The organism is Vibrio sp. E14 (genome assembly GCF_020515785.1).
GTDB classification, from domain to species: Bacteria; Pseudomonadota; Gammaproteobacteria; order Enterobacterales; family Vibrionaceae; genus Vibrio; species Vibrio diabolicus.
The window spans coordinates 458,904-516,574 of the sequence record NZ_JAHPJI010000003.1; the positions used below are offsets into that span (position 1 = coordinate 458,904).

The 57,671-nt window shown below is 45.5% G+C and carries 45 protein-coding genes and 1 pseudogene (1 of these 46 only partly in view); 28 read left to right on the forward strand and 18 right to left on the reverse strand.

What is annotated here, in order from left to right; genetic code table 11:
• Positions 1-26 precede the first annotated feature (26 nt).
• Both pstB and LIX84_RS11530 read left to right on the forward strand, forming a co-directional pair.
• Entirely contained in the window at positions 27-776 is a 750-nt protein-coding gene (gene pstB, locus LIX84_RS11525; RefSeq protein WP_005397884.1) for a phosphate ABC transporter ATP-binding protein PstB, read from the forward strand.
• A 330-nt stretch (positions 777-1,106) separates the two neighbouring features.
• Positions 1,107-3,230 (forward strand): sensor domain-containing diguanylate cyclase, encoded by a 2,124-nt coding sequence (locus LIX84_RS11530; RefSeq protein WP_226421347.1) that lies wholly within the window; start codon positions 1,107-1,109, stop codon positions 3,228-3,230.
• A gap of 116 nt (positions 3,231-3,346) precedes the next feature.
• Here LIX84_RS11530 and LIX84_RS11535 read toward each other — a convergent pair whose 3' ends face one another.
• The 6 genes from LIX84_RS11535 to LIX84_RS11560 are packed head-to-tail and all read right to left on the reverse strand — an operon-like array spanning position 3,347 to position 10,165.
• Complete coding sequence (locus LIX84_RS11535; protein WP_226421348.1) at positions 3,347-4,993, reverse strand: BatD family protein; 1,647 nt, start codon at positions 4,991-4,993, stop codon at positions 3,347-3,349.
• Positions 4,994-4,997: 4 nt separating this feature from the next.
• Positions 4,998-6,767 carry a VWA domain-containing protein gene (locus tag LIX84_RS11540; RefSeq protein ID WP_226421349.1) on the reverse strand — a complete coding sequence of 590 codons (1,770 nt, stop codon included), beginning with the start codon at positions 6,765-6,767 and terminating at the stop codon, positions 4,998-5,000.
• Positions 6,760-7,764 carry a vWA domain-containing protein gene (locus LIX84_RS11545; protein ID WP_226421350.1) on the reverse strand — a complete coding sequence of 335 codons (1,005 nt, stop codon included), beginning with the start codon at positions 7,762-7,764 and terminating at the stop codon, positions 6,760-6,762. Before LIX84_RS11545 ends, LIX84_RS11540 begins: the two co-directional genes overlap by 8 nt.
• Complete coding sequence (locus LIX84_RS11550; protein WP_226421351.1) at positions 7,757-8,233, reverse strand: DUF4381 domain-containing protein; 477 nt, start codon at positions 8,231-8,233, stop codon at positions 7,757-7,759. Before LIX84_RS11550 ends, LIX84_RS11545 begins: the two co-directional genes overlap by 8 nt.
• Positions 8,234-8,267: 34 nt before the next feature.
• Complete coding sequence (locus tag LIX84_RS11555; protein WP_226421352.1) at positions 8,268-9,194, reverse strand: DUF58 domain-containing protein; 927 nt, start codon at positions 9,192-9,194, stop codon at positions 8,268-8,270.
• Between the two features lie 14 nt (positions 9,195-9,208).
• Positions 9,209-10,165 carry an AAA family ATPase gene (locus LIX84_RS11560; RefSeq protein ID WP_226421353.1) on the reverse strand — a complete coding sequence of 319 codons (957 nt, stop codon included), beginning with the start codon at positions 10,163-10,165 and terminating at the stop codon, positions 9,209-9,211.
• A gap of 311 nt (positions 10,166-10,476) precedes the next feature.
• On the opposite strand from LIX84_RS11560, the gene LIX84_RS11565 reads away from it, so the two are divergent.
• The 8 genes from LIX84_RS11565 (at position 10,477) to LIX84_RS11600 (ending at position 19,382) form a co-directional block, all read left to right on the forward strand.
• Positions 10,477-12,393 carry a methyl-accepting chemotaxis protein gene (locus LIX84_RS11565; RefSeq protein ID WP_226421354.1) on the forward strand — a complete coding sequence of 639 codons (1,917 nt, stop codon included), beginning with the start codon at positions 10,477-10,479 and terminating at the stop codon, positions 12,391-12,393.
• 56 nt (positions 12,394-12,449) lie between these two features.
• Positions 12,450-12,650 carry a restriction endonuclease subunit S gene (locus LIX84_RS11570; protein ID WP_047008479.1) on the forward strand — a complete coding sequence of 67 codons (201 nt, stop codon included), beginning with the start codon at positions 12,450-12,452 and terminating at the stop codon, positions 12,648-12,650.
• Positions 12,651-12,898: 248 nt separating this feature from the next.
• Entirely contained in the window at positions 12,899-13,567 is a 669-nt protein-coding gene (locus LIX84_RS11575; RefSeq protein WP_150917684.1) for a LuxR C-terminal-related transcriptional regulator, read from the forward strand.
• Positions 13,568-13,795: 228 nt separating this feature from the next.
• On the forward strand, positions 13,796-14,452 hold the full coding sequence (locus LIX84_RS11580; protein ID WP_080619247.1) for a LuxR C-terminal-related transcriptional regulator: 657 nt from the start codon (positions 13,796-13,798) through the stop codon (positions 14,450-14,452).
• A gap of 207 nt (positions 14,453-14,659) precedes the next feature.
• Positions 14,660-15,250 (forward strand): calcium-binding protein, encoded by a 591-nt coding sequence (locus LIX84_RS11585; RefSeq protein ID WP_226421355.1) that lies wholly within the window; start codon positions 14,660-14,662, stop codon positions 15,248-15,250.
• Between the two features lie 153 nt (positions 15,251-15,403).
• The gene (locus LIX84_RS11590) at positions 15,404-17,122 is read left to right on the forward strand and encodes a type I secretion system permease/ATPase (RefSeq protein WP_226421356.1); all 1,719 of its coding nucleotides are present in this window, start codon (positions 15,404-15,406) and stop codon (positions 17,120-17,122) included.
• Entirely contained in the window at positions 17,097-18,437 is a 1,341-nt protein-coding gene (locus tag LIX84_RS11595) for an HlyD family type I secretion periplasmic adaptor subunit (protein ID WP_226421357.1), read from the forward strand. Before LIX84_RS11590 ends, LIX84_RS11595 begins: the two co-directional genes overlap by 26 nt.
• Before the next feature lie 96 nt (positions 18,438-18,533).
• Positions 18,534-19,382, forward strand: a complete 849-nt coding sequence (locus LIX84_RS11600) for a mechanosensitive ion channel family protein (RefSeq protein ID WP_139059203.1) — start codon at positions 18,534-18,536, stop codon at positions 19,380-19,382.
• Between the two features lie 99 nt (positions 19,383-19,481).
• Here the strand turns inward: LIX84_RS11600 and fhuB are convergent, their stop codons facing one another.
• Genes fhuB through LIX84_RS11620 form a run of 4 tightly spaced genes read right to left on the reverse strand, consistent with a single transcriptional unit; the run spans position 19,482 to position 25,309 of the window.
• The gene (gene fhuB / locus LIX84_RS11605; protein ID WP_226421358.1) at positions 19,482-21,449 is read right to left on the reverse strand and encodes a Fe(3+)-hydroxamate ABC transporter permease FhuB; all 1,968 of its coding nucleotides are present in this window, start codon (positions 21,447-21,449) and stop codon (positions 19,482-19,484) included.
• Complete coding sequence (locus tag LIX84_RS11610) at positions 21,446-22,375, reverse strand: iron-siderophore ABC transporter substrate-binding protein (protein WP_226421359.1); 930 nt, start codon at positions 22,373-22,375, stop codon at positions 21,446-21,448. The genes fhuB and LIX84_RS11610 overlap by 4 nt, the downstream gene beginning before the upstream one ends.
• Positions 22,366-23,151 carry an ABC transporter ATP-binding protein gene (locus LIX84_RS11615; protein WP_226421360.1) on the reverse strand — a complete coding sequence of 262 codons (786 nt, stop codon included), beginning with the start codon at positions 23,149-23,151 and terminating at the stop codon, positions 22,366-22,368. The genes LIX84_RS11610 and LIX84_RS11615 overlap by 10 nt, the downstream gene beginning before the upstream one ends.
• Before the next feature lie 52 nt (positions 23,152-23,203).
• Positions 23,204-25,309, reverse strand: coding sequence for a TonB-dependent siderophore receptor (locus LIX84_RS11620; RefSeq protein WP_226421361.1), 2,106 nt, complete (start codon positions 25,307-25,309; stop codon positions 23,204-23,206).
• 145 nt (positions 25,310-25,454) lie between these two features.
• On the opposite strand from LIX84_RS11620, the gene LIX84_RS11625 reads away from it, so the two are divergent.
• The 6 genes from LIX84_RS11625 to LIX84_RS11650 all read left to right on the forward strand — a co-directional run bounded on the left by LIX84_RS11625 (position 25,455) and on the right by LIX84_RS11650 (position 32,620).
• Complete coding sequence (locus tag LIX84_RS11625; protein WP_226421362.1) at positions 25,455-27,308, forward strand: ABC transporter ATP-binding protein; 1,854 nt, start codon at positions 25,455-25,457, stop codon at positions 27,306-27,308.
• A gap of 236 nt (positions 27,309-27,544) precedes the next feature.
• Complete coding sequence (locus tag LIX84_RS11630; RefSeq protein ID WP_031812218.1) at positions 27,545-28,579, forward strand: sensor histidine kinase; 1,035 nt, start codon at positions 27,545-27,547, stop codon at positions 28,577-28,579.
• Positions 28,576-29,274, forward strand: a complete 699-nt coding sequence (locus tag LIX84_RS11635) for a response regulator transcription factor (RefSeq protein WP_226421363.1) — start codon at positions 28,576-28,578, stop codon at positions 29,272-29,274. Before LIX84_RS11630 ends, LIX84_RS11635 begins: the two co-directional genes overlap by 4 nt.
• Positions 29,275-29,425: 151 nt before the next feature.
• The gene (locus LIX84_RS11640; RefSeq protein WP_005375180.1) at positions 29,426-30,079 is read left to right on the forward strand and encodes a potassium channel family protein; all 654 of its coding nucleotides are present in this window, start codon (positions 29,426-29,428) and stop codon (positions 30,077-30,079) included.
• A 1-nt stretch (position 30,080) separates the two neighbouring features.
• Positions 30,081-31,445 carry a TrkH family potassium uptake protein gene (locus LIX84_RS11645; RefSeq protein WP_226421364.1) on the forward strand — a complete coding sequence of 455 codons (1,365 nt, stop codon included), beginning with the start codon at positions 30,081-30,083 and terminating at the stop codon, positions 31,443-31,445.
• 248 nt (positions 31,446-31,693) lie between these two features.
• On the forward strand, positions 31,694-32,620 hold the full coding sequence (locus LIX84_RS11650; RefSeq protein ID WP_005392445.1) for a LysR substrate-binding domain-containing protein: 927 nt from the start codon (positions 31,694-31,696) through the stop codon (positions 32,618-32,620).
• A gap of 95 nt (positions 32,621-32,715) precedes the next feature.
• Here LIX84_RS11650 and LIX84_RS11655 read toward each other — a convergent pair.
• Positions 32,716-34,458: pseudogene (locus LIX84_RS11655) on the reverse strand (BCCT family transporter).
• Positions 34,459-34,771: 313 nt separating this feature from the next.
• Between LIX84_RS11655 and LIX84_RS11660 the strand changes: the two are divergent.
• The 6 genes from LIX84_RS11660 to LIX84_RS11690 all read left to right on the forward strand — a co-directional run bounded on the left by LIX84_RS11660 (position 34,772) and on the right by LIX84_RS11690 (position 43,096).
• Positions 34,772-35,959: an aromatic ring-hydroxylating oxygenase subunit alpha gene (locus LIX84_RS11660; RefSeq protein WP_226421365.1), complete on the forward strand. Its 1,188-nt coding sequence runs from the start codon at positions 34,772-34,774 to the stop codon at positions 35,957-35,959.
• Position 35,960: 1 nt separating this feature from the next.
• Positions 35,961-37,397 carry an aldehyde dehydrogenase family protein gene (locus LIX84_RS11665; protein ID WP_226421366.1) on the forward strand — a complete coding sequence of 479 codons (1,437 nt, stop codon included), beginning with the start codon at positions 35,961-35,963 and terminating at the stop codon, positions 37,395-37,397.
• A gap of 142 nt (positions 37,398-37,539) precedes the next feature.
• Positions 37,540-38,973, forward strand: a complete 1,434-nt coding sequence (locus LIX84_RS11675) for an FAD-dependent oxidoreductase (protein WP_443083700.1) — start codon at positions 37,540-37,542, stop codon at positions 38,971-38,973.
• Positions 38,974-38,985: 12 nt separating this feature from the next.
• Positions 38,986-40,302, forward strand: coding sequence for an NAD(P)/FAD-dependent oxidoreductase (locus LIX84_RS11680; RefSeq protein ID WP_226421367.1), 1,317 nt, complete (start codon positions 38,986-38,988; stop codon positions 40,300-40,302).
• Entirely contained in the window at positions 40,299-40,649 is a 351-nt protein-coding gene (locus LIX84_RS11685) for an ethanolamine utilization protein EutQ (protein WP_025768531.1), read from the forward strand. The genes LIX84_RS11680 and LIX84_RS11685 overlap by 4 nt, the downstream gene beginning before the upstream one ends.
• 401 nt (positions 40,650-41,050) lie before the next feature.
• On the forward strand, positions 41,051-43,096 hold the full coding sequence (locus LIX84_RS11690) for an EAL domain-containing protein (protein WP_226421368.1): 2,046 nt from the start codon (positions 41,051-41,053) through the stop codon (positions 43,094-43,096).
• A 67-nt stretch (positions 43,097-43,163) separates the two neighbouring features.
• Here LIX84_RS11690 and azu read toward each other — a convergent pair whose 3' ends face one another.
• The 3 genes from azu to norR form a co-directional block, all read right to left on the reverse strand.
• Positions 43,164-43,616, reverse strand: coding sequence for an azurin (azu, locus tag LIX84_RS11695; protein ID WP_005392455.1), 453 nt, complete (start codon positions 43,614-43,616; stop codon positions 43,164-43,166).
• Positions 43,617-43,978: 362 nt separating this feature from the next.
• Positions 43,979-44,629, reverse strand: coding sequence for an HAD family hydrolase (locus tag LIX84_RS11700; RefSeq protein WP_226421369.1), 651 nt, complete (start codon positions 44,627-44,629; stop codon positions 43,979-43,981).
• A gap of 88 nt (positions 44,630-44,717) precedes the next feature.
• Positions 44,718-46,250: a nitric oxide reductase transcriptional regulator NorR gene (gene norR, locus LIX84_RS11705; RefSeq protein ID WP_226421370.1), complete on the reverse strand. Its 1,533-nt coding sequence runs from the start codon at positions 46,248-46,250 to the stop codon at positions 44,718-44,720.
• Positions 46,251-46,440: 190 nt separating this feature from the next.
• On the opposite strand from norR, the gene norV reads away from it, so the two are divergent.
• The 3 genes from norV to LIX84_RS11720 are packed head-to-tail and all read left to right on the forward strand — an operon-like array spanning position 46,441 to position 49,484.
• Positions 46,441-47,943 carry an anaerobic nitric oxide reductase flavorubredoxin gene (gene norV, locus LIX84_RS11710; protein ID WP_226421371.1) on the forward strand — a complete coding sequence of 501 codons (1,503 nt, stop codon included), beginning with the start codon at positions 46,441-46,443 and terminating at the stop codon, positions 47,941-47,943.
• A gap of 9 nt (positions 47,944-47,952) precedes the next feature.
• Positions 47,953-49,101 (forward strand): NADH:flavorubredoxin reductase NorW, encoded by a 1,149-nt coding sequence (norW, locus tag LIX84_RS11715; RefSeq protein WP_226421372.1) that lies wholly within the window; start codon positions 47,953-47,955, stop codon positions 49,099-49,101.
• 44 nt (positions 49,102-49,145) lie between these two features.
• Positions 49,146-49,484 (forward strand): DUF1971 domain-containing protein, encoded by a 339-nt coding sequence (locus LIX84_RS11720; RefSeq protein ID WP_006742231.1) that lies wholly within the window; start codon positions 49,146-49,148, stop codon positions 49,482-49,484.
• A gap of 129 nt (positions 49,485-49,613) precedes the next feature.
• Here LIX84_RS11720 and manA read toward each other — a convergent pair whose 3' ends face one another.
• Positions 49,614-50,846 (reverse strand): mannose-6-phosphate isomerase, class I, encoded by a 1,233-nt coding sequence (gene manA / locus LIX84_RS11725; protein ID WP_226421373.1) that lies wholly within the window; start codon positions 50,844-50,846, stop codon positions 49,614-49,616.
• 77 nt (positions 50,847-50,923) lie between these two features.
• Positions 50,924-52,831 carry a PTS fructose transporter subunit IIABC gene (locus LIX84_RS11730; protein WP_226421374.1) on the reverse strand — a complete coding sequence of 636 codons (1,908 nt, stop codon included), beginning with the start codon at positions 52,829-52,831 and terminating at the stop codon, positions 50,924-50,926.
• 385 nt (positions 52,832-53,216) lie between these two features.
• On the opposite strand from LIX84_RS11730, the gene LIX84_RS11735 reads away from it, so the two are divergent.
• Complete coding sequence (locus LIX84_RS11735) at positions 53,217-54,059, forward strand: helix-turn-helix transcriptional regulator (protein WP_226421375.1); 843 nt, start codon at positions 53,217-53,219, stop codon at positions 54,057-54,059.
• A gap of 34 nt (positions 54,060-54,093) precedes the next feature.
• Here the strand turns inward: LIX84_RS11735 and LIX84_RS11740 are convergent, their stop codons facing one another.
• Together LIX84_RS11740 and LIX84_RS11745 are read right to left on the reverse strand one after the other, a co-directional pair.
• Positions 54,094-54,870, reverse strand: coding sequence for a PTS sugar transporter subunit IIA (locus tag LIX84_RS11740; protein WP_005392466.1), 777 nt, complete (start codon positions 54,868-54,870; stop codon positions 54,094-54,096).
• Positions 54,871-54,878: 8 nt separating this feature from the next.
• The gene (locus tag LIX84_RS11745) at positions 54,879-55,181 is read right to left on the reverse strand and encodes a PTS fructose transporter subunit IIB (RefSeq protein WP_005463048.1); all 303 of its coding nucleotides are present in this window, start codon (positions 55,179-55,181) and stop codon (positions 54,879-54,881) included.
• A gap of 267 nt (positions 55,182-55,448) precedes the next feature.
• On the opposite strand from LIX84_RS11745, the gene LIX84_RS11750 reads away from it, so the two are divergent.
• On the forward strand, positions 55,449-57,320 hold the full coding sequence (locus LIX84_RS11750; RefSeq protein WP_053317689.1) for a fructose-specific PTS transporter subunit EIIC: 1,872 nt from the start codon (positions 55,449-55,451) through the stop codon (positions 57,318-57,320).
• Between the two features lie 180 nt (positions 57,321-57,500).
• Positions 57,501-57,671: the 5' end (the start) of an NAD(P)-dependent oxidoreductase gene (locus LIX84_RS11755; protein ID WP_104970214.1), read on the forward strand. The gene runs 708 nt beyond the window's last position; only the first 171 of its 879 coding nucleotides appear in the window; it begins with the start codon at positions 57,501-57,503; the stop codon falls past the right edge of the window.

The following is a 57,671-nucleotide window of genomic DNA, read 5'->3' on the forward strand; positions in this document are numbered from 1 at the left end:
AATTCAAGATTTAAGAGATTAAGAAAATGAACAAATTTGATATTGAAAACCTAGACTTATTCTACGGTGAAAACCAAGCACTGAAATCGATCAACCTACCAATTCCAGTTCGCCAAGTAACGGCACTTATCGGCCCGTCAGGTTGTGGTAAATCAACGCTTCTACGTTGTTTGAACCGCATGAACGACCTAATCGAAGGCGTGAAAATCACGGGTAAATTGGCGATGGACGGCGAAGACATTTACGGCAACATTGATGTCGCGGATCTTCGCATCAAGGTTGGCATGGTGTTCCAGAAGCCAAACCCATTCCCGATGAGCATCTACGAAAACGTGGCTTACGGCCTACGTGCTCAAGGTATCAAAGACAAGAAACACATTGACGAAGTGGTAGAGCGTTCACTACGCGGTGCAGCACTTTGGGACGAAGTGAAAGATCGTCTGAAGTCACACGCATTTGGTCTATCGGGTGGTCAGCAACAGCGTCTTTGTATCGCACGTACGATCGCGATGGAGCCGGATGTGATTCTGATGGATGAACCAACGTCGGCACTTGACCCAATTGCGACACATAAAATCGAAGAGTTGATGGAAGAGCTGAAGAAGAACTACACCATCGTTATCGTGACCCACTCAATGCAACAGGCGCGTCGTATCTCTGACCGTACTGCGTTCTTCCTAATGGGTGAACTGGTTGAGCATAACGATACTCAAGTGATCTTCAGTAACCCTCAAGATGACCGTACTCAAGGCTACGTAAATGGTGATTTCGGTTAATTCGCCATATTTACAAGCATAACTAAATAACTATAAGCGATGGTAACTTTGCCCCTCTTTTTGAGGGGCCTTTTTCTTTTCAAGCTGCAGATTTATAACACCAACCTATACCAATAATTCTTGCAAGGAAGCACAAATATCCCTCCCTTTTTTATAGAACATGTAACTTATGTGAAATACGGTTATAAAAGTGCTGAAGAGCTCTCGAATGTGAAACTAAGTCTGATAATTTTGCGAATGACTTAACAGCTCAAATTTTATTGTATTGATTGCATATGATGGCCTAAGTAGTTTTTTATCGAGAATAAAAAAGTAGATTAGGTTGGTAGGGTGAGTTTAAGAAGTTTTACAAGAAAAGTGTCTTCAACGAGGGATCATCGCTTATTAGCGGAGGCGATATTTGATCATTTAGAGAGTTTGTTCTCCCCTCAAGCCTTAGCCATTTTTGAAGATCCTTCAATCAATCCCCGTTATTCTGTGAGTTTCTCTCGCGGGGAGCTTTACCCAATCCAAAGCTATCCTGACAGCTTCTGGGAGTGGGCAAGTCAGTTTGACACTTCTGAAAGCATCATTCCTCTGGCGATCAATACTTGTAACTGGAATCACACCCAAGATTTAGGTGGAGATAGTTACATAATGATGCTCGATAACACGCCTATCAAACGCACCTACCTACTGATTCAATCTGTTCATGCTCGCACGGCACACAATATCTATGAAGAAAGCTATGATGCAATGCAGCTTGCAGCGGCGCGTTGGCAGTGCATTCGCGCCGAGAAAAATGCGTCGCAAGAGATGAGACACAGAGATATTCGTGAAGCGCAATATGTCGATGAAATTAACCAACGCGAGCGCTTTATCGAGAACATGAAGTTAGTTCAGCAAGTTGCTCTCGAGATCTCCAACCCTGACTCCTTAAAAGATTTGTATTACAAAGCCGTCGAAGCGCTACGTCAACGGTTGGGGTTTGATCGCTCCACACTGATGCTTCTAGATATGAAAAAGCGCAGTTTCAGTGGAACATACGGCACGGATGAATCAGGCATCACAATTGATGAGTTCCACACGCAATACGATTTACACCAACTGAGCGAAGAATACATCGCTGCGCTGTCAAGCCTTGAGAGCAACCTAGTGATCGTGGAAGATGCGCCGATATACACAGCTGGTAAAGTGGTTGGGCAGGGGTGGAACGCGATGTTGATCCTACGTGATGGCAATGAGCCATTTGGTTGGTTCGCGCTTGATAACTTTATTCATCGCAAGCCGATAACAGCGTATCAAAAACAGATGTTGGACTCGTTTGGCTCCCTTTTCTCACAAATTTACATTCGAAAGCGCCAGGAGCAGAACGTGCGTATGTTGCATTCAAGCATGGTTGAGCTATCACGCTGTACAACCGTCAGTGATGTATGTAAATCGGCCGTCACTTTTGCCATCAAAAATCTTGGTATTGATCGTATGGCGGTGTTTTTGACCGATGAAAATTGCTCATACATGCAAGGCACTTGGGGGACTGACATTCAAGGCAATGTGGTGGATGAGTCTTATTTCTTTGGTGAGACACAAGACTTTTCGTTGATCAATTTAGCTCGCGCCGTACCTAGTGAAGTGGCATTTGAGGAATCCGTTCCTATTTATCATGACTGTAATATTGTCGGCTTTGGCTGGGCTGCGATGACGGTTTTGACTTCGAACAGCAGCGGGCCCATCGCCTTTATTGCTGTTGATAACTTATTGACGCGCGCGCCGCTGACTTCTCAGCTACGTGAAGTGATTCGTATGTTCGCTTCCAGTCTAGCGGAGGTTTTGCAGCGCACTCAAGCGCAAGAGGCGATTCGCGGATTAAACGAAAACCTGGAGTTAGAAGTACAGAACCGAACCAAAGAGTTGGAAGAAGCCAACCGACAGCTTGAGGTGCTTTCTAAACTTGACCCTCTGACACGTCTTGGCAATCGCCGTATGTTAGAACATGTGATGCAGAAATATTGCGCGCTAGAGTGTGAGGAAGCGATGTTCTTTGGTCTTATCCTGATTGATATTGATCACTTTGGCTTGTTTAACAATCACTATGGCCATCTCGAAGGGGATATCGCACTAATGCGCGTGGGTCATATCTTGGATCATCATACCAAAGGTGAAGACGAGGTTTTCTGTCGCATTGGCGGAGAAGAGTTTGTGTTACTAATGATCGGCTCTGATCAAGAGGCGGTAAAGCAGAGAGCGGAACGTATTCGTCAATGCATTGAAGATGAAGGCATCAAACACCAACACAACCCAGAAGGGGAGTTGCTCACTGTGTCAGTCGGTTATTCTTGCTACAAAACGAAAGGCAAAGACTTTAATTTCGACCATCTTTACCAGCTGTCGGATAAGGCACTCTATCAAGCGAAGAGTCATGGTCGAAATTGCGTAAGGCGATATGAGTACGATCATCAAGCTTTTGTTGAATAAGTGATGCTCATAACATCAAAGTTACTGAGACAGTTTGGTTGATTTTTAGATAAAACTGCTAAAGTGAGTTTGGTCGCACAAGAAAAATGGCAGCTCACTTGAGCTGCCATTTTTCTTTATAGTTTTTCTAGCTGGTGGTCGGTTTTCGTTACGTTTGCTTTGCCAAGGTTTTGAATTTTTGCCAGTAGCGAGTCTGGACGCCAAGGTTGTTGATTGGCACTAAAACGCGCTTGGTTCATGGCGTCAAGCTCTTGTTTTACTGCCTGCACATCACCAGAGCTTAACCTGTCTCGGTGAGTGTTTAGATACTCGTTTACTGAGCGTTCAATTTTAGCAGCGTCCCCTTCATTGATGACTTTTTTCAACGCATCAACGCAAAGAGGTTGCTCGGTATTCGAAACCGTTTTACTCGCCGTCATAGGACGCTTCTTCCATGCCCAAATCGCGATTCCTAACGTCGCCACCCAAAGCCCAGCGAAAACAAAGGTCAGGGTTTGCCAGAGGCTGCTCACTCCACCGTTTGGTTCGGGACTGATGGCTGACTCAGGTGGTGTTGGCAGAGGCGATTCCGGCAATGTGATAAGCCCGGTGTCACTTTGCTCTATTTCTAATTGTAGCTCTGGTAACGTCGCTTTTTTCGCTTCATCATTTTGGCTGTCCCACCAGTTCAAATGGTATCCCGGCAAGGTATATGACCCAGCCTCAGTGGGGATAATGACTTGCTTCACGGTCATGATAACGGTGCCATCTCTCGCGCTGTCGAATTGAGGCTGTTCTGGGTAGACCCGTAGTGAACTTGGATAATCAATACTTACTCGTGGAAGGTATTCGGCTTGTGTTCCGCGAGCTTTAATTTGAATGGTTCGAGTGAGTGAAGAGCCCTGTTTGACAGTGTTGAGCGCATTAACCGACAGTGTATTACCTTGATCGTCTTGCCAGCTCTGCGTCATTTCTAACGCTGAAGCTGGAAGCCATTCCCCTTCAAATTCACTTGGAATTGGTTTTACCTCGATAGGCATTTGCTCAGCTTTGGTGTTGATTGGCATGATCTTGGTAGAGCCCGTCAAGCTGTCGCCATAAATGTAAGAGCCTGTCAGTCTAGGACCTATCAAGGTGTAAGTACCCGGCTGATTCGCCGTTAAGCGAAACGACTGTTCAATGACCGCTACTTCTAATCCATTTAAGATCTTTTGTCCCTGCTGTAAGCCACCAATCGCTTCAAGCTTCATGCCTTCAATCTGTGGAGGCACAATTTGTGGGTTATCAAGACGGCGGGTATCCGCTTTGATCAAAAGCTGCATACGTAATGTCGCAGATTGCTGAGGGTACAGCGTGCTGTTGTCGACACTGATATTAAAGCTAAATAGGTCATCGAGATTGGGTTCAGCTTGGCTTGCGGTGACACGAAGCTTTATTGGCTCCGTTCTCATACCATCTGCGGAAAAGCTCGGAATAGTCAGAACACCTTCTTTCATCGGCGCAATCGAGATACTCCACTCAGTACGTACAGATTTTCTTCCGTTAATGTTATTGCTGGAGCGCCCATAACGAGGTTGACCCAAGAAAAAGTCGTTCTCAAGTACATTAAAGTCAATTGCATCTGAGCTGAGCTCAGTATCTGCCATGATTCTGAGGTTGATCACTTCATTCTTAGCAACTTGTGTTTTATTGACGCTTGCTTGAAGCGTTTGTGCCATCACCGAGAAGCTGGATAATAGGCTGGCCACAAGAATAAAGATCAGTTGTACGCCTTTGTTCATCACGGGCTTACCACTCCTTTTGAGATTGTTGTGGAGGTTGTTTTTGTCGAGCTTGAAGCTGCATTTGTGCACGAATCAAAAAGCTTGGATCGCGAGCGCTTTCGACTGCTTCTAGACGACGGAATTCAGGATCATCCCGATGCGTGTTTTTTGGCTGCACTTGAGCCGGCATTGGCTCACCTTGTTCCTGAGCCTGCTTTTCACCTCGTTTCGGTCGATGCTGCTCTGTTTTTTGCTTTTCTGTTTTATTTTCAGATTCTTGCTGATTTTGTGACTGTTGTCCTTGCTCTTCCTTCTCACCGTTTTGAGACTTTTGTTGCTGTTGCTGTTGCTGTTGCTGTTGCTGTTGCTGTTGCTGTTGCTGTTGCTGTTGCTGTTGCTGTTGCTGTTGCTGTTGCTGTTGCTGTTGCTGTTGCTGTTGCTGTTGCTGTTGCTGTTGCTGTTTCAGCTTCTGTTCCACAACCGACAAGTTTTTCTTTGCAGCTTCAAAGTTGGGCTTTTCTTCAAGCAGTTTTTTATAAAGCTCTGCCGCTTCTTCTAATTGGCCATTTTGCGCCAGAGAGTTGGCAAGGTTATAGCGGCCGTTAAGAGAGGCATCATGAGAAAATGCTTCGATAGCGGCGTCGTAGTCACCTTTTTGGTAACTGGCTGCCCCTTTCCAGCTTGGGTTTGTAAATAGATTTTGCGCCTGTTCATACTCACCTTGCTTGTAGAGTTCCGCTCCTCGTTGATTGGCATTTAAGAACGGATTGGCTTCGGCGTGTGGTGTCCAAGTCATCGGTATTACTGTTGCCACAAGCATCCAAATCAGGCCGCGTCGAAACAGTAAAGCTGCAGGCAGAAGTAACAGCGGCAGTAACCAAAAGCCACCGTTTAAGCGAGAGTCAGTGCTCACTTCTTCACTCTGCTTGGCCGAAAGATGACTGCCAACGTTGTTCGTAAAGGCCGATATGTTCTCAAAATCGCGATTGGTGTGCTGAATAGGAACAAAAATTCCACCTGTTTGCTTAGCTAGTATTTGTAAATTCTTCAGGTTTGTTTTCGCTACGACTGTTGTACCTTGTGCTGTCTTTAAAAGAGAACCGTCGGGTAGGGCGATGGGCGCGCCATTAGCAGTTCCTACTGCGAGAACAGAGATGCGAATGTTTTTACCTTTGACTAACTTCAACGCGCGAGACAGCTCTGACTCATCAAGGTCATCGGCTAACACGATGATGTCGCCTTGCAGCGTACCTGTTTGAGAGAACTGATTAAGCGCTAATTCAATCGCGGAAGGCAAGTTTGCCCCTTGAAAAGGCATCAACTCTGGTGACAAATTCTCGATAATGCCGGCAAGCGTGCTTGAGTCGGTCGTCAGTGGACTTAAGTTATAGGCATCGCCAGCGTAAGCAATAAGCCCCGTAGCGCCCTCTTGCCATTTGGGAAGTAAGTCCAGCGCTTTATAACGCGTTTGTGTTAGTCGATTGGGCTTGATGTCCGTAGCAAACATCGAACGAGACATATCAAGCACTAAAATGCGGTTTTGGTTTAACTCAAAGCTTGGTCTAGCATTGGATTGCCAGCTTGGTCCCGCTAGCGCAATACAGGCAATCGCCCAAGCTAAGCCCCAGAGAATAAAATAGTGTTTGGACTGCGCGTTTTGTCCGAGCACTTTAGCTAGATGAGGAGCAATCAGTGTCGATTTTTTTGCTCTAAATTTGTGATTGAGCAAGAGTGCGATAGGGATCGCGATGAGCCCCAGCAGCCAATAAGGATTAAGGAAAATAAACTCAGCCATGTTTTCTCCTCAGTAGGAATAACAATACCGACAATACGAATGCAGCGCTTAATGGGTATGGGAACCATTCTGACTGCGGACGCCAAGTTTGCGTGTCGCTAGACACGGGCTCTAGCTGATTGATCGTGTCGTAGACTTTTTCGAGCTGATCAGTATCTCGCGCCCGAAAATATTGTCCTCCCGTCATCTCTGCCACTTTAGTTAGCGTTTGCTCATCCAAGTCGGCTGCGGTGTTAACCTTGCGAGTCATGAAAAACTCTTTCACCATCATTTCACCAGCGCCTACGCCGATGGTGTAAATGATCGCATTGTATTTTTTTGCGATTTCCGCTGCTTCGAGCGGTTCGAGCACACCAGCAGTATTGCTGCCGTCACTGAGCAAAATCATGACTCGTTGCGGAGCATCACTGTCTACAAAGGTTTTCGTGCCTAGGCCAATGCCATCACCAATGGCGGTGCGTTGACCAACCAAGCCGATGACGGTTTGATTAATCTGCTGCATGACGGTTTTACGGTCTGCAGTGAGTGGCGTCTGCAAATACGCGTGATCGCCAAACAAAACCACTCCGAGACGGTCGCCTTTTCTCTTTGCCACGAAATCCGACAGAACTTTTTTGACAGCGGTGAGGCGGTCGATGTATTCGCCGTTGAGCTCCATGTCTTCTTGCTGCATCGAGCCAGATAGGTCGACGACTAACATCAAGTCCCGATATTTGGGTTGGAACTCAACTGGATCACCAAACCAAACTGGACGCGCACAAGCAATGATCAGCAGAACCCAGATCGCCATTGATAGTGCTTTTTGCAGGGCTTGCCGAGGCTTGCTGTCATTCTCATTCGTTGGTAAGTACGCCAATTTGATCTCGGCTTGTTGAGATTCTTGTGGCAGGAGCTTGTATACCAGCCAGGGGACGGGCAGCAAAAATAGTGCCCACCACCAGACAAATTCAATGTTTAGCCATTGGGCAAGACTGGTTATGAATGTTGGCTCAGTCACGGTTATTTGCCTTTTTCTTTGGTGGTAAGGCGTGAGTTATCCAAAAGACACAATCATCGACCAAGCTTTGATGGTTTTCTTGAGAGGACTTCTGATACAACGCCTCTTGCCACTGATGTTGTTTGTCTACAAATCGAGTTTCTTTGGTATGGCTATCGAGAAATTCATACCAAGCGATCCCAGTTAATGGTGCGATTTCTTCACGCGGAAAGTAACTCAATGCCGCCTGACGCAATATTTCCAGAGCAGAGGAGGGGGTATGAGGCGTGACAGATTGAGTTAAAAGTTTTAAGGCTGTCTTTTGCGCGCGTAGGCGTTTTTTACGCCATTTCGCATAAAAATAAATGCTGAAAACGAAAAGCACGGTGGCCGCCAGCACTGCCCACCATCCCCAAGCGAGCGGAAACCAATCCGGAGCGTTTGGTAAAATCAGAGGTTCAAGGTCTAGGCTTTGGTTGTCTGTTGTCATTATTATTACTGCTTAATGCTGCTGGTACAGTTTGTTAGCTTAATTGTGAAATTAGGGGCCAACCACTTGATAGCGTGTTAAATGGAATCGCCATCGAATGGCATTGCTGTTTAATGGTTTCTTGGTGTTGAGTAAAGTGTGTTTCGAGTTCCTTTCTTTGGCCCTTGGAGCCAAAGTTGAACCATTGGCTACGTTGTCCATCCGAGGCTTTTACTTGGCCTCTAAAGGTTGTTTCGCCTTTTTCTAATGGGTCATAAAACTGAATAGCCCTCACACTGTTGTGCTGTTTTAGTCGACGTAACTGCGTCAACTCTGCCGCGCTTATGTGGGCAAAGTCACTGAGCATAATCAGCTCGCTGCCCTTAGGTGTCAGTGTATGAAGTGTCTCTAACACTTGAGTATACGGCAGTGTACGAGCCTCGCTGTTGGCAGTACGAGCCACCTGCGCGTTATGTGTATCGACGATAGCATTAAGAATCCGCAGCCCCTGTTTTTGTAGAGAGGAAGGGCGAAACTCAAAACATTGATGTCCATCGTCAATCACCGCACCGATGCGATCCTTTTTAGCCAAAGTGAGCCAAATCAACACGCTGGCAAAGTGAGCCAATTGAACCGACTTAAGCATATACTTAGACCCAAAATGCAGGCTAGAACTCAGGTCAAGGTAAAGAATCACAGCTTGCTCTTTGTCTTCTGCAAATAACTTTGTGTGCGCTTTCCCTGTACGAGCAGTTACCCGCCAATCAATACTGCGGATATCATCGCCAGGTTGGTATTGGCGTACTTCCATAAAATCCATGCCTCGCCCTTTTTGGCGGCTGGTATGGTTACCGCTCATTTGCGACCAGATACTTTGTGCTGGTGGCAACCAACGTACAGATTGAGTGCGGTATTGCAGCAGCTCTTCAAGGGTTAATGTCACCCCATTCGTATGAGGTGGCAGTGGATGCGTTGTGGACATATCACTCCCTCGTCTTATGCACTGCCAACGAGGTTTAGCAGCTTATCGATGACTTGGTTTGCCGTAATGCCTTCCGCTTGAGCGTGGTAACTCAGTAATAAACGGTGGCGCAAAACCGGATAAGCCATGGTTTGAACATCTCCTGGGGACACAAAATCACGACCTGCAAGCCAAGCGTGCGCACGGGCACAACGATCCAGAGCGATGGTGGCACGTGGACTAACGCCCATTGACAACCACTTATCCAGCTCAGTGTCATATTCGCTGGCTCGACGTGTTGCCATAACTAAACGGACGATGTACTGCTCTATCGTTTCCGCCATATGAATATCCAACACTTCTTTACGCGCAGTGAAGATATCTTGTTGGCTTAACATTGGGCGCTCGACGGTAGTTTCGCCTTTTGCTTCACCGCGGTTAATACGCAAGATAGATAGCTCATGTTCTGCATCTGGGTATTCCACTTCTAAATGTAATAAAAAGCGATCTAGCTGTGCTTCAGGTAGTGGATAAGTCCCTTCTTGTTCAATCGGGTTTTGAGTCGCCATGACCAAAAACAACTCTGGCAACGGGTAAGTATGGCGACCTGCTGTGACTTGTTTTTCTGCCATTGCTTCAAGCATCGCCGCTTGTACTTTGGCCGGTGCACGGTTTATCTCATCCGCAAGAATAAGAGAATTGAAGATAGGACCAGATTGGAAAGTGAACTCTCCGGTTTCGGGGCGGAAGATATCGGTGCCGGTTAAATCGGCTGGCAGCAAGTCAGGGGTAAACTGAATTCGGTGGAAGTCGCCTTCAACACAATCTGAGAGTGATTTTACTGCACGGGTTTTTGCCAGCCCAGGAGGACCCTCAACCAAAATATGTCCATCGGCCAAAAGGGCAACAAGCAGTTGTTTGACTAGATCTTGCTGACCAATGATCTGCGACTCTAGGTATTGCTGAAGAGTTTCGAAGTTAGATTTATGCATGCTTTGGACTCTCGATATCCATTTGATTTTTTGTGTTGAGTATTGGTCATTTTCCAGATGGAAAAAGTTCCAATGCGCTTTCGCAATTTATCTTTTCAATATTGGGACTCTGCATAGAATTGCAAGTACTTGCTATCACTGAAAGTTCTTATCTGACATAGCGTTACATTTATTTTTCATAATATAGTGAGAAATGCCTCTAGTTTTGTATATGTGAGCCGATAAAGTTTCTGTGATGTGCGTGTCATGAGATATGCACCAGATTCCCCTTATGGGGCCAATAACAAGTGATTCTTTTAAAAGGTCCGAATATGTTGAAACTTCATTCCTTGAGCATCAAACAGAAGGTTGTACTTGGTATTACGTTTGCTGTTTTAGCATCAACAATTATCGTTGGTGTTATGGCTCAGCGTCATGCAAGAGATGTGTTGAGCCACCGTCTTGTTGATATCGAACTACCTGCGATGCTGCAGCAAATCAATACAGAAATTGACCGCGAAGTTGTAGAGATGCAACAAGCCGCAAAACAGCTCGCAACAAACGAGTTTATTGTCGAAGCTCTATCTAATACAGACCGCGATCCGTCGGTAGAAGTTCAGTTAGTTCAGCAGCTCAATAACGTTAAATCCCAGTACGGACTAAATGATGCGTCGGTAGCCAATCGTCAAACGGCATATTACTGGAATCAAAACGGGTTCTTGCGTCAGCTTAATCGAACTCAAGATGCTTGGTTCTTTGGCTTTACGTTTTCTGGTCAAGAAACGTCAGTGAGCGTTTTCCAAGAGGCAAACGGCGAAGTAAAAATGTTTGCCAACTACCAAGACTTAAATGGTACATCAATGTCAGGTCTTTCAAAGTCGATGGACGACATGGTTGCGCTGCTCAATGGGTTTAAAATTGAAGATACAGGTTATGTGTTCCTCACTAACGAACAGGGTGAGATTCAAATACATCGTCAACAAGGTAAAAACCAAACTTCTATCACCAAGCTATTTGGTAGTGATGCGAGTGCACTGCTGAATAAAAACAGCTTCAATTTGATTAATGTGGACTTTGAAGGGCAGGACACGTTTGTTTCCAGTTTGTATGTTCCTTCAATGAATTGGTTTGTCATTGGTGTAGTTCCTGTCGATGAAGTCTTCGCGGACCTAAATGCTACTGCGCAAAAAATGCTGTTTACGACCATCATTGTCGCCGTTGTATTCATTCTGATGGGCGTATGGTTGGCAAATAGTATTACTAAACCAATTCGACTGATTGCCGATCGTTTTACTGACCTTGGGCAAGGTGAAGGCGACTTGGCGCAGCGCATTGAAATTCAGGGTAATGATGAAATTGCTCAGCTTTCAAAAGGCTTCAACGGATTTATTGAGAAGATCCACGCCACAATGAAAGAAGTTGCTTTAACTAGTGGCTCATTAAGTCAAGCGGCAGAAAGTGTGTCGACGAAAGCAACATCCACACATGACAACAGCCAAGAGCAACGTGATCAAACCATTCAAGTTGTTGCGGCGATTAATCAGATGGGTGCGACCATCAGCGAAATTGCATCGAACGCGGCTACTGCTGCCGATACGGCAAATCAGGCTTCTGATAATACTCAAACGGGTCGTGAAGTGGTTATGAAAGCCAAAGAGGTGATTAGCCGCCTAGCTGATGACGTAGAAACGACCAATATTGTCGTCACGCAGCTGGCATCGACAACTAAAGATATTGGCTCGATTCTGGGCGTAATTCGTGACATATCAGAGCAAACCAACTTGCTTGCGTTGAACGCCGCGATTGAGGCTGCACGTGCTGGAGAGCAAGGTCGTGGTTTTGCGGTGGTTGCTGACGAGGTCAGAAACCTAGCGTCACGCACAGCTGACTCAACAGAAGAGATCCAACGGATGATCAACCAACTTCAAAGTGACGCACAAGACGCAGTAAGTGCGATGGAAGCGGGTAAAGCGGTCACTATTGAAGGGGTCGCTTCAACCGATGAAGCCGTGGAAGTGTTAGTCAATATTTCTGAGCGAATTACAGACATCTCTGATCGTAATACGCAAGTTGCGACGGCGACGGAAGAGCAATCCACTGTGGTGCATACCATTAACCAAAACATTGAAGAAATCAACGCGATCAATGAAATGACAACGGCAACGGCAGAAGAGCTGGCGGATGCAAGTCGTGATCTTCAAGCGCTCTCTTCACGTCTGGACAAGATGGTTGGTAGCTTCAAGCTATAGAGTTGGATAGAATAGCCGAAGTTTAAAAGTTCACTAACTAAATTTAGGTAAGTACTATGAATGACTTCGAAAAAGAACTAGAGCAGATTTCTCAGGAAGCCGCTCAGGAGCCAGAAGTAAAACTGCCGTCGCTAGAAGAGCAAAAAGCGATCGTCGCTGAGCTAAAAAAGCTGGAAGCAGAAGGTAAGTTGACGGCAGAAGTGTTAGAGCAACACTTTGGTAAATTTAACCAAAAAAACTCTGTTCCAGTTCACTAAGCTAAGGTGAGGTTTCGGCTCTAACGGGCGCGACAAAATCACCAACTAAAATACAAAAAAGGGAGTGTATGCTCCCTTTTTTAATGCCTGAAAAATGCTAATACCTCTTACAGACTTGCCACTTAAAAATTATTGACACTTCAATGAGTTATTAATTAGTACTAGTTATTTTCATACTTGACAATACTACTGCTCTATCTAAATCTATTGCGTATTTCAATAAAAGCGACCAAGGGAATGCGATCAGGATGGAGCAACAAAAAACAAGAAATGTCATTTTAATCACGGAGGGCAGTCTGCAGTCATCTCTGCTGAAAGATGTATTGGAGACCAAACTCGGTATTAGTGTTGCTCTAATCACACCAGACTCTCTTATTCACGGAGCGTTAGATTCGCCTTTAGCGTCGGCCATTATTGTTGATTGCAGCGTGATCACTGATGAAATCTTTCGGCGTTATTCGGAATTTAAAGAGTCGCAACAGAAAGATACGCTCGAAATCTTAATTAATTGTGATCAATCCATTTCGACTGAAGATCTTTTTGCTTGGCGTACTCTAGCAGGTATTTTCTATACCTCTGATGATATAAAAACGCTGCAAGTTGGGATTGGTAAGGTACTTCAGGGGGATATGTGGTTCAGCCGTAAGTTTTCTCAGCAATACATTACTCACCTTCGTCGCCACTGCAAACCTATAAATAAGAATGTTCCCGCTATTTTGACCAAACGAGAGCAACAAATAATTACCTTTCTCTCTATGGGGGCTTCCAATCAACAAATTGCCGAACAACTATTTGTGAGCGAGAATACGGTAAAGACTCATTTACACAATATTTTCAAGAAGATTGAAGTAAAAAATAGAGTCCAAGCACTTATTTGGGCGAAAGAAAATATTTCGGATAACTCGTTAACAGTGTAATGTCCTTGAAATATTGCGTTATTTAATTTAGTGAATTCTTAATCATTACTGTGACCTAAATGTGTTAAAAGTGTTTCTTTTATGAGAAACACTTTTTTTGATTCTCTTTTTAATAACTTTGGAATTTAAAAAAGTAGCAAATAACTTTACTCTGTGGACTAGCACTTACATATCACACTAAGTGCGGACGATTAACGACGAATTTAAGAATGTTAAGTCACTGAAAGTATGAGAAACATTATGGAACAGTATATGGAAAAGCCTGAAGTCCTAATGCTCACTCAACAAAGTTTACAGAGTGAAAACTTTAAGGAAATGCTTTCTAAAAATATAGAAACTAAAATAACGATCATAGATACTAAAAACCCTAGCTATCACGAACTCATTCCGGAACGCTACTTTTTGCTTGTTGATTTTTCAGTTGAGATTCCATCCGAAACTTTAGTTTATTTAAAAGATAGTAATAAAGTGCTAGGAACCATAATGCTTAATTTAGGTTATGACTTAGACACAGAAGAACTCGCCTCATGGCCGCATGTAAAGGGTATATTCGGTCCGGGAGACTCCATGGACAAGGTGTGTCAGGGGTTAAAAGCAATAATAAAAGGAGATAATTGGCTGTCTCGAAGATTACTGGATCAGCTGGTTAATTATTATCGAGGAAAAGAAGCGAATAGCATTATTGAGCCTGCTATCGAGGTCGAGCTTACTCGGCGTGAAATTCAAGTTTTAAAAATGTTGAAAGAAGGAGGCTCAAATATGGAAATTGCTGATTCTTTATTTATCAGTGAGCATACTATTAAATCACATCTATACAATATTTTTAGAAAATTAGAAGTAAAGAACCGTACACAAGCAACAAGTTGGGCTAGGCGAAACCTGTAGTACTAGTATTAACTTACTGTAATAAAAAGAAAATACTCTATAAAGTACTAAGTTTTATATTTATTATTAAAATGTCAGTCTGAAATATCATCCCATATTCAAACTTATTCCTATTCGGTTGACTATTAGACTTCTCATGTCTGTTACAAATCTACTCAGACATAGAATAAAAGGTCTATTCAATTATTAAGACAAGAGGGAATAAAAATGAGCACAATTGATAATGACACGTATCTCGGCGATGCAGGTGTAAATAACCAATTTGCTGATTTCGATGGCGGCGATGACTTGTTTATTGGTTTTGGTGGCAATGATTCGTTTGTTGGCGGTGGCGGTAACGATTATGTGATCGGCGGCGACGGTGATGATCGCCTAATTGGTGGTGCTGGCGATGATTTGTTAAAAGGTGGGATTGGTAATGATCTATTAAAAGGAGGTTTTGGAAACGACAAGCTTTTAGGTTTGTTGGGTGATAACAAGCTATTAGGGAACACAGGTGATGATATTCTTGTTGTAGGTGCGGGAGATAACATCTTGGTAGGTGGGAGTGACAGTGACAAGTTTGTTTTCACGGATAAGTTTGGTGGTCATGGCGAAGCAAAAGTTATGGATTTCACCATTGGTGAAGATTCTTTGCACATTATTAGCGACTCGGTCACAGACTTCGGTGATTTAAGCTTTAGCTATGATGCTGTAGGTAATGCCGTGTTTACCGATGGTGCTGATCTAACCGTGAAACTCATTGGCGTTACCGAAACTGACATCAATACTTACGGTGCGGATTTATTTGCAATCTAAATGACTTAAATCACTCAGAATGGGATTTAGTTTGTGTGGCTCTGTCACGCTGAGGTGAACTAACTCGTTCATTCTAGAGTGTATTTGAGGCTGTCTTAAGTTAGGTGCTAGCTTTTGCTGGCGCCTAAATTTTCTATTTAAACGGAAATAGTCGTGCAAAAAACGGTTTTCAAAGAAGTGAGACAAAAACTATGCACGCTTGCGGGCTTGCTAATCGCTTTTAGCCTTTTTATCAACATACTAGTCCTCTCGATTCCCTTGTACATGCTTCAAGTGTACAACCGAGTGATATCCTCCTATTCAACCGATACTCTACTTTTGCTCACTATTATCGTGATTGTCGCGTTATTAACCATGTCGATTATTGATATCGCTCGCGCGCAAATGAGTAAATCATTTGGTTATTGGATGGACACCAAACTGTCCACTTTTATGCTTAAGCGCAGCATTCAATACCAATCGCACACAGGGAAGAGTTACACCTCGCAAACGCTGCGAGACATTCAGAACATCAAAAGCTTTTTGAGCAGCCAAGCACCCTACCCACTATTGGATGCGCCTTGGACACCGCTGTTTATTTTGTTCGTATATTTATTGCACCCAGTATTGGGTCACATCGCGTTACTCGGGTCTATCGTATTGTTTAGTCTCGGGCTACTCAATGAGCTAATGACGCGTAAAACCATGCAAGAGAGTGAAGTCAGGGCGATCTCTCATATCAACAACGCCGAACTAGCCACGCAAAATGCCAATTCAATTCTTGCGATGGGGATGATGAACGCGTTTTTAGAGAAATGGCAGTCGCGCGTGAATGAAGTCAATATGCTCGAAGAGCGAGTGGTAGATAAGTCCATTTACATGGCTAACTTTTCTAAGTTTGTACGTGGTTCACTACAGATCTTTTTGTTGGGAGGCGGAGCATGGTTAGTGATCCAACATGAGATTACTGCGGGAGCGATGATCGCGAGTTCCATTTTAATGAGTCGGGCACTCTCGCCGATGGAGCAGGCGATTGGTACATGGCGAAGTGCTATGTCTGCTAAAGGCGCGTATAAAAGGCTAAAAGAAATCGATGCAATCGTGCGCCAAGATGAATCGAATATGCCACTGCCAAAGCCAAAAGGACACTATGAACTTACTGGACTTGCTTATCGCCATCCTGGCACAGCAGACCCTGTACTCTCATCGATCAACTTATCTATTCCTCCCGGAGTCGCTGTCGGAGTTATTGGCCCTTCTGGTACTGGTAAGTCGACGTTTGCTCGGTTGTTATTAGGTACGATCAAGCCACTAGCGGGTAAGGTTACGCTTGATGGTATGGAAGTGTCTACTTGGGCATCGGAAGACCGCGGCGCCCATTTTGGTTATCTCGCTCAAGAAGTAGAGTTGTTTCCTGGCACAATTCGGGAGAACATCGCGCGCTTCAAAGAGGAAGACCCCGCTAAAGTCATCAAGGCGGCGCAACTAGCAGGATGTCATGAATTAATACTCAAGAAAAACAAAGGCTATGATTTCGTTATTGGCGAAAATGGCCGTGGTTTATCTGGAGGAGAAAGGCAGAGAATCGCACTTGCAAGAGCCGTTTATGGCGATCCATCTATTGTGATTTTCGATGAAGCTAATGCCAACCTTGATGGTGAAGGAGAGGCTGCATATCAACGTTTGATTGCCCATTTAAAGGCGCAAGGAGCAACGATTATCGTCATTGCCCATAATCCGAGTACATTACGACAAATGGATAGATTGCTGTATTTGGCTGAAGGTCGAGTCAAATTATACGGTGATAAAGATGAAGTATTAAAACGCTTGATGGGCGAAGAAAGAACAGATATTCCAAGGGTAAGAAATGAGCAATCAACTGCCAGCCGTTAATCAGCATCCGTCTGAAACCGTTTATCGTTTTAGTCCGCAAGCGAAACTAAGCTTTCGAAAGCCAATTTTACTTGGTGTGGTGACGCTAAGTATTTTTCTTGGTGGCCTAGGCTACTGGGCTGCGACAGCGAAATTAGAGAGCGCTGCGATTGCTTATGGCGATTTGTCTGTTCTCACTAAGCGACAAGAAATTCAACATCTAGAAGGCGGCATTATTGAAAAGCTGTACGTGCAGGAGGGAGACTTGGTTGAAAAAGGTCAATTATTAATTCAACTCTCTAAACGACAAGCTATGGCGAAGTTGGATTCATTAAGTGGTCAGTTTATTCATACTCTAGCGAAGGAAAACCGTCTAAGTGCTGAGCTAGATGAATTGCCAACGATCGTATGGTCTGATGATCTTGAAAGTATTCCTCGCGTCGATATCGTCCAAGAAGCTCAACTGGTTCAAAACAAGATCTTTGAAGCGAGAAAGCGATTCTTTGATAGTAAGCTGAGCATCATTGAGCAGAGTATTTCTGGGGCAAATTTGGAGCTGGAAAACCTCCAGCAAACCAAAGTAATTGAGAGAGAAAGACTCAATTTTATCGCCGAAGAAATAGACAGTAACCAAGCTCTAGTTCAAAAAGGCTTTTCGGGTAAATCCACCTTACTTCAACTCAAACGTCTTGCGGCGGAAGTGCGGAGTACCTTAAGTCAGTTAGATAGACAATCACTCACAGTAAGCAAAAGGTTGGATGAAAACCAAGCGCAAATTGAAGAGTTGAAGCTTGAAAGACTAAATGAGATTGTCGAGGAGCTACGAAACACCAAAAAGGAAATCGTCGCCATTCGTGAAGAGTATCGCTCAGCACAAGATATTGTAGCGAGAACAACCATCAATGCACCTATTGCTGGCCGTGTGGTCAACATGCAGGTGTTTACCGAAAAAGGTGTGATTGGTTCGGGTGAAACGCTATTAGAGTTGGTTCCTCAAGACGATAAGTTGTTAGTCGAGGCTCGCGTGAATCCTCAGGATATCGATTTAGTTAACCCAGGTCAGCAGGCGCATGTTCGTCTGACCGCTCTGAATGCTAGAACGTTGGCACCATTAGACGGCACGGTGTTAACGATTTCTGCGGATAAGCTTTCACAAGAAAACCAAGAGGATTTTTACCTCGCTAGAATTGCAATTTCGCAAGAAGATGTAGCCAAACACCACTTAACTTCAGGAATGAACGCGGAAGTGCTTATTTTATCTAAACCGCGAACGCCTTTAAGTTATTTAATAAAGCCAATCACTGAAAGCATGAATCGCGCCTTTAGAGAGGAGTAATCTCAAAAGTACTTGAGTGAACACGGACAACTGACAAAATAATTTGTTATGGTTACCCGTTACTAGGCCGTATTTTAATTCTAAGGGAGCCGTGGAATGGAGAAAGTGCAGTTAGTCGTCGATTTTCTTCTCACTCATAAACTGATTTTTACCGCACTGATCTTTGTGATTATGTGGTTAATTCGTCGTACCATTTTATCGATGATTCGTGGTGACCATGCCTTTCTTTCTGAAGATCAGCGCAGCTGGATGTCCAGAACTAAGAACGGCACCTTTGCCGTTACCTTACTGATTTTATTTATTTTATGGCAATCAGAAATAAACGAGTTTGCTCTAAGTGTCACGGCGATAGCGGTTGCCATTGTTGTGGCATCCAAAGAGATAATTTTGTGTTTTACAGGCTCGATTCAAAGAGCAAGCTCACGTTCTTTTCGTGTCGGTGACTGGATTGAGGTCGGTAAACTGTGCGGCGAAGTGATCGAGCACAATATGATGGCGACGGTGATTCAAGAGATCGACCTGCACCATGGTCAATATCACTACACCGGAAAAACCGCGACCTTACCCAATAGTATGTTTTTTACTTACCCAGTAAAGAACCTCAATTTTATGAAGCGCTACGTCTACCACAATTTTTCTATCGTGGTGAAAGACTTCGTTAATTTGTATCCTCTGTTACCAATCTTGACCGACAAGATTGAAGAGCATTGTAGCTACTTCAGTGATGTTGCGCATCGCTACAACGCGATGATTGAAAAACACGCTGGGGTCGATCTTCCCGGTGCAGAGCCACATATGCATATTTCTAGCAATATCAATGGTGAGCAGATTTTGCATGTTATGATTTTCTGCCCGACCGATAAAGCTAACCACTTGGAGCATTTGATTCGTAAAGACTTTATGGAACTTTATGAGCAGCGCTTTCCTGTGGTGATTGAAAAATAGAGAAGTGTCGTACGCCAGTTAAAACAAACCCCGCTATCAAACATAGCGGGGTTTGTTTTTCTAACGGTATTTCCAGCTCTAACTATATTCCCTGAATACTTAGCTGAATTTACTTTTCAGCATTAAAAACAGAAAGTAAGTACTGCCTAAAATAGCAACCAATGTGCCAGCTGCGACCTGACTTGGATAAATAGCGATTTGTCCCAGCCAATCTGCCCACAACATTAGGGTTGCACCAATTAAGGCTCCGACACTTAGTTGCTCTTTCACTTTTCTTGCTCCTAACATCATCGCCATATGGGGAGCGACCAAGCCAACAAAAGATATCGGACCAACTGTAGCGGTAGAAAAGGCGCATAATAAAGCAACGATGGTGAGCATTAGCGTATTGGCTACGGTGGGGTTAAGTCCTCGTGCATTTGAGAATTGTCGTCCGATGGAAATTAATGTTAGCCAGCGAGAAATCGCGAATACAGCGGTAAGCAGAACCATTATTGCCAAACATAGCATCAGTGCGGTGTCGGCTGTGACTCGATAAATTGAACCAGTTAGCCACAATAAAATTTTGTAACTGTCACCAGAACCTTGAGCTAGCGAAAATTGAACAAGGGCTTCTAATAGTGCCGTTAGTGCTATGCCGGACAACACGAAGTTAGATGGATTAAAATGGCTTCGTTTACCGATAATCAGCAATAACATCAATACGGACATACTTCCGAAAAAAGCGATACCCCAGTTAAATGCGGAGAGAAGTGACCCAGCGATGACTCCTGTCGTAATAATGGCAAACGTGGCTCCGGAAGACACACCGAGAATATCTGGGCTGGCCAGAGGGTTGTAAACAATGCGTTGCAAAATGATTCCGGCAACGGATAGCGCAATACCGACAGAAAGTGCGGTTAGCATTCGCGGCCAGCGTAATTGCCATTGGAACTCCCCTGGCACGGACCATTGGATCCCGTTTATACCATGGGTAACGAATGAGTAAACCAGAACCCCGACGATGCTCATTATCACTATGCTACAAACTGCGCGCTTAGAAAGCGCCGTTTTTCCTTGGCTCATTGAAAGGTTAAGTTGATCGGTTGCCGTCAGCTTTTTACGAGTAAACCAAATTAAAGCGGGAGCGCCAATAGCTGCAGCCGTTACGCCGCTAGGAATGGTTTCCTCTAACCATAAGCTTAATGAGATGGCGGCAGAGTCTGTGATGATTAATAGCATTGCGCCCATTAGCATGCTGCTGATCAATTCGTCGCGTGGCGTTCTCGCTCCCATTGCACGGGCGATGTTTGGTGTTAACAAGCCGATAAAACTGATGATACCAACCGCAGTGATTGAGGCTGATACCAGCCAAATACCCATCACCATTAACGTGCTAAAAGCAGGTAATACCGCTAAGCCTCGGGCTGCTGCGCCTTCTTGTCCTAGTTTCATTAAGGTCAGAATACGTGGTGCGACGATCAAAATGACGATTGCAATAGCAGAGCGTGGCAGCAACCATTCAAACCAATCCCAGCTGTATTGAGAAAGGTCTCCTGCTCCCCACATAAAAATATTCTGTGCAAACTGGGCGTTTAAAATAATAATGGCTGTGGCGATAGAACCGAGCAAGATATTGATCACCATCCCCGAAACGACCAACGGCAAACCTGTCATATTACGTACGCCGGCAATTGATACGATCAGGCCAAACGCCACTAAAGCTCCCGCCATTGCGGCTAATGCAGAGTAATCGGCTACCCAATCGACGAACCAAATGTTTACCACGACTAATGCAAGCCAAGCACCAGAAGAGGTGCCAAGAGTCAACGGCGAGGTGAGGTTATTCTGCGTTAATTGCTGCATTAAGCTGCCGGTGAGACCAAGCATGGCACCAACAAGCAGAGTAATACTTAACCTAGGAAGCTGAGCTTGCGTAAAAAATACGTCACGAAATTCGCTCGCTACCTCTGGTTTTGTTAATAATTGCCACTGTTCGAAGAGTGATAAATTAGTGTCAATTTGTAGACTAAAGACGCTAAGTAACGTAATCAGCGCCAGATAACCAATATAATGTTTCGTTCTCATTGCTTTGGTGCCAACTCTATTAGACTGTCGGTAATCGCTTCAGCGGTGTATTGCAAAGACATAGCACCGCCATACGCCCACACTGCTCTGACTGAATTTACCCGCTGCTTCTTTACAAACGGCATCGCTTGCCAAAGTGTCGAATCTTTCAGTTTGCGTTCTTCTGGGAAAGGTTGTACGTAGAGAACGTAGCTGTTTTGAAGGTTTTGAAGTCGATTAATCCGATCTTGCTTTACGCCCCACGCGCGTGGAGCCTCTTTAATTGGAGCGTGTAATCCCAGCTTTCTGACCACGTAGTCTGTGGTGGAATTTTCGGTTGCAAGAAACACCGTATTCGGCGTTGAAAAACGCATCACCAGAACACTGAGTGGCTCAGAGTAATAGTGGCGAATTCGCTGGCGCATTTGCTCAAATGATGTGTCTAATTGTGCCAGTTTCTGTTCAGCAAATGCCTCTTTATTGAATAGCTTGCCAAGCGTACGAAAGTGGCGAATAGCAGTCTCGGCCGCAGCCTCATTTTCAGAAAAATTAGGTAAATAGATTATCGGAGCAATTTGTTTGAGTAACGGAATCAAGTCTTGCTGTGGAGACGCAGCAAGGATGACATCTGGTTTCAAACTGGCTATTTTTTCTAAGTTGGGCTCTGCTCGGGTTCCAATATCTTCGATTGACTCTGGCGCATACGGATTAACCACCCATTGGAGGTAGCCTGGTAAATTGGGGGCGGCAATTGGTTCCACGTCTAGCGCCAAAACTTGTTCTAGGATGTCCCAATTTAAGGCGATAACGCGCTGCGGCGCTTGCTCAAAACTATGCTCACCATATTCATCGGTAACGGTGATGACTGCATTTGCATTAGTCATAAAAAATGCTAACAGAAAAGCAGATTGTGTAACCACAGTAAGTAAACGAGCTATTATGCGCATACAACAGCCACCTTTTGGCTCGCCAATGTGTTGGCTGGAGTTGGATGATCAATGAGCTTAATCGGTGACTCATACAACTCAGAAAGGCGATCCTCATCTAGCAACATGTCGGCGTTGCCTTCGAACGCAATTTGACCTTTCTTGAGCGCAACAATGTGGGTTGCATAGCGCAGTGCTAAGTTCAAATCGTGCAGGATCACGATAATGCCTACATTCTCGGTTCGATTCAGTTCCGCCAGCAGCGCCATTAGTTGAAACTGATGGTGAACATCGAGCGCCGAGGTTGGCTCATCGAGAATTAAAATCGGTGATTGTTGAGCCAACAGCATAGACACCCAAGCGCGTTGGCGCTCACCGCCCGATAAATCGTCCGCTAATGCTTGAGCAAACGGAGCTACGCCAGTGAGAGCCATGGCTTCTGCGATGATCTGTTTGTCTTCAGGTTTCCAGCGACCAAGTGCGCCACGCCACGGAAAGCGACCTAAGCGCACTAGCTCTTCTACTGTTAAACCAGCCGAGGAGGGCAGCTTTTGTGGCAAATAGGCGATCTGCTTTGCCAGCTCTTTGGTTTTGAGTGATGAAAGGGAAGTGTCGTTTAATGCTACCGTGCCTTTATCTGGTGACATTTGACCAGAAAGCAGGTTCACCAGTGTCGATTTGCCTGAACCGTTATGGCCCAAAACGACAGTTAGTTCATTCGTTGGGATGTTAAGTTGGTCGATGACGAGGATCTGACGTCCACCTCGAACGATCTCAATATTAGACAGTTGAAACATGGATGACTCTTAGGAGAAAACTCCCCTCAAGAGAGGGGAGTAGAAAGTTCAATTACCAGCGGTAGTTTGCGTTTAGCATGACAGAGCGAGACTGGCCGTAGTAACACCAGTAATCGCAACCTGAAACAAACTCTTTATCCAGAATGTTGTTCACGTTTAGCTGTGCTTGCCACTGTGAAGTGATGTCGTAAGTGACTGACGCATCCCAAAGAGTGACTGAAGGAACAGTTAGGTTCGAGCTCTTAGGGTTATCTTTTGACTCACCTACGTAGCGCACACCAGTACCGATATTGAGGCCTGGAATCAGGCTGTAGGCGCTGTAGTCTACCCATGCTGAAGCTTGGTGTTCAGGAATAAGTGCGGCTTGTTTTTTACCTTGGCCAAAACTCTCATCTGTTTTCGCTTTAGTGTAGGTGTAGCTTGCCATCAGTTTTAGATCGTCGGTTAGCTGCGCCGTGCTTTCAAGCTCAATACCTTGAGAAGTCACTTCCCCCGTTTGTGTCGCGATCCATGTTGAAGGGTTAGTCACCAACGCGTTCTTTTGCGTAATGTCGAACCATGCAAGGTTGATAAAGCCATCCATAAAGCCTGGCTCATACTTCACACCTACTTCTACTTGTTCGCCTTCTAGCGGTTTGTATAGTTCATTGGTTGCTGTATCAATTGTACTGATCACTTCAAACGACTGAGAGTAGTTTGCGTAAGGTGACAGACCATTGTTTGCAAGGAACATTACACCCGCGCTGAGAGACAACTGACCATCATCACGAGATTCGTTTTGATCAACGCCTGCGCCTTTGCCAGAGTTTTCTGTTTTCACCCAGTCGTAACGAGCACCCACGTTACCAATCCACTGTTCATGCAGTTTCAATTGGTATTGCGAATAGAGACTTGCTTGAGATTTCTCAATCTCACGTTTCACGTTGTTGGCAGGATCAAGCGGGGTGAAGTTGCCGTAAACTGGGTTCCACGGGTTGATGGTGCCAAACGCGTAGTTGTCCTGCTCGTCTCCATCGGTTTTGTGGAATTGCAGATCCATACCGACAAGCACCGTGTGCTCTGCGTTGTCTGTCATCCAGTTGCCGACAGCGTTATTGTCGAATGTGATGCTCTGGTTTTTGCCGTCACGGAATACGATGCCTTGCGCTAATTCTTCTTTTGCAGGATCGTTGTTTGAGAATGCGTAAGAGCTGCGCAAGTACAACTCATTGGAGCCGTAGTTGAGGTTTTGAGAGAATGACCACGTGTCATTGATGTCGTGCTCTAGCAAGTAACCTAGAGAGAACTGCGTGCGTTCGTATTTATCGTAGTTTGGCTGACCAAGGTTAGTCGAAGGATCGATTTTGCCAAAGTTAGAACCAATCAAAGTTCCTGCTGCTGGGAAGAATGGGTTGGTTGGCACACCGTCATCACGAAGGTAAGTGGCCAAAACGGTCAGCATTGTGCGGTCAGAAATGTCGAACTCGACGCTTGGCGCTAGATAAAAACGCTCGTTATTGGTGCCGTCCAGTTCGCCATCTTGGCTTGTCATCAGGCCAACCAAACGGTAGCGGATTGTGCCATCGTCGTTTGCTTCATCAGCAATGTCAAAACCCACAGACTGGTGTTGGTTGTTGCCCACTTCCACTTTTACTTCGCCTTGAGGCGTAAACGTTGGTTTTTTCTGTACTGCATTCACGATACCGCCTGGTGCCGATTCACCAAACAGAATAGCTGATGGGCCTTTAACCACTTCCACACTTTCTAGGCCGTAAGGTTCGACCAACCATGTGTAGTAACCATCGCGGAATAGGCGGTTGCCGTTTAGGTAAGTCGCAGCATCAAAACCGCGAACTTTGAACCAATCGGTGTCGTTGTCGGCGCCATAAGGCTGAGCGGTTACGCCAGATGTGTAGCGTAATGCTTCGTCCAATTTTTGCGGTGCACGAACACGAAGTTCATCTTCAGAAATGATAGATACGCTGCGCGGAGTTTCTGCCGCAGGGGTTTCTAATTTAAGTGCTTGCGCAGTGACCGTAATGGTCTCCATTGCAATAATGTCATCTTGTACAACGTCTTCTTGAGCTTGTGCTGTGAATGCAACCACTGCTGCTGTTGGTGCCAAAGCACAGACCAATGCGTTACGGATCGCGATGGTCAGTAAGTTATTCTTTGTCATAAATATATTCCCGACAATTATGATTAACGCTAAGCTTAATTGTAATTATTATCATTTGAACTTTTGTTTCGGTATTTTACTGACTTTTGTATCAAAAGATAGTAAAACGTTCGCAAATTCATTCGCGGTACTTAAAGTCGTTGTTATGTTCAATTGGTTTGAAAAACTGACCCAACCCTTTCCCCAGATGGAAACCGAAAAGCCACCGAAGACACTTTTTGGCTTCTGTCGCTTTTACACTCGTGGCTTTGAAGCCCCTTTACTTGTCATGGCTGTGTTCAGTGCGCTTATTGCCATTACTGAGGTGACGCTGTTGCGTTATATGGGTGAGCTCGTCGATATTCTCTCTAATCAAGATCGCGCAACATTCTGGCAAGATCAGGGTGATCGCATGCTAATGATGCTGTTCTTAGTTGCGGTTGTGATGCCAGCTCTGGGTTTTGTCCACTCAATGGTGATGCACCAAACGTTATTGGGTAACTACCCGATGTCTATCCGTTGGTTGATTCACCGTTACTTGCTAAAACAAGCGGTTGGATTTTTCCAACGTGACTTTGCAGGCCGAGTTGCGACCAAAGTGATGCAAAGTGCGTTAGCGGTACGAGAAACGGTCATGAAGCTGGTGGATGTACTGGTTTATATCAGCGTTTATTTTCTTTCGATGCTTTGGATGATGGGCGAAGCCGATGGTTTGCTAATGTTGCCTATTGTGATTTGGATAGGAATGTACGCGGTTATCCAGTTCTACTTTATCCCTAAAATGAAACAAGTAGCGACAGAGCAAGCGGATGCTCGCTCTGTAATGACTGGGCGCATTGTCGATTCTTACACCAACATTTCTACCGTAAAACTATTCGCTCATTCACAGCGAGAGTTGGAATACGCAGAAAGCAGCATGACGCAATTTTTGGTGACGGTTTACCGCCAAATGCGCATGGTGACTTGTTTGCTGTTTAGTGTCGATGCCATCAACTATTTACTGCTGATGTCTATCAGTGCCATTTCGGTTTATCTATGGCTAGATCACGCTGTAACAATTGGTGCTATTGCGATTGCCATTAGTATTGCGTTGCGCGTACAAGGAATGTCGAAGTGGATCATGTGGGAAGTTAGTGCACTGTTTGAAAACATCGGTACGGTAGTGGACGGTATTAATACGATTTCAAACGACGTCGAAGTAAAAGACATACCAAATGCCAAGCCTCTGCAAATCTCTCAAGGTGAGATCTGCTTTGATCACGTAGGTTTTAACTACAGTGATGAAAAGGCGGTATTTGAGAACTTGAACCTGACCATCAAACCGGGCGAAAAAGTCGGTATTGTCGGTCGCTCTGGGGCAGGTAAATCCACGTTGGTTAACCTGTTGCTGCGTTTTTACGATGTGAATACGGGTAAGATTTGTATTGATGGGCAAGACATTTCGCAAGTCGAACAAGAGTCGCTGCGTCAACATATCGGTATGATCACGCAGGACACTTCTTTGCTACATCGCTCAATTAAAGAGAACATTCTTTACGGTGATCCAGATGCTTCAATGGATGCCGTTATCGCAGCTGCTGAGAAAGCACATGCTCATGATTTCATTCAATCTCTACGAGACGAGCAAGGTAACGTTGGCTATGACGTTGAAGTGGGTGAGCGTGGCGTGAAGCTGTCTGGTGGTCAACGTCAACGTGTGGCGATTGCTCGCGTGCTGCTGAAAAACGCACCAATTTTGATCATGGACGAAGCAACGTCTGCACTTGATTCAGAAGTAGAATCGGCAATTCAAGAAAACCTTGAAGTTCTGATGGAAGGAAAAACAGTGATTGCGATTGCTCACCGTTTATCAACGATTGCCGCGATGGATCGTTTGATTGTAATGGATGACGGCAAAATCATTGAGCAAGGCTCGCATTACGAGCTGCTGCAATTGGGTGGTGTTTACGCTCAGTTGTGGAAGCATCAAACCGGCGGCTTTTTGTCTGAGCAAGGTGATGCTCAACTGCAAGTCATCTAATATGACGCTACACGAAAGAGGAGCAAATGCTCCTCTTTTTTATGTCTGCCGTTTATACCGAGTTAGTAGGCGTCAATGGGTGACGTTTACTTGTGATTATTCATTAAGTTAGGCCAACTTAATGATGGTTATGTCTATAACTCACTGTCGTTCTTGCATTTTTTACGCTTTTTTTACGCGAACTCCGAATGGGCTTTTGCTAAAGTTTCTGCATCGAATTTTGGTTGATGTACTTTATGTTTGCTCATTGGCGAGATAACACATTTCTCTTTTCTGCCATCGTGATTGTTGGCGCGGTTGTGGCCTCATGGCTGTTGGACCAATTGTTTGGCTCTACAGCTGCGGTCCTGCTGATTTTGCAGTTAGCAGTTGTGGTGGTGGCGTTTCAATGCAACTCGCGATTCGCTTATGCGGCGGCGGTGATCGAAGCGCTGAGCTTCAACTTCTTTTTCACGACGCCTCGTTATTCTTTGCAGATGTTTCGTCCGGAAGACATTTTTAATCTAGTCGTGTTTATGGTGGTGGCATTTATCACCAGCACCTTCGCGGATCTTTATCGTCGGCAGCAGGGCGAGTTAAAACAAACCAAGCTGCAAAACAGCATCCTGCTATCGGTGTCCCATGACCTACGCACGCCGCTGGCAACCATTATTGGAACACTGACCACACTCAACGAGTACATGCCCAAGCTCAATGACTTAGAGCGCAAAGAATTGCTCGACAGTGCGACTTCAGAAAGCCACCGCTTGCATCAATATATAGAGAACCTCTTACAGGCGACTAAGCTCCAACACGGCACATTAAAAATTACCAAAAAAGATGAGCCTATTGCGAATATTGTGCGGGATGCGGTTTCTCGTTTGCCGAATTACACCGAGAAAGTGTCCATGAATATGGATGATTCCGTTGGTTATTTATCAGTAAGTCGTTCGCTCATCGAACAAGCGATTTTTAATGTGCTGGATAATGCCATGCGATTTTCACCAGAGAATGAATCTGTTGAGGTTTCACTTTCTAAGCAGGGTTCGTCGTGCGTTATTGATGTTCGGGACATGGGGATTGGCATCAAAGCTGAAGATGCGGAAAAAATATTCAACCTTTTCTATTCCGGCGTGAACAACAAATCGGCCGATTCAGGAACCGGAATGGGACTCGCGGTTGCCAAAGGCATCATCACCGCACACCAAGGAGAGATTCAATCTATGCCAGTATCAGAAGGGACGCTGATCCGCATTCGACTTCCACTCAATCAAGGAGCAGAGCAGGCGTGAGTTACAAAGTTTTAGTCGTGGACGATGAGCCTCGCATTCATACCTTTATTCGTATTTCGCTGTCTGCTGAAGGGTTTGATTACATTGGCGCGAGTACCATTGCAGAAGCCAAATCGTGTTTCGAAGCGTATTCGCCGCATGTCATTCTGCTAGATTTAGGCTTGCCCGACGGCGATGGAACGGAGTTTCTCACTACGCTTCGTCAGACGTATAAAACGCCAGTGCTAGTGCTGACAGCTCGCGATCAAGAAGAGGAAAAAATTCGCCTTTTAGAAGCGGGCGCGAATGATTACTTGAGCAAGCCTTTTGGCGTAAAAGAGCTCATCGCGCGCATCAAAGTGCTGGTTCGAGATTTGGTGGATGAGCAATCCATCGCTGATGAGCTGGTGGCTGGCCGAGTCAAAATCATCAAAAGTACTCACCAATTTTGGTTGGATCAGAGGGAAATTCCACTCACCAAGAAAGAGTTTTCTTTCATTGAACAGTTGATTCTCAAGCCGGGAAAACTCATTGAGCAAACTCATTTACTAGCGGTGATTTGGGGAAAAAGTCATGTCGAAGATACTCACTACTTACGCGTGTTAGTGAGTCAACTACGCAAAAAACTGAACGATAGTGCTGACGAACAGCGACTATTAAAAACCGAGCCGGGGCTGGGTTATCGTTTAGTGCTTGAGACGTCCAAGCACCACTAAATTCCAAATTTAATCAACGTTAATGCCAAGGTTTAGTGCTGGTTATCGGCACTCGAACAGGATTCGTGTTGCCTATTTTCCGTGACGGAAAATCAGTCTAGCCCTTAACGCATTTGCATTTTCTATACATAAAACACAGTTAGGGATTGATATGGCTCACTTTACAGTAATTGGTTTAGGGCGATTTGGCGTTGCCGCCAGCTTAGAACTTATTCATCTTGGACACACCGTAACGGGTGTGGATAGCGACCCGAAAATCGTCGAGAAATACGTCGAAGAGTTAACGCAAGCGGTCATATGTGACGCAACAGACGAAGGCGCACTCAGAGAGTTAGCGCTAGCGAACAGTGATGTGGTGTTGGTGGCGATTGGTGAAGACATGCAAGCCAGTTTGTTGTGTACGCTGGCGCTGAAAAATCTGGGTGTGAAATCCATTTGGGTCAAAGCGAGCACCAAAGCGCACCATACCATCGTGTCTAAGCTTGGTGTACAACGTATTATTCATCCTGAAGAGGAGATGGGCGTAAGAGTCGCGCAGGCACTCAACTATCCGATGGTGAACAACTATTTAGAAATGGGGCATGGCTTGTATGTGGTGGAAATCCACGTTAAATCCAATCTGCACGATACGCCGCTTTCTAAGTTGATCAGCCGAGGCAGTTACAACATTCAGCCAATCTTGGTGAAGCGCGAAGAAGCCGTCTACACCAATATCAATGATGAGTTTGTGCTTAATGAGTTCGACACGCTGTTGCTTTGCGGTAGTCGCGCTGAGCTGAAATACGTCGCTCCAAGGTTGGTGTAACATGGTTTTGTGGCATCCCTCTATTATCCCAATCGAGCGAAAACCCAAAGCGGGCAAAAAATTGTTGGGCGCTCCGCCATTAATACTTAGCCTCAGCTTTGCGTGCTTGATCATGCTCGGCACAGTTTTACTCAAACTGCCGATTGCCACCACAGAGCCCATTACTTGGATTCAAAGCCTGTTTACTGCGACATCGGCCATTACGGTGACGGGATTAGTTGTGGTAGACACGGGCACGGCGTTTACGCCTTTTGGGCAGGTGGTTATTGCCTTCCTGATTCAATGTGGTGGCCTAGGTTTGATGACGTTTGCTATCGTGACCTTGCTGGCTCTGGGCGGAAAAATTGGCTTTTTGGAGCGAGCAGTCGCGAGAGAGGCGTTCAACCAGACTGACTCATCGACACTCATTGCCACCGCTAAATCTGTATTGATGTTCGCTCTGCTCGTTGAACTTATTGGTTTCACTATTTTGAGCGTTTATTGGAGTGAAGAGCTGGGCTGGAAAACCAGTTTGTTCCATGGTTTCTTCTACACCATCAGTGCGTTTAACAATGCAGGTTTTGCGTTGAGTACCGATAGCTTAATGCCTTACGTGGACGACCCGGTCGTTAACTTCACCATTACCAGTTTGTTTATTATTGGTGGTTTAGGCTTCTCGGTTTGGATTGACTTAAAACGCAATCGCCGTTGGCACCGACTCACCGTTTACAGTCGAATGATGATCTTAGGCACGATGATCATTAACGTGGTGGCACTTATCGCGATTTACCTGATTGAATATGACAACCCCAACACGCTTGCCCCGTTGAGCGAAGCAGGGAAATGGTGGGCATCGTGGTTTCAAGCGGTGACGCCAAGAACGGCAGGGTTCAACACTTTAGCTATCGATCAGTTGGAAGATGCCACAACGGCGATCATTCTGGTGTTGATGTTTATCGGCGGTGGATCACTGAGCACGGCAAGTGGTATTAAAGTTGTGACATTTATGGTGTTAGTCTTGGCAACTTACAGCTATTTACGTCGTGATGAAGCAACCTATGCCTTTCAACGCGAGATTCCCAAAGAGACCATCAGCAAGGCATTGGCGCTGACTCTGATCTCGGTGGGTGTGACTTGGTTTGCCATATTCACGCTGTTACTGACAGAGAAAGCGTCTATGTTAGACATTATGTTCGAAGCGGTCTCGGCACTGGGTACGGTTGGTTTGTCGCGAGGCTTAACGGGCAGTTTGTCCGAACCGGGTGAGTTAGTGATCATCTTCATGATGTTTATGGGACGATTAGGCCCCCTTACTTTGGCGTACTTCTTAGCCAGTCCAAGAAAGAAAAAAGCGCGTTACGCGAGCACTAAATTGGCAATAGGGTAAATGGGCTAACTCGGAGAAAGTGAGCAAAAGGCTAGGCATAAGAGGAGTAACTGCTCCTCTTTTTTGTGCTCGTTGTAGCCACGAAACTGTATACGGTTGCCTCTCTCACAACAATTTATGATTCATCTCTATTTTTTATCATTTATAAATTGTCGTTTTTGAGGTGTTGTCCAGAATGGCATTATCCACGTGCAACATAAGATTGCCGGGAATAAAAATAATTACAATACTGCCTTACTGGAAGATACATGAAAATCAAACCCCTCCCACCTTTAAATAGCCTCGTTGCGTTTGAAGCATCGGCGCGGCACTTGAGTTTTACGTTAGCCGCTGACGAGCTAAACGTGACCCAAGGTGCTATCAGTCGCCAAATTAGACAATTAGAAGAATACTTAGGCAAGGCTATGTTCACGCGAGCCAATCGAAGCATTAACTTAACGCCTACAGGTCTTCAATATTATCAAGCTGTCAGCCAATCTTTGCTCGATATTGCTCAAATCACGGGTGAAGTGAAGAAATGGCAGGGCGAACAAAAGATCACGGTTGCGACGACAAATGCAATGGCAGCCTTGTGGTTGTTGCCTAAGGTTGCTCAATTTCAAAATGAACATGATGACATCGATATAAGGATATTGGCCTCAGATAATGTGTTGGACTTACGCCGATTAGATTGCGATATCGCCTTGTTTTATTGTCGCACTCCACCTGCGGAAATGGATGTGACAACGCTATTTTCAGAAGAAGTATTCCCTGTGTGTAGCCCGCTTTATTTAGAGAAAATCGGCCAGCCTAGTGAGCCAGAAGAAATCTTCAATAAAACGTTACTCTATCTGGAAGAGTCTCAAAGAGACTGGGTGAATTGGGAGCAGTGGTTTGCGAGTGTAGGGTTGCCAAATATTTCGCCTCGTAATCGCATGAACATCAATAACTATCCAATGCTGTTACAAGCGGCAATTAATGGTCAGGGCATCGCGTTAGCCTGGGGCTCATTAGTGGACGACTATTTACAAAGCGGTGCTTTGGTTAGGCCAGTCGAACACGTTCTTTCAACACCTTCCAATTTTTCTATGCTTGAACCTAAAAATAGAGGTTTAATCCCAGCAAGCGTCAAACGTTTTAGAGAATGGCTTTTGCATCAGTTGCCAGATGAAGTGGGTGACCGAGGCCTAGCCTAAATCAATAAGCAGAGAAAAGAACAGAGTTTGGTCATGTTAAAAAAGCGGGAATATCAGTTCCCGCTTTGTTTGAATTGATTGGATGAAATGACGCACTAAGTGAGTGCTGGTCCTTGATTGAGTGTCGAATCATCTTTCAGCGAGGATGTTGAAGTAATAGGTTCAGAAGCTACCGTTTTGCTTTCAACAAGCGGTTCAACAGGACCATCAAGTTTCTCTTGCTCTGGGTGAACATGCTCAGGAAGCATTGCCCATGGCTTAGGTTCGCGTCGAATACTATGGAACAGCGTTAAGCTCATCACCGCGATAAAAATCGCGATAGGGAAACCGGCAATAATGGAGGCCGTTTGCATTGCTTTTAACCCTCCTGCATATAGAAGCACTCCCGCAATGGCGGCGATCATGATCCCCCACAATACGCGTATAGACGTGGGAGGTTCACTGTGTCCAGCGGCATCGAGGGTACATAGAACTAGGGTACCCGAGTCCGCGGAGGTAATGAAATAAGTACCGAGTAATAAACACGCAAGTACGCTAAGTAGTTTACCAAACATACCTGTATCTAGGTTGTCGAATAGCGTAAACAAAGCGCGTGTCGTATCAGCTTTGGTCGCTTCAAGAATCGGGCCTCCAGAAAAATCTGCAGGTGGTGTTTGTTTGGCTTCTTGTGCCGCAGTGACTTACTCTTGATGAGCAACACGAGCGTCTTGCTCTACCTTTAACGCTGCGCCACCAAATACTGAAATCCATAAAAACGTGATCAGCGTAGGAACTATGAGAGCACCTCCGATAAGCTCACGTATTGTGCGCCCTTTAGAGATACGAGCTACAAACATGCCAACGAAAGGTGCCCAAGTCATCCACCAAGGCCAGTAATAAGCCGTCCACCAGTTTTGCCAGCCAGAGTCATTCTGTGCATCGCTCCATAAGCTCATACCGACAATGTTTTGTGCATAAAGCCCCGTGCTTTCAAGTAGCGTATTTAAGATATAGCGAGTTGGGCCAATATAAAGTACGACCAGCACGAGTGCGAGTGAAAGCAGCATGTTCCATTCTGATAAACGGCGAATACCTTTCCCTACACCAGATAGCACCGACGCAACCGCACAAGTACAAAGGGAAACGATAATAAAGAGTTGAATCCCCAAACTAATGTCTAGACCAAAGGCTTGATTCAAACCAGAGTTTATTTGGATAACTCCCATCCCCAAGGTTTGAGAGATACCGAAAGCAGTCACCGCGACTGTTAGGATATCAACCGTGTGCCCGATAGGCCCATAAATACGATCGCCAATCAAAGGGTACAAGATAGAGCGTAGAGTAAAAGGCAGATCTTTACGGTAGGAAAAGTAGGCTAATGCGAGTGCAACAATAATAAAGACAGACCAAGGATGTAGACCCCAGTGAAAGAATGTCAGTTTCATTGATGTTGTTGCGGCTTCATTGGTCAGGCCTTGAGTAAATGGGTTGTCAGCGTAATGCCACATCGGTTCGGCGACCGACCAGAAAATTAAGCCTATCCCCATGCCTCCGGAAAAAAGCATGGATACCCAAGACAAATAACTAAACTCTGGTTTTTCGTCATCTTTACTCAAACGAATATGTCCATATCGACTAACCATAAGGTAAAGAAGAAAACCGACAACGAGTGAAACAAGTCCGATGTAAAACCACTTCATATTCTGCAGCAAAATGCCGGAAATCGTTTCGAAGTATTGGCCCGCTTGGTTGGCGAGAATGGCGCAGAAAAGTACAAAACCGATAACGACGATCTTTGATGCGATTGTCACAGTCGGATTGAGTCCTTTCAATATCCCAGATGTTGCTCTCATAGGCATCCCTCACAGTGCGTTTGTTTTAGCGTTATTGTTTGTTGCGTTATTGTTAATTTTTGAAAGAGAGTAGAGAGAGGGCTTTTGTGTTTCAACTGATTAATACTCATCGGTTAATGAGTATTAATCATGACAAGAAGAACCTTGTTAATTAAAAGGTTATTTTGTTGTTTGAGATCAATGCATGAATGACAAAAACTCATCCAAACCCGGCGAAAAAGTCGTTTGTTTGTTGCTGGGTTGTTAATCAAAATCATCTCCACTAACACAACACGATGTTGTACGCACTGGATGCAACTCGACTCTCGGAGATAAGAATATGAGCAATGTCAACCAAACCATTATTCCTGTTGAACTTGTTGATAATGTACTGAATCCAATCAGTGAAGCAACAGGTATGCCGAATCAGGCCTACACCAGCGAAGAGTATTTTACTTTTGAGCGTGATCAGGTGTTTGGTAACACTTGGGTATGCATTGGTTTTGCATCAGACCTGCTTAAAAATGGTTATGTGATGCCACTTGATTTCATGAACCTTCCACTACTCATGATGAGAAATCGTCAAGGTGAAGTCCAAGTCTTCCACAACGTATGTAGCCACCGAGGTATGAAGCTGGTGCATGAAGCGGGCGAAGTTCAAGGCATGATTCGCTGTCCTTACCATTCATGGACGTACGATCTTGACGGCAATCTAAAAGGCACACCACACATCGGTGGTATCGCAAAACACAAAGATGATCGATTTAAGTGTGAAAAACACGGCCTTAAGCCACTTCGTTCAGCCGTTTGGATGGACATGGTATTCGTTAACTTATCGGGCAATGCAGAAAGCTTTGAAGAGCATATCGCGCCGCTAGAGCAACGTTGGCAGCAGTTCTTAGGTGGAGATGGGTTAGGTCTTCTTCGCCGAGTGAACATGGGTGGCAACTTAGAGATCGAAGTGAAAAGTAACTGGAAGCTTGCCGTAGAAAACTACTGTGAGGCTTACCACTTACCTTGGGTGCATCCGAGTTTGAACAGTTATTCTCGCCTAGAGGATCACTACAACATCATGTTTGCAGAGCGCTTTGCTGGTCAAGGTAGTCTCGCGTACAACCTTTCTGATACAGCAGGAACACACTTACCTAAGTTTCCAAGCTGGCCAGAAGATAAACTGCGTCATGCAGAATACGTTGCACTCTTTCCAAACGTGTTGCTTGGTATTCAAGCCGATCATGCCTTTGCAATGATGATTGAACCAATCACTGCGAATAAGAGTGTTGAGCACCTACGCGTTTTCTATGTGGGTGATGAAGCAACAAAAGATGAGTTTGCTGCGTGTCGTACTGCTACCGTTGAGTCGTGGCGAGTCGTGTTCGGCGAAGATATTGGAGCGGTCGAAGGTATGCAGGAAGGTCGTTACTCACCTGGCTTTAGTGGTGGCGTGTTCTCACCAGAAATGGATGTTCCGACGCATTTCTTCCAAACCTGGTTGGCAAAGCAAGTGAAAGCGGCACTGGAGCAGTAAGATGATGCATTACCTTAATTATATTGATGGTGAGTGGTGCGATTCAGAGCAAGCGCTGACCGTCATGAATCCTGGCACAGCCGAAGCGTATGCGACGATTGCAGAAGCCACTATCACCGATGCCGATCGCGCAATGGCAGCGGCACGCCGAGTGGTCAATCAAGGCCTTCTTTCGGACGTTCGTCCCGCCGTCAGAACCGAGTGGATGTTAAAAGCCGCCGCAGCTATTCGTGAAATGGTTGATGAAGGTGGGTTAGTTGCCTGTCGTGAAAATGGGAAATCTTTGCAAGATGCCAAAGATGAGTTTTTAGAGTCGGCACGTTACTTCGAATACTACGCTGGCATGGCCGACAAGCTGGAAGGCACGTCAATTCCGTTGGGTAAAGGCTATGTCGATTTCACCCAATATGTGCCGTTTGGTGTGTCAGTGCAGATTGTGCCGTGGAATTTCCCAGTTTCTATTTGTGCACGCTCATTGGCACCAGCATTAGCTGCTGGTAATGCAGTGGTTATCAAATCGCCAGAGATTTCTCCACTTGCCATGACACTGTTGATTAAAGCGATTGAAAAAGCGGGCTTCCCGAAAGGCACGATTAACCTGCTATGTGGCAAAGGTTCTGTGGTTGGCAGTCATTTGGTGCAGCATCAAGACGTTGATCAAATTGTCTTTACGGGTTCTGTGCCGACCGGCCAACGCATACTGAAAGATTCAGCGCAACGCGCCACACCATCTGTGATGGAGCTGGGTGGTAAATCGGCCGCTATTGCACTGAAAGATGTGAGTCTTGAAACGCTTTTACAAAGCGTTCAAGTCGGTATTTTCTTTAACGCGGGTCAAGTGTGTTCGGCAATGTCTCGTTTGCTAATTCAAAAAGAGCGTTATGAAGAAGTAAAAGCGGCGGTAGTGAAAATGGCGCAAGGCCTAACCATTGGTCAAGGTGAAAGCCAGCCAGACATCACACCGTTGGTATCCGCTGATCAACAAGCGCGCGTGCTTGAAATGATAGAGCAAGCAAAAGCCGACGGCGCGAACATTCTGACGGGTGGCTACGCACCTGATCTATCGGGCTACTTTGTCGCTCCAACAGTGATTGAAGCCACGCCAGATATGCGCATTGCACAAGAAGAAGTGTTTGGTCCTGTGTTGGTGATTACACCGTTTGAAACTGAGCAAGAAGCAATCGAAATCGCGAATGGCACCGATTTTGGCCTGGTCGCTGGTGTCTTTGGTGAAAGCCTAAACCAAACATTGCGTGTGGCGCAGCAACTGCGTGGTGGGCAAGTGTTCATCAATGAATGGTTTGCTGGTGGTATCGAAACACCATTTGGTGGCGTGGGCTTGTCCGGTTTTGGGCGAGAAAAAGGACAAGAAGCGATTTATAGCTATGTCCAGACACGCAATATTGCCATTCGTTTGCAGCAAGACAGCAACGTATAGCTACCGTGTAACTTGATTTTCATCACCTCGCACCGGCTTGGATTTCAGACCACAAGCTAGGGCGAGGTTGATGGAATCGCTACAAATCTGACAGTGGTTTGTAAACACGGAAATTCTGAACAAGGTAGTTGGAGTAAAAGTGATGAGAAAGTGGCTCTGTATTATTTGCGGCTTAATCTATGATGAAGCACAAGGTTGGCCATCCGATGGCATTGCACCAGGAACAGCATGGGAAGATGTGCCGGATGATTGGTTATGCCCCGACTGTTTAGTGGGTAAGGCCGATTTTGAAATGATCGAAATCACCGACGATGAGCCAGTAGAAGAGGTCGCGGCAGTGTCTTCGGTGTCGGTAGGATCGTCTGTTCAGCCAAATGCGGCTCAGCCACTTCCATCTGAAGTCACTCAGCCTATATTTTCAGCTGACCCTATTGTTATCATCGGTAGTGGCCACAGTGGTTACCAGTTGGCAGCGGCACTTAGAGCGCAATCTGAAACGGTTCCGATCACTGTCTTTACCGCTGATGATGGCGCACTGTACAGCAAGCCTGCATTGTCTAATGCACTGGTCATGAACAAAGACGGCGACGCGCTACAAAGTGAAAGCGCGTTGGAGTGGGAAAGCCGTCTCAATATCCGCGTTTACCCGCATACCCGCGTTGAAAAGATCGATCGTGCCAATTCAACGCTACACACCTCTATCGGTAAATACGCCTACAGTCGCTTGGTACTGGCAACAGGTGCATCACCGATTGAAACCCCAATTGAGGGTGATCGCTCTTGTGTTATGAGTGTGAACGACTTAGTTGATTACCGCCGTTTCAGAACCCAGCTACAGAACGAAAAGCGCATCGCGATCCTCGGCGATGGCTTAATTGGCTGTGAGTTCGCGAATGACCTGATCGAAAGCGGTTATGAAGTAACAGTTATCGGGTTAGGTCAATGGCCAATGGAGCGTTTGATCCCGCAACAGTTGGGTGAATCATTACAAAGTGCACTTGCAGATCGAGGCGTGCAATGGGCTCTACAAGACAGTATCGCCAGAATCGAGCCAAGGTCCGAATCAAGCGCGGTTTTGCATCTAAACAGTGGCAAGCAGATTGAAGCAGACCTAGTGCTAAGCGCGGTTGGGCTCAAGCCAAATGTATCGCTGGCTGAGCAAGCAGGGCTCGAAGTGGGCCGCGGCATTAAAGTGAATCAATTCGGCCAGACGAGTGATGAGAGTATTTACTCGCTAGGCGACTGTGTTGAAACCGAGCAAGGTTGGCAGCCGTATATTGCGCCGATTAATCAAATGATTCCTTCCGTAGCGAAAAGCTTGCTAGGCGATGTCGCGTCAATCTCGTTGACGCCAACTCCTGTGATTGTAAAAACGCCGATTCTTCCACTCACTATTTTCCCGGTTGCCCCGAACGAACTGGGACAATGGTACATCGAGAGTCAGGCAGATGAATTGACCGCTGCGTTTTATTCTCCTGAGGGAACGATGCTTGGCTTTGCGTTGCTAGGAAGAAAAGTACAGTCATTACGAGGTCCTTGGCTAGATCAATTGTCATTGAAACTGTCAGCAGCGTAACGGAGAAAGAAGATGATTCATTTACCCAATGATGATGCAACATGTGGTTGGTACCATGCGTTGCCAAGTATTGCAGAAAAACCAGCGTTAAAAGGTAAACAAACTGCTGACTATGCCGTGCTAGGTGCCGGTTTCGCTGGACTAGCTATGGCAAGACGTTTAGCTGAGCTTCAGCCTAACGCACGAATTATACTGATTGATGCGCAACGTATCGGCCAAGGGGCGTCAGGGAGAAATTCGGGCTTTGTGATCGATTTGCCTCATAAGTTTTCACTTGAGCATCCCGATTCTGAGCACAAACAAAAGTTATTATCGCTCAACCGTTCTGCGATTGCTCAGCTAGACACTTTAGTGTCGAAGCACAGTATTTCTTGTCATTGGTCAGCAAAGGGCAAATATCAAGGAGCCGTAGGGGCGCGCGGTGAAGCGTATCTCGATCACTTTGAGCACCTAATGAAAGACCTTGGCGAACCATACTTCCATGTTAATGGCAGTGAGCTGGCGAAAGTCTTAGGGACAAATTACTACAGCCGCGCAATTTACACGCCAGGTGGTTATTTAATGCAACCTGCTGCTCTGGTGCGTGGGCTAGGGGAAAGCCTTCCAGAGAATGTCGAGGTGTTAGAAAACTCGCCAATCCGCAAACTCAGTAAAGAAAACGGTTACTGGGTATTACATGGAGATAGTGGTTCTGTTGAAACCACTGAACTGTTACTTGGCACCAGCATTTTTACTCGTGAGTTTGGTTACCTTAAAAACAGATTACTGCCAGTGATGACGTTTGCAAGCTGGACGCGTCCATTGACCGACGCAGAAATGCAACGATACGGAGGTGAGCTGAATTGGGGTTTAACTCCAGCAGATCATGCGGGAACGACGTTACGTATGACCGCCGATCGACGTATTTTGATCCGAAATACTTACAAACACGTGCCGAAATATGGCTCAAGCATGAACGATAAAGTCAGAGAGCAAATCCGAGACGATCATCGTCAAGTCTTTTTGGCGCGTTACCCCGAGCTGGCCGACGTACCATTTACTCACACATGGGGTGGGGTATATGCCATTTCTCGTAACTTTACTAACTTTTTTGGTCAATTAGATGAAGGTGTTTATGCCAGCGCTTGTGACAATGGTGTTGGTGCTGCGTGGGGAACCATTTCTGGAACGCTGTTAGCTGACTATGTTGTTGGTGCGACATCTAAATCATTGGATGACATACAGCAAGTGACAGGAATGCCTTGTTTGAATCCGCCAGAGCCTTTTTTAGGCATGGGAGTAAAAACGCGTATCCAATTAGCAAAATGGCAAAGCCGGAGTGAATTATGAAGCAAGTCAAACTCGTTGATAGTAAAAACCTAGATTTTAATGTTCGTGGTGATACGCCGGGAATGGCGTACGTAGCCCGAGCGTTAAGCCCGGAAATTTCACCAAACATTGGCGTAGGCTTTGCTAAATGGGAAGGCGCTCAAGTGGCTTGGACGGTGCTTTATGATGAGGTTATTTTTGTGATTGAAGGCTGTTTCGAGCTGACCGCAAACGGTGAGACACATTTTGTGCACCCAGGTCAGATGCTGTGGATCCCGGAAGGAACCGAGCTGGTTTATGGTGGGCATGCCCTGTTCGGCTACGTGGTTCATCCAGGAAACTGGAAAGAGCTACACGGGATTGAATGATTTTTTTACAGACGAGACAACGACTTGAAGTTCTACTCGTGCTAAATCAAAAATCGTTCACAGTGTATGTGAGCCAAATCAACTCGCCCGTTAAGGGCGTGTCACCGAAGCCTCCTTCTTGAAGTCATTTGGGTATATACATCAGTTTTAACGATAGCCATATCGAGATGCTTGGTATGGCTTTTATCGTTAAGGATAATAATCTCATTGGATCAAGGGGTATATAATCGTTAAATTGCACTTGCGACATCTTTGCGCTGTGACTGGCAATTCAAACTATTGTTTTAGCCAATAGAAACACTAAAAATTATCCACCAAATAATACGTTACTGAGTCTGGCCGTTGCATTTACGGCTGCCTATTTCGCAGCCGATGATTATTACTTAATATAAGAACTCACCATGCACACTCGTCGTGAACGCGTATTTGACCCCTTTCATCGTCTAACGGTATTTACAGATAAATGGCGACTTGGATCTAAATCTTATCTTACTGATCTCGCATCTATTGCCTTATTGCTGTTACCGCTGACGCTATCTAACGCACTTGCCATCTTTTTGGGTCACGCTTCTAGAATCCTAGGGATGTCAGAGGTTTCTCAGTTATTGTTCCATCTTTCTGATATTTTAATCAACTTATATCCCACAGCGTTTTGCATTGTGGCTGGTTACTATTTATCGCATAAAGTGAATGTGTCGAGCGCGATTATCATCATTTATTCGTTGGTCATGTTCTATTTAATTTCAATAGAGAATGACAGCCTTTCTAGTAATTACATGTTGCCGAATAACCCGTTATTAGCACTCTTTAGTGCAACAGTGTCATACGTTTATTGTAAAAGTTTCCGAATTGAGCTGCTTGATCCTCAAGCAATGGACTTCTCTTCCCGTCTTTTTAAAGATGTCTTACATTTTTTCGTATTCGTTTTATTTGCGGTTTGCTTATCTCATGTCACCGCAGCGGTGATGGATGCTTTTACTACAACAGTGGCAGGACTTAACTTTGATCCGCTGACGTTCACAGGAGGATTATTTTATCAATCCATCTTGAGCTTATTGGGAGCGGCGGGCATTAATGGTCACAACATGTTGTTTGCCATCAAGCAGCAAATATACGCTGCGACCGAAGCCAACATGGCTGCTTGGCAAACAGGCGAAGCGTCGCTTAACGTCATTAGCCAAGGTTTTTACGACGCATTTTTATCCATGGGCGGGTCAGGGAATAGCATCAGTTTACTCCTGTGTCTGTTATTGTTCGCTAAAGAGCGCAATCATATTTTACTGGCGTTAGCGGCAGCACCATTGGTGATGTTCAACATCAATGAAGTGCTGCTATTTGGGTTGCCTATCATCTTTAATCCTATTCTGGTCGTCCCATTTGTATTAGTGCCGCTGGTAAGCTTTATCATCACCTATTGCGCGATTGCCTCCGGCTTAATTGCGCCTGTTGAAAATATTGTGAACTGGATGACACCGCCTCTTTTGAGTGGTTATGTTGCAATGGGACATCATGCACAGGGGGCGATACTTCAACTGGTGGTGATTGCGATTGGTGTACTAATTTATCGACCTTTTTATCTAGCCTATGCAGGCAAATATGTGGGGCAGCTTGGTGTAAGCAATACTTACAATGGTTTAGAACAATCCCTATTTAAATCACTACTCAGTAGTGTGAAAGATGCGAACACATCGAGTATCAGCAAGTCATCCGCGCAGAAACGTTTAACTTCCATTCTTCGTGAAGGCGAGTTGGTGATGTTTTATCAAAAGCAGCACTCAACAAAGGATGCGGAACAGTATTCTTACGAAGCGCTTATTCGATATAAAGATGAAGATGGAAACTTACTTTCACCAACGTTTATTGAAGATTTTCATCGGTTAGATGCCATGCCACTGCTCGATAAACTAGTACTCGAAAAGGTGTTGTCGGATATGAAGGAAATGGGATTATCTGAGCAGCGAAGAGTGGCCATTAATGTTTCTGTTGCTACCATTCAACAAGTGGATTTTGTTCAGCATTTACAAGGCAGGTTGGTCTATTTTGGAATCCCGGCTGAATGGCTTGAAATTGAAATTACTGAAGAAGCCGTATTAGACAATGAAGTTTCTTTAACTAGCACCATGAAAGCTCTACAGAGTATGGGAGTTCGTATCACAATGGATGATTTTGGTACGGGCTACGCATCGTTTCCTCATTTGTTCAAGTATCCATTTAACAAGATTAAGCTAGACAGATCGCTGCTATTGGACGCTAACGATCATCGTGGACGGCAGCTGTATCGATTGGTTGCTAAGTTAGGACATATTGCAAATTGCGAGGTCGTAGCGGAAGGGGTGGAAACGCAGTCTGACTATGACTTTGTGCGCTCAAGTGGGGTTGATAAAGTTCAAGGGTTTTACTTAGCAAGACCTGTACCTTTGGATGAGATTATCCATCGACGTGCTTAACTAACGTGCAATAAAAAGGGAAGCGATGGCTTCCCTATAGTGAGTCTTGTTTTGACTTAGTTAGCTCTTATTTGAACTCAAATTTACCCTGCATGATCGCCCAGTGACCAGGGAACGAGCAGAAGAATGAGTAGTCGCCGCCAGCTTTCATTTTTTCAGTGCTGAAAGTAATGCTGGTGCTTTCACCGCCGCCAATCACTTTTGTGTGAGCGTATACACGGTCGTCATTTGGCTTCACGTAATTGTTTTCTGCACCTGCTGCCATGCCGTCCGTACCTACTGCTTGTAGATTAGCGGTATCTGCGATAACGACGTTGTGACCCATTGATTGTGCAGGCATTTTACCTGTGTGGTTTAGCGTCAGTTTTACTTCTTTACAAGTCGCTGGAACGCTCAGTGTTTTAGTAGAAAACTGCATCATATCGTTAGCATCTAGGGACACTTCACACTCGGCACTGGCTTGGGCACCAAAGCTCATTCCTACTAATGCGAAGGTTGCTGCTAATAAACGTAAAGACATATAACACTCTCCATTTTATATTTTGGGCTGACTTGGATTAATCTCATCCAATAGTTCTCATTATCAGCCAATTTTCACTCGAAAAACGTGCTTCAAGCGGTATATTGACGTTTTGTTGCAAACTTGTACTGGTTAGTTCCACTATTTGATCACTCATAGGCCCTATTTCATGCGATGGCGTGAGGTAAATCAAAAAAGAAAGGAATACGCCCCGTACAGAGATAAGGTCTATCTTATTAAGCCTTTGGAGCAGTATCTTGGCGTTTATTAGAAGTAGATTAGAGAAGGTGAGAGGAGAGGCTCAAGCATAAAAAAGCTCAGCCAAATTGCTGAGCTTTAACAGTTAGAGCGGCAGTTTACGTTTAGCGATTTTGCTTCAACACATCTAACGCTTCATGTAATGACGGCACGATGGAATGACCAAATTGTTTTACCTCTTCGCAAGGTTCAACTAAATCCGGAATCTGATAAGTAACCATATTCGCTGCCACGGCTGCGCGAACACCGTTATTGGAATCTTCAAAGGCCAAACATTGGCTTGGTTCTACATCCAGACGATTCGCTGCCAGCAAATAGATTTCTGGATCGGGTTTACCGTGGTTTACCTCGCAGCCTGTGGTGAGGTTGTCGAAGTACTTACTCAAACCCGCTAATTCCAGTTTGATTTTCGCCACCTCTTTTGCCGTAGAAGTCGCTACTGCGATTGGTAAGCCTTGTGCTTTCAGCCATTCTAGCAGCTCAACAACACCATTTTTCACTGGGATGGCTTGGTGTTTGACGACAGCATTGTAACGAGTACGCCATTCATGATGCAGGCGGTCTAGGTTCTCACCGTAGGCTTTGCGGAAAATTGCTTCAATACCTGCCGCATTGCGACCAATGATCGACAGGTAAACATCTTCATAAAACGGAAGGTTTTGGACTTCACATGCTTCTTGGAAAATACGCATACAGACGCGCTCAGTATCAAGGAGCAAACCATCCATATCAAAAATAGCAGCTTGGTAGTTCATTACATTACAGACTTTTCGATTGTGATGGTGCATTTTGACATAAGCGAGATAGATTTTCTTGCGGAATTCAAACCGTCCGTATCCTTTTTTACTTTATACCTAACCGTTTGGCTAAGCGGTGTAAATTACCATTATCGAGTTCTAACTGACGTGCTGTTGCAGCCCAGTTTCCTTGATTCTGCTCTAGTGCTTTTATAATCATGGCTTTTTGGAAGGTGTCAGTGGCTTGCTTTAAACCAGCGTCTGACAGTTCAAATGAAGAGCTAGGTATACCTGACTCTTCAGTGGTGGGCTGATTGTTCGACGCTTTGATATCGAAATCTTGTTCCACCAATTCGATATCCAGCGATTGAGTTCTAGCTTTGGCAAGCACGCCCGCTCGTTTGATGACGTGTTCCAGTTCACGCACGTTGCCCGGCCAAGAGTAATCTTTAAGTGCTTGAACTAGAGTGGAAGAGAGTCGAACACTGTTCAGCCCCAACTTGCTGCGTAGTTGCTCTGCAAAGAAACCAGCCAGTAGCACGACATCGTCTTCACGTTCACGAAGTGGGGGAACATGAAGAGGGAATACACTCAAACGGTGGTACAAATCTGCTCTGAAACGGCCAGCTTTTACTTCTTCATGCAGAACACGGTTCGTTGCCGCCACAATGCGTGTGTTGACTCGAATATGTCGGTCATCCCCAACACGCTGGATATCGCCATATTGCAATGCGCGAAGTAGCTTGGCTTGCAACTCCAGAGAAAGTTCGCCAACTTCATCCAAGAATAGTGTGCCACCGTCGGCTTGCTCGAACTTACCTTTCCGATTACTGATAGCACCAGTAAAAGCACCTTTGATATGACCAAAAAGTTCACTCTCTGCGACAGATTCAGGTAACGCGGCACAGTTTAAGTACACCAAGGTATTATTGGCTCGGTGAGAGCGATGATGAATTGCGTTTGCGACGAGCTCTTTACCAACCCCTGTTTCACCCATTATCAACACTGATAGCTCGGTATCTGCCACCGCATCGATTTGCTCTTGAAGTGCTTTCATCCCAGCAGATTTGCCAATGATTTCGTTGCTTAGCGTACGTTTCTCAGTGTAAGACCCACGTGGCAAGCTTGCTTGTGTTTCTAACTGCTCCAGTAGTAGAGCTGTGTGCAAGCCCCCCGCGGCTAACGCACTTACAAAGCGTAGTTCTTGATTGAGTAAACCATCGAACTGATTCGGGTCGAAGGCATCAATAGTGATCGCGCCAATCAATTGATCGTCGATCAGCAAAGGGAGACCAATACATGAATGGACGTGCAGCTTGTCGTCGTGGTTCGGAATTAACCCGTCATAGGGATCTGGTAAGTCGCTATTCGATGGAAACCGTACGATATCGCCAGCGCGTGCAATGGCTTCCAATCTCGGGTGTTGGTTTATAGAAAAACGGCGTCCCAATACTTCCTTTGCTAAGCCATTGATAGCCAGCGGCTTAAAGTGCTGATCTTCATACAAAAGAAGAGCAGAAGCATCACATTTTAATATCTCGCGAATCGTTGTTAATAAGGTATCAAATCGAGCTTGCCGAGTGAGCGCTGAATTTAGGTCTTGCGTGATGTGTAGCCATTGCGCGATTAAAGAAGTCATAGCCAATACCAATTGTGTCAATATGACTATTGTAGTGTCTTAATGACAATTTTTAACTGTGTCTTAATGACAGTTGTTAAAGTTGTGTTTTAATTAAATTATTGAAATATATAGCAATTAAAAGTTGGCATGCCCAGTGCAATACAAGAAGAAATTATTTTTGTTTATCCCGTCATTCAAGGTAGTAATTATGACAATTCACGTAAAAAACAATATCCACTGGGTAGGTCAACGCGATTGGGAAGTTCAAGACTTCCACGGTACAGAATACAAAATGACAAAAGGTACCAGCTACAACAGTTATCTAATTCGTGAAGAAAAAACGGTGCTGATCGATACGGTCGAGCATCGATTCAGCCAGCAATTTATCCAGAACCTAGAAATGGAAATCGATCTTAAGACGATCGATTTTATCGTCGTGAACCATGCAGAAGAAGATCACTCAGGCGCATTGTCTGCATTGATGGAGAAGATTCCGAACACGCCAATTTACTGTACAGAAGCGGCGATTGATTCGATTGTGGGTCATCACCATCATCCCGAATGGAACTTTAAAACGGTAAAAACGGGTGACAGCATCGATATTGGTAACGGTAAACAATTGGTATTTGTAGAAGCGCCGATGTTGCACTGGCCAGACAGTATGATGACATACCTAACGGGCGATGCGGTGCTATTCAGTAATGACGCATTTGGTCAGCACTACTGCGATGAGCGTTTGTTCAACGATGAGGTGGACCAAAATGAGTTGATGGAACAGTGTCTGCGTTACTACTCAAACATCCTAACGCCATTCAGCAGCTTGGTAACCGCTAAAATCAAAGAAGTGTTGAGCTTTAATTTGCCTGTCGACATGATTGCAACTTCACACGGTATTGTATGGCGCGATAACCCAGTTCAAATCATCGAGCAATATTTGGAATGGGCGGATAACTACCAAGAAGATCGTATTACCATCTTCTACGATTCTATGTCGAACAATACCCGAATGATGGCGGACGCGATTGCACAGGGCATCCACGATGTTGACCCGGGTGTCGCAGTTAAAGTCTTCAATGTGTCTAAGCACGATAAGAATGAAATTCTCGCCAATGTGTTCCGCTCTAAAGGCATCTTGGTTGGTTCGTCTACCATGAATAACGTCATGATGCCGAAGATCGCAGGCATGCTAGAAGAAATTACCGGTCTGCGCTTTAAAGCGAAAAAAGCCGCTGCATTCGGTAGCTACGGTTGGAATGGTGGTGCGGTAGACCGTATCCACGCACGGTTGACCGATGCGGGTTTTGAAACGGCAGTCAGCTTGAAAACCAAATGGCGACCAGATGGTAAAGCGATGCGTGAGTGTCGTGAACATGGCAAGAGCATCGCGAAATTGTGGGCGAAACATCCACTAACAAGTCCTGCTGCGTCTCCGATGATGGCTGCGTCTGAACCGCAAGTTCAATCACAGCCCGTTGTACAAGTAGAAACGCAAGCCGTGGTCGAAAGGGAGCTTATTAATCCAAGCTCAGAAGCACATCCATCAGATTGCCAGTGCATGATTTGCACCGTTTGTAACTGGGTGTATGACCCTGCTCAGGGTGAGCCTAATCAAGGAATTGAAGCGGGTACCACGTGGTCAGACGTTCCGGACTACTTCCTCTGCCCTGAATGTCACTTGGGTAAAGATGTATTTGTTGAGTTCAAGGGGTGAGGAGCTGTGATGCAAGCACCAATAGTAATCATAGGCAGTGGCTTTGCTGCCTATCAACTGGTTAAAACTGTGCGTCGAATGGATGCACAGGTGTCAATTCAAGTATTCACCGCTGATGACGGTGCGGAGTATAACAAGCCTGATTTGAGCCATGTGTTCAGTAGAAAACAGACCGCGAGGGATCTGGTGGTAAAAACGGGAGAAGCGTTTGCCCAAGAGCACCATATCGAGTTATTAACCCACACTAAAATTGAGAGTGTGGATACGCAAGCCCAACAAGTGGTAGCAGATGGACAAGTTTATGCGTACTCCAAACTGATTTTTGCAACGGGCGCGAAAGCCTTTGTTCCTCCAATGCGAGGTGATGCTTCTGGCGATGTCCTAACGCTCAATTCGTTACAAGAGTATCAGCTCGCAGAAGAGCGAATCAGTCAAGCAAAGCGCGTAATGGTTATCGGTGGTGGTTTGATTGGCGTTGAGATTGCAATGGATATTGCGAGCAGCGGCAAAGCCGTTACGGTGGTTGAATCAAACCAACGCTTGCTTGCCAATCTTATTCCTGAGTTTGTGGCGTTGCCTCTGGAAAGCCAACTTAAGCAGCAAGGCATTCAACTGGCGTTGGGAAATGGGGTTGTTGAGGTGAATCGTACCGCCGATTCGTTGGTAGCGACTTTGAACAGCGGTGAAGTGATCGATACTGATGTAGTGATTTCTGCCGCTGGCTTACGTTCAAACACTCAATTAGCGAATGCTTGTGGATTAGAGGTTGGGAAAGGCATTGCTGTTGACGCTAAGCTGCAGACTTCTGCGAACAATGTATTCGCTCTGGGCGATTGCGCCGAGATACAAGGGCGTATGCTTCCATACCTTCAGCCAATCGTGTTGAGCGCTAATGTTTTAGGTAAGCAGTTGCTTGGGCAGGAAGCGCAATTGAAGTTGCCGCCAATGATGGTAAAAGTCAAAACGCCGAGTTACCCAATTCAGCTTGCCGGGGACTTCAGTGCTGTCGCGAATTGGAATGTGCAGATTTCTCAATCTGGCATCGTAGCAAAAGCTGAAAATGAACAAAGCATATTGACAGGGTTTGTTGTGACGGGTGAGCAAGTGGCTCAGGCTTTTCTGTTACTGCGTGAACTGTCTCAAGTCGCGCAATCGTAACTCGCTTCAAGCAGCACAATTTTATATTCAAAGAGGGTATAACCATGTCACATCTTCGTATTCCGAAAGACTGGACGGTTCAACGTTCGACGCCATTTTTTACCAAAGGCAGTGTGCCTCCAGCTCTTCTAACTCATCACAACACAGCCGAAGGCGTGTTTGGGCAGTTATGCGTAATGGAGGGGCAAGTCACCTACTATGGTTTTGCTGATGAATTCGCGACAGAGCCTGAAATGGTCGTCGTGATCAACGCAGGTCAGTTCGCGACAAGCCCGCCACAGTATTGGCATCGTATTGAAATGAGCGATGATGCACAGTTCAATATTAACTTTTGGTCGAATAAAGATAAAAGTGGACAAGCGATGTTCCACGCTAAGCAGTAAACCTTTCTAGACAATTTGATTATTGCGTGAATTTATCGGGAAAAGCGCATATTAAGTAAAAGAGCAGAGACGTTTCTCTGCTCTTTTTTGCTTATTGGCAGTAACGACATGCAAACTTAATCAGCGATATTAACTGTAAGCCCGCGCCACACGACCTTCGCAATTCAAACTGTATTGTTTGGCGTAAGCAGGGATGAAAACAGATTGGCCTTTATCTACTACACACGTTTCACCATTTACGTGTGTAATCGCGAGCGGGGAATCTAGCGGCAACAGGATTTCTGCGGTTCTTACATCAAGCGTTCGTTGGTTGGCTTGTTTTACAATCGCGAATTTGAAATCGTCGACGGGAATTGGGTATTCCAACATGTCGTCGTTTTCGATTGGCGCAAGCAGTAGGGTGTCGAATGGCTTTTCTTCGAAGCGTGTGCATGCAACGAGTTCTTTTACGTCCATATACTTCGGCGTTAAACCGGCACGTAGCACGTTGTCTGAGTTCGCCATGATCTCAAGCCCCGTACCTTTCAAGTACGCGTGTGGCGTTTCTGCATTCAAGAACATCGCTTCGCCTGGTTTCAGCGTGATGACGTTGAGTAGCAAGGGCGCAAACAAACCAATGTCGCCCGGGTATTGCGCTTCTAACTCCAAGACCAGGTTGAACAGAGGTAAGTCGGTGATGCGAGCTTGTGCCAATAGCACCGTCAACGCCATCTCTTTCTGTTCGCCTTCCAGTGACAATAGACCGGAGAAGAAGCTCGCCAAGCCTTTGGAAGTTTGATTGTCGATAAGGTCATCCACCAAGCTTTGCAGCTCAGGAATCGCCAGCTCAGAGAAGAAGCTGATGATTTCACTGGTTGGGCGGAAGCCATTCATCGCTTGGTATTCGGTTAGCGCGTAAACCAATTCTGGTTTGTGGTTTGGATCTTTGTAGTTACGGTTTGCAGCGGTTAGGGGAATGCCTTGTTTTTCTTCCAGTGCAAAACCCAGTTCTGCTTGTTGCTTGTTTGGGTGCACCTGAATCGACAGCGCTTTCTCGGCGGCAAGCACTTTAAACAGGTATGGAAGTTCACCAAAACGGTTTGCGACTTCTTCACTCAGAAAAGCATTCATGTCTTGAGCAATCAGTGAAGAGAGTTTGGTCTCCTCGTCGTTTACCATCACCACTGAGCAACCGTTTGGATGCGCGCCCATCCATACTTCGGCTTGTGGTTCGCCCGTTGGGTTTTCAATGCCAAACAGTTGGTTAACAGAAGTAGTACTTCCCCAAGCGTAGTTTTGAATCACGTTGTTCATCAGGAAAAACATCGGATGCTTAGCTTGAGTTTGAATCGTTTGTGTATCGGACATCGTTAAATCAGACATAGAGTGTCACCATGAGAGAAAATCATGGCTTGGGCGACATTGCCCAAGCCATAGGAGCCATTTGGGGGTAGGGGAGATTAAGCGGCTGCTTGCATCATTTTTGCTTTACGAACTTTCTTCAGAGTTACACACGTTACTGCGGTAACTACTGCGCCAGCTGCCATACAAATCAGAGCAAGTACAGGGTGGTTCATCGCGCCAAGTAGAGCGACAACTGGACCGCCGTGAGCAACACTGTTGGTAATGCCGAATGAGAATGCCATTACTGCTGCTACCATTGAGCCAAGTACGTTTGCTGGAATCACTGACATTGGATCTTGCGCTGCGAATGGAATCGCACCTTCAGAGATACCAACCAGACCCATTGCACCTGCTGCTTTACCCGCTTCGGTTTCTGATTCTTCGAACAGGTCGAACTTACGACCAAGCGCCGTTGCCAGTGCCATGCCTAAAGGTGCAACAGGGATTGCACACGCCATCGCACCCATAAATTGAGTTTGACCGCTCGCAATCATGCCCACAGAGAATAGGAATGCGACCTTGTTGAATGGACCACCCATATCGAAGCCAGCCATACCACCAAGTACGATACCCAATAGAACGACGTTACCTGTACTCATGCTCGTTAGTAGCGCAGTCAGACCGTCCATTAGGCTTGCGATTGGCGCGCCGATAACGAAGATGAAAAGACCTGCGATGAACAACGAACCTGTGATTGGCGCAATCATGATTGGCACCAAAGGTTGAATAAACTTGTGGTAGTTAATCGACGTAATCCACTTCACGAAGTAACCCACAAGCAGACCGGCGATGATGGCACCGATAAAGCCTGTACCTGCGTCTGCGCCGTAGAAAGAACCGTTGTTTGCTATCCAACCACCGATCAAGCCAGGAGTTAGAGCAGGGCGGTCAGCAATCGCGTAAGCAATGTAACCGGCAAGGATTGGGATCATCAGCGTAAAGGCAACCACACCGACGTTCAGGATTTGGTTCCACATGCTGCCTTCAGGAATCGCCATGCCCGCTTCACTTGGCTGACCGCCTACAGCAAGAGCAAGGGCAATCAACAGACCACCGGTTACTACGAAGGGGATCATGTGTGATACGCCGTTCATCAAGTAGCGATATAAGTCAGAACGAGCTTGAGAAGCTTTGTCGGCAACCGATGCTTGCGTATTGCCATTGGATTCAGCTTGGTAGGTCGGTGCGTTTAACGCTTCATTAATCAGTCCTTGAGCATCGCGGATTGGGGCTTTTACGTTGGTTTTAACCACACGTTTTCCCGCGAAGCGGTTCATGTCAACTTGCTTGTCACATGCCACGATGATGGCATCTGCACGCTCGATTTCTTCTGCGGTTGGGCTGTTTTTCACACCGATTGAACCGTTCGTTTCAACCTTGATTTCGTAACCCATTGCCGCTGCACCTTTCTCTAGCGCTTCTGCTGCTAGGTAGGTGTGAGCAACGCCCGCAGGACAACCGGTAACACCAATGATGAAACCTTGGTTTGCTGGAGCATCTGTCACTGGTTGCGGTTCTTCTTTAGCAAGAAGGAGTGCCAGTGCGTCTTGGCTGTTTGTTGCGCCTAAGAACGCATCGATGAAACCATCTTCAATCAGTTTTGAAGACAGCTCTGCAAGTACTTCGATATGGTGGTTATCGCTACCGTCTGGAGAAGCGATCATGAAGAACAGTTTTGAAGGTAAACCGTCTTCTGCGCCGTATTCGATACCTGATTTGCTTACGCCGATCACAACCGCCGGTTCAATCACAGCGGCGCTTTTCGCGTGTGGAATTGCCACGCCATCTTCAAATCCAGTATTTCCTAATTCTTCACGTGCTTTTATATCTGCAAGAAATTGTGTTTGGTCAGAAATACGACCTTGGGCATGAAGAACGGCAACTAGTTCTTTAAATACGTCTTCTTTTGAAAACGCTTTAAGATCAAGCTTAATTAAGTCTTCATTTATTAGTTTGGTGATCATTGTCGAACCCCTATAAATATAATTTTTATTTCAGGGGTATTTTTAAATTACTGATAAAAAGACTGTAGTGAAGAAAAAATGCATTTACTGGAGGATTGTAACCGACTAACTATAGTGTGATTTAGATCGTTCACTGGACAAATCTAGCTGCATATCTGTGACATGATGGATAAGAAGCTAAACGATAAGTAAAATGTGGCTTTGCTCCCATTTGAAAAGGGATTGAGTATTATTGATAGAGTTTTTGTTACTGGAAATTTGATGCGTTAACTGGATTTTTGTAACATTAAAATGGAAGTGTGATTTTGCTCAATAGCACAAAAGTCCAGTCCGGTGTATATCTATAGTAAATAGCATCATTGATGCATATATAGAGTGTGAGACAATGATTTTTCATGATTTAATTTCAGCGGTATTAAATGAAAGAGAGCCATTTCATAATATTTTGTTTGCAGGAGATTTTCATACGCCGCCTGAATTTAGCTATCAAGTTAATTTCCCTCGCCTAGAGTTAGTTCTGGATGGGGAATATATTAATGAAATGGAAAGTTATGATCGAAAAGTAACGCACATCGTTGCTAAAAAAGGCGACGCGATATTTATTCCACCTAACTGTTGGAATAAACCAGACTGGGATACCGATTGCTCAGTGTTAAGTATTTTGTTTGGGCGTCGACAACTTGGGTTGAGTTTGGTGAGCAAACGCAAAGGTGAGGCAAACTTTTACGATATTCAAAAGCATAGCATCCAAACGCGCTCAGGATTTGCGATAGATAACATCTTAGAAGCGTTGAGCTCACTGGCTCGTGAGAATACTAAAAAACCAATGGATGAGCTTTTACTGCAAGCATTGCTGCAATACGCGAAGACGATGTTGGATGCACCAGTCGAGCAGCAGTCACATAGCCGTGTGCAAGATCTCTATCAAGGGATCTGCATCTACATTCAAGAGAACTTCCATCGCCCAATCACGCGTGACAGCATTGCGTCGAGATTCAGTATTTCCTCGAACCATTTGTCGCGCTTGTTCCGTCAGCAGGGGCACATGACCTTGGCGGACTACATTACTTGGGTACGCGTGGATCGTGCGAAGTTTATGCTCAAGAAATACAACTTCAAACTCAATGACGTGTCAGTGCGCTGCGGATTTAAAGACGTGAACTATTTCTGCCGAGTATTTAAGAACCGTACAGGCAGAACGCCGACGGAATATCGTGGTTCGATTTAAGCCTTCAGTCAGAGTGCGTAAATCATAGAAAAGTTTAGGCGAGCAGCCTCGACATGGCGTACATCAGCAGCGCCTGTAAGTCGACGCTGCTTTTTGTTAGTAGTAGGCGTTCCGCCATTTGATCGGTAAGCAGGTTTCTTGTGAGGTTAGTGGCCGCAATGATCTGTTCTCGGGTCGGCTTTTCTGGCATCACCAGTGCTATAGCCAGATGAACATCACCCATCTTCGAAGCCCAATCCATCGACTTTTCATTCGCAATAACAGCAATAGAAATATGGTCAACACCTGAAAACATCACGTGTGGTAGAGCGATCCCCGGGGTCACGCAAGTTGATGAACGTTCTTCACGTTTAATAAAAGCAAGAATCAGTTCGTCGGGATGAATGGGGTGGATGAGCTGAGCTAGTCCTTTAAGGCATTCAAACTTGGTGAGCTCGGTATGCGCTTTGGCGTACTGCCATTTGATTTCACAAGGTGGACAAATTTGCGGTAAACGCTCGGCCAGTTGGCTAGAAAACTCATAGTTGATATGAGATCCCACCACAGTAAAGTGTTCAGCAATCATGTCTTTTATGACGAAGCAGGCCAGCTCTGCGTCAATGCCAATCGCTGTGATTTGACACAAATCACCTTGTTGTAGACCTGCTTGCAATATCGCCACGGACTTGGTGAGTTCCGCAACACGATTTTGCGTTACATTAATGATATGTAAGGTACTTTTGAACTTCTTTGCCACTCGATTGAGTGGCTGAGCAAGGTGCGCACTGGCATTTGCATTATCGACGAAAAAGGTGATTTGGTATTCGTTCATCTGCAAATTTAGTCGCGGCAGTGGACGAGGAATACTTTGTCGACGTTGAGCAAAACCTCTTCAATGGGGATTTGAATTTTGCGCGTCCCTTCGAATCGGCCTGGTTGTTCTATCTCAATATCCGACACGATCAAAACCCGATCCGCTTGAGCGATATCGTGAGGAGTGAGCTGATTCTCTATCCCCATCGCACCTTGCGTTTCTACTTTAATTTGCACGTTATGTTTTGGCGCAGCTTTCATTAGTGCATCTGCTGCCATATAAGTATGAGCGATGCCTGTAGGGCATGCTGTCACCGCTACGATTTTCATGTTCTATCCATTTTATTTTTTGTGGATATTAGCACAGCCACCGCAGATTGAATTGATTTGAGCTGGATTAACGCAAGAGCTCTATCACAGTTTGAATCTCATGTTACATTAATCCAGTTAATGCACTTTTAGTCCTATATATCAAAAGGTAGGCACTGGTTAATCTATGCCCAAATAAAATGAGTAGGAACGCATACGAGCCAGGGGATCCTGTATCTCAAACTCACTTGGGTATATATTCGAGCGTGAATATTGGAAGGTAAAACAATGGACATCACAAACCTAATTGAGCTGGAAACGATATGTTTAGATCTAAAAGCTCAAACCAAAGATGAAGCGCTCAAAGAGCTGGTCGAGATGCTAGAGGCCGCCGGCAAGCTCAATAGTCAAAGCCAGTTCTTGGCAGATATCTGGAAACGAGAAGAGATCGGTAACACAGGATTTGATGATGGTATTGCGATCCCTCATGCCAAAAGTGATGCTGTAGCGAAACCGGCTGTCGCGGTCGGGATCAGCCGTAATGGGATTGATTATGGCGCCGAAGATGGCGAGCTGTCCGATGTGTTTTTCATGCTGGCGTCCCCAGATGGTGATGATCATCATCACATTGAAGTATTGGCACAAATTTCCACCAAAATTATCGAAGACGGCTTTGTTGAAAAGCTCAAGTTGGCTCAATCGCGAGAAGAAGCGCTTGAGATGCTGACTGATATTCAAACCCAATCCAATGAATTTCTCCCAACTTCTTTAGAATTTGCATCAGAACCCCTGAGCCCTTGGGCGCAAAAACTTGGCCGCATTAAAGAGCACTTGCTGTTTGGCACATCCCACATGATCCCGTTTATCGTTGCGGGCGGTGTGTTGTTGTCGTTGTCGGTGATGATCTCTGGTCACGGTGGTGTACCACAAGAGGGCATTCTGGCCGATATTGCCCAAATGGGGATTGCTGGTCTGACATTGTTTACTGCCGTTCTTGGCGGATACATTGCTTATTCCATTGCCGACAAGCCGGGCCTTGCGCCGGGTATGATTGGATCTTGGATTGCGGTAAGTCATTACAATACGGGTTTTTTAGGTGCGATTGTGGTCGGCTTTTTTGCTGGCTTTGTCGTTTGGCTATTAAAGAAAATTCAGCTACCAGACAGCATGAGTTCGCTTGGCTCGATTTTTATTTATCCGCTAGTCGGTACGTTTGTTACTTGCGGCGCGGTGATGTGGGTGATAGGTGCTCCGATTGCCAGCGCAATGACCACCATGAACGAGGTGCTGACGGGCATGGCGGGCTCAGGCAAAGTAATGCTCGGAACTGTGCTTGGGGCAATGACCGCGTTTGATATGGGCGGCCCAATCAACAAAGTGGCGACGTTGTTTGCTCAAACCCAAGTGAACACGCAACCATGGTTGATGGGCGGGGTCGGTATTGCGATTTGTACGCCGCCATTGGGTATGGCACTAGCCACGTTTTTGGCGCCGAGTAAATTCAAGCGAGATGAACGCGAAGCGGGGAAAGCCGCAGGTATTATGGGGATGATCGGTATTAGCGAAGGTGCGATTCCTTTTGCCGCTGGCGACCCTGCACGAGTATTACCCGCTATTGTGGCGGGGGGAATCGTCGGTAACGTGATTGGCTTTATGTTCCACGTAATGAACCATGCACCGTGGGGCGGTTGGATTGTTCTCCCTGTTGTGGATGGAAAAATTGGTTACATCATCGGCACGATTGCGGGCTCTGTTACCACGGCGTTGATCGTGATTGCACTAAAGAAAACCGTCACCGAAGATGAAAGCTACACAGGTCATTCTCAAGTATATGGTTCCGTTCAAGGCGAAGGTGAGGCGGATGTTTTGGCGGTTACATCTTGTCCATCAGGTGTGGCACATACGTTCTTAGCGGCTAAGTCATTGGAAAAAGCGGCTTGTGCACTCGGCATTAAGATTAAAGTCGAAACCCAAGGCGCGAATGGCGTCATCAACCGAATTACCGAGAAAGACATCGAGAAAGCGAAGTTTGTGATTTTTGCTCACGATGTGGCGATTAAAGAACCGGAACGTTTTCGAAAAATCCAAGTCTTGGATGTCAGTACCAAGGATGCCATGTTGAACGCCACGGCTTTGTTGCAAGCTCGTAGAGTGTCTTAACATTTAACTTCTGAGAAATGTCTCCTCGATGACCCTGATGAATGCTTTTGGTATTTACTCCAACATCGCGGTTCACTTTTATTTGTGCCGCGAGTGAAGGATAAATTACGAGTAATGTTTTCAATTCTTTAGTAGCATGTTACAAAACATTTCAGTCAGGTGAACTAAGGGAAGCGTGCAATGGAAAAACAACGAGTAGCATTTATTGGTTTGGGTGTTATGGGTTACCCAATGGCGGGCTATTTGAGCAAAGCGGGGTATGAAACCAAAGTATACAACCGCACTAAAGCCAAAGCTGATAAATGGGCTGCAGAATACAACGGCATTGCGTGTGAGACACCGCGAGAAGCG

Coding starts and splice junctions, on each gene's coding strand:
- LIX84_RS11730 (WP_226421374.1), bottom strand. CDS start 52,831: ATGATCACCAAACTAATAAATGAAGACTTAATTAAGCTTGATCTTAAA.
- LIX84_RS11595 (WP_226421357.1), top strand. CDS start 17,097: ATGAGCAATCAACTGCCAGCCGTTAATCAGCATCCGTCTGAAACCGTT.
- pstB (WP_005397884.1), top strand. CDS start 27: ATGAACAAATTTGATATTGAAAACCTAGACTTATTCTACGGTGAAAAC.
- LIX84_RS11570 (WP_047008479.1), top strand. CDS start 12,450: ATGAATGACTTCGAAAAAGAACTAGAGCAGATTTCTCAGGAAGCCGCT.
- LIX84_RS11560 (WP_226421353.1), bottom strand. CDS start 10,165: ATGCATAAATCTAACTTCGAAACTCTTCAGCAATACCTAGAGTCGCAG.
- norR (WP_226421370.1), bottom strand. CDS start 46,250: ATGACTTCTTTAATCGCGCAATGGCTACACATCACGCAAGACCTAAAT.
- LIX84_RS11735 (WP_226421375.1), top strand. CDS start 53,217: ATGATTTTTCATGATTTAATTTCAGCGGTATTAAATGAAAGAGAGCCA.
- LIX84_RS11675 (WP_443083700.1), top strand. CDS start 37,540: ATGAGAAAGTGGCTCTGTATTATTTGCGGCTTAATCTATGATGAAGCA.
- LIX84_RS11580 (WP_080619247.1), top strand. CDS start 13,796: ATGAGAAACATTATGGAACAGTATATGGAAAAGCCTGAAGTCCTAATG.
- LIX84_RS11640 (WP_005375180.1), top strand. CDS start 29,426: ATGGCTCACTTTACAGTAATTGGTTTAGGGCGATTTGGCGTTGCCGCC.
- LIX84_RS11685 (WP_025768531.1), top strand. CDS start 40,299: ATGAAGCAAGTCAAACTCGTTGATAGTAAAAACCTAGATTTTAATGTT.
- azu (WP_005392455.1), bottom strand. CDS start 43,616: ATGTCTTTACGTTTATTAGCAGCAACCTTCGCATTAGTAGGAATGAGC.
- LIX84_RS11660 (WP_226421365.1), top strand. CDS start 34,772: ATGAGCAATGTCAACCAAACCATTATTCCTGTTGAACTTGTTGATAAT.
- LIX84_RS11555 (WP_226421352.1), bottom strand. CDS start 9,194: ATGTCCACAACGCATCCACTGCCACCTCATACGAATGGGGTGACATTA.
- LIX84_RS11610 (WP_226421359.1), bottom strand. CDS start 22,375: ATGCGCATAATAGCTCGTTTACTTACTGTGGTTACACAATCTGCTTTT.
- LIX84_RS11540 (WP_226421349.1), bottom strand. CDS start 6,767: ATGGCTGAGTTTATTTTCCTTAATCCTTATTGGCTGCTGGGGCTCATC.
- LIX84_RS11700 (WP_226421369.1), bottom strand. CDS start 44,629: ATGAACTACCAAGCTGCTATTTTTGATATGGATGGTTTGCTCCTTGAT.
- fhuB (WP_226421358.1), bottom strand. CDS start 21,449: ATGAGAACGAAACATTATATTGGTTATCTGGCGCTGATTACGTTACTT.
- LIX84_RS11550 (WP_226421351.1), bottom strand. CDS start 8,233: ATGACAACAGACAACCAAAGCCTAGACCTTGAACCTCTGATTTTACCA.
- LIX84_RS11680 (WP_226421367.1), top strand. CDS start 38,986: ATGATTCATTTACCCAATGATGATGCAACATGTGGTTGGTACCATGCG.
- LIX84_RS11630 (WP_031812218.1), top strand. CDS start 27,545: ATGTTTGCTCATTGGCGAGATAACACATTTCTCTTTTCTGCCATCGTG.
- LIX84_RS11665 (WP_226421366.1), top strand. CDS start 35,961: ATGATGCATTACCTTAATTATATTGATGGTGAGTGGTGCGATTCAGAG.
- LIX84_RS11575 (WP_150917684.1), top strand. CDS start 12,899: ATGGAGCAACAAAAAACAAGAAATGTCATTTTAATCACGGAGGGCAGT.
- LIX84_RS11565 (WP_226421354.1), top strand. CDS start 10,477: ATGTTGAAACTTCATTCCTTGAGCATCAAACAGAAGGTTGTACTTGGT.
- LIX84_RS11620 (WP_226421361.1), bottom strand. CDS start 25,309: ATGACAAAGAATAACTTACTGACCATCGCGATCCGTAACGCATTGGTC.
- LIX84_RS11585 (WP_226421355.1), top strand. CDS start 14,660: ATGAGCACAATTGATAATGACACGTATCTCGGCGATGCAGGTGTAAAT.
- LIX84_RS11615 (WP_226421360.1), bottom strand. CDS start 23,151: ATGTTTCAACTGTCTAATATTGAGATCGTTCGAGGTGGACGTCAGATC.
- LIX84_RS11600 (WP_139059203.1), top strand. CDS start 18,534: ATGGAGAAAGTGCAGTTAGTCGTCGATTTTCTTCTCACTCATAAACTG.
- LIX84_RS11650 (WP_005392445.1), top strand. CDS start 31,694: ATGAAAATCAAACCCCTCCCACCTTTAAATAGCCTCGTTGCGTTTGAA.
- LIX84_RS11745 (WP_005463048.1), bottom strand. CDS start 55,181: ATGAAAATCGTAGCGGTGACAGCATGCCCTACAGGCATCGCTCATACT.
- LIX84_RS11625 (WP_226421362.1), top strand. CDS start 25,455: ATGTTCAATTGGTTTGAAAAACTGACCCAACCCTTTCCCCAGATGGAA.
- LIX84_RS11750 (WP_053317689.1), top strand. CDS start 55,449: ATGGACATCACAAACCTAATTGAGCTGGAAACGATATGTTTAGATCTA.
- LIX84_RS11740 (WP_005392466.1), bottom strand. CDS start 54,870: ATGAACGAATACCAAATCACCTTTTTCGTCGATAATGCAAATGCCAGT.
- norV (WP_226421371.1), top strand. CDS start 46,441: ATGACAATTCACGTAAAAAACAATATCCACTGGGTAGGTCAACGCGAT.
- LIX84_RS11690 (WP_226421368.1), top strand. CDS start 41,051: ATGCACACTCGTCGTGAACGCGTATTTGACCCCTTTCATCGTCTAACG.
- norW (WP_226421372.1), top strand. CDS start 47,953: ATGCAAGCACCAATAGTAATCATAGGCAGTGGCTTTGCTGCCTATCAA.
- manA (WP_226421373.1), bottom strand. CDS start 50,846: ATGTCTGATTTAACGATGTCCGATACACAAACGATTCAAACTCAAGCT.
- LIX84_RS11720 (WP_006742231.1), top strand. CDS start 49,146: ATGTCACATCTTCGTATTCCGAAAGACTGGACGGTTCAACGTTCGACG.
- LIX84_RS11645 (WP_226421364.1), top strand. CDS start 30,081: ATGGTTTTGTGGCATCCCTCTATTATCCCAATCGAGCGAAAACCCAAA.